Annotated in this window: 61 protein-coding genes, 1 pseudogene and 1 riboswitch (2 of these 63 running past the window's edge); of the genes and pseudogenes, 36 read left to right on the top strand and 26 right to left on the bottom strand. The window is 69.8% G+C overall.

What is annotated here, in order from left to right; translation table 11 throughout:
- Both AC57BS_RS02670 and AC57BS_RS02665 read right to left on the bottom strand, forming a co-directional pair.
- Positions 1-1,106, bottom strand: partial view of an IS30 family transposase gene (locus AC57BS_RS02670; protein ID WP_443683846.1) — the 5' portion only. It extends 334 nt beyond the left edge of the window; 1,106 of the gene's 1,440 nt are visible here — the first part of the coding sequence; the start codon lies at positions 1,104-1,106; the stop codon falls past the left edge of the window.
- 275 nt (positions 1,107-1,381) lie between these two features.
- Positions 1,382-2,250, bottom strand: a pseudogene (locus tag AC57BS_RS02665) (IS3 family transposase); the annotation flags it as partial.
- Positions 2,251-2,472: 222 nt separating this feature from the next.
- Here AC57BS_RS02665 and AC57BS_RS02660 point away from each other — a divergent pair.
- Together AC57BS_RS02660 and AC57BS_RS02655 are read left to right on the top strand one after the other, a co-directional pair.
- Positions 2,473-2,793, top strand: coding sequence for a hypothetical protein (locus AC57BS_RS02660; protein ID WP_493825651.1), 321 nt, complete (start codon positions 2,473-2,475; stop codon positions 2,791-2,793).
- Positions 2,794-3,202: 409 nt separating this feature from the next.
- Positions 3,203-4,510: a tetratricopeptide repeat protein gene (locus tag AC57BS_RS02655; RefSeq protein WP_496409930.1), complete on the top strand. Its 1,308-nt coding sequence runs from the start codon at positions 3,203-3,205 to the stop codon at positions 4,508-4,510.
- A 249-nt stretch (positions 4,511-4,759) separates the two neighbouring features.
- On the opposite strand, the gene AC57BS_RS02650 is transcribed toward AC57BS_RS02655, so the two are convergent.
- From AC57BS_RS02650 to AC57BS_RS02640, 3 genes are all read right to left on the bottom strand, one after another.
- Positions 4,760-5,824: a metallophosphoesterase family protein gene (locus tag AC57BS_RS02650; protein ID WP_496409929.1), complete on the bottom strand. Its 1,065-nt coding sequence runs from the start codon at positions 5,822-5,824 to the stop codon at positions 4,760-4,762.
- A 323-nt stretch (positions 5,825-6,147) separates the two neighbouring features.
- A complete protein-coding gene (locus AC57BS_RS02645; RefSeq protein WP_207081479.1) occupies positions 6,148-7,053 on the bottom strand; it encodes a cation diffusion facilitator family transporter in 906 nt (301 codons plus the stop codon).
- Positions 7,053-7,412 (bottom strand): ArsR/SmtB family transcription factor, encoded by a 360-nt coding sequence (locus AC57BS_RS02640; RefSeq protein WP_496409928.1) that lies wholly within the window; start codon positions 7,410-7,412, stop codon positions 7,053-7,055. The genes AC57BS_RS02645 and AC57BS_RS02640 overlap by 1 nt, the downstream gene beginning before the upstream one ends.
- Before the next feature lie 311 nt (positions 7,413-7,723).
- Between AC57BS_RS02640 and AC57BS_RS02635 the strand changes: the two genes are divergently transcribed.
- The gene (locus AC57BS_RS02635; RefSeq protein WP_496409927.1) at positions 7,724-8,548 is read left to right on the top strand and encodes a VldE C-terminal domain-containing protein; all 825 of its coding nucleotides are present in this window, start codon (positions 7,724-7,726) and stop codon (positions 8,546-8,548) included.
- A gap of 2 nt (positions 8,549-8,550) precedes the next feature.
- Here AC57BS_RS02635 and AC57BS_RS02630 read toward each other — a convergent pair whose 3' ends face one another.
- A complete protein-coding gene (locus AC57BS_RS02630) occupies positions 8,551-9,495 on the bottom strand; it encodes a peptidylprolyl isomerase (RefSeq protein ID WP_493825656.1) in 945 nt (314 codons plus the stop codon).
- Between the two features lie 67 nt (positions 9,496-9,562).
- Positions 9,563-10,012: a DUF3093 domain-containing protein gene (locus AC57BS_RS02625; RefSeq protein ID WP_242532362.1), complete on the bottom strand. Its 450-nt coding sequence runs from the start codon at positions 10,010-10,012 to the stop codon at positions 9,563-9,565.
- 318 nt (positions 10,013-10,330) lie between these two features.
- On the opposite strand from AC57BS_RS02625, the gene resB reads away from it, so the two are divergent.
- From resB to AC57BS_RS02595, 6 genes are all read left to right on the top strand, one after another.
- On the top strand, positions 10,331-11,890 hold the full coding sequence (gene resB / locus AC57BS_RS02620; protein ID WP_496409941.1) for a cytochrome c biogenesis protein ResB: 1,560 nt from the start codon (positions 10,331-10,333) through the stop codon (positions 11,888-11,890).
- On the top strand, positions 11,887-12,798 hold the full coding sequence (gene ccsA, locus AC57BS_RS02615; RefSeq protein ID WP_496409926.1) for a cytochrome c biogenesis protein CcsA: 912 nt from the start codon (positions 11,887-11,889) through the stop codon (positions 12,796-12,798). The genes resB and ccsA overlap by 4 nt, the downstream gene beginning before the upstream one ends.
- 95 nt (positions 12,799-12,893) lie before the next feature.
- Positions 12,894-13,502, top strand: coding sequence for a copper resistance CopC family protein (locus AC57BS_RS02610; RefSeq protein ID WP_496409925.1), 609 nt, complete (start codon positions 12,894-12,896; stop codon positions 13,500-13,502).
- Positions 13,503-13,534: 32 nt separating this feature from the next.
- Positions 13,535-15,556 (top strand): bifunctional copper resistance protein CopD/cytochrome c oxidase assembly protein, encoded by a 2,022-nt coding sequence (locus AC57BS_RS02605; protein WP_496409924.1) that lies wholly within the window; start codon positions 13,535-13,537, stop codon positions 15,554-15,556.
- Positions 15,553-15,918, top strand: coding sequence for a BlaI/MecI/CopY family transcriptional regulator (locus tag AC57BS_RS02600; protein ID WP_231252722.1), 366 nt, complete (start codon positions 15,553-15,555; stop codon positions 15,916-15,918). The genes AC57BS_RS02605 and AC57BS_RS02600 overlap by 4 nt, the downstream gene beginning before the upstream one ends.
- A gap of 92 nt (positions 15,919-16,010) precedes the next feature.
- Positions 16,011-16,877: a M56 family metallopeptidase gene (locus tag AC57BS_RS02595; protein ID WP_496409923.1), complete on the top strand. Its 867-nt coding sequence runs from the start codon at positions 16,011-16,013 to the stop codon at positions 16,875-16,877.
- Between the two features lie 37 nt (positions 16,878-16,914).
- Here AC57BS_RS02595 and AC57BS_RS02590 read toward each other — a convergent pair whose 3' ends face one another.
- The 4 genes from AC57BS_RS02590 to AC57BS_RS02575 are packed head-to-tail and all read right to left on the bottom strand — an operon-like array spanning position 16,915 to position 19,535.
- Positions 16,915-17,448 carry a TlpA family protein disulfide reductase gene (locus tag AC57BS_RS02590; RefSeq protein ID WP_231252724.1) on the bottom strand — a complete coding sequence of 178 codons (534 nt, stop codon included), beginning with the start codon at positions 17,446-17,448 and terminating at the stop codon, positions 16,915-16,917.
- Between the two features lie 44 nt (positions 17,449-17,492).
- Complete coding sequence (locus tag AC57BS_RS02585) at positions 17,493-18,275, bottom strand: cytochrome c biogenesis CcdA family protein (protein ID WP_496409922.1); 783 nt, start codon at positions 18,273-18,275, stop codon at positions 17,493-17,495.
- Between the two features lie 10 nt (positions 18,276-18,285).
- A complete protein-coding gene (locus tag AC57BS_RS02580) occupies positions 18,286-18,873 on the bottom strand; it encodes a vitamin K epoxide reductase family protein (protein WP_207081467.1) in 588 nt (195 codons plus the stop codon).
- A complete protein-coding gene (locus tag AC57BS_RS02575) occupies positions 18,870-19,535 on the bottom strand; it encodes a DsbA family protein (RefSeq protein WP_207081466.1) in 666 nt (221 codons plus the stop codon). The genes AC57BS_RS02580 and AC57BS_RS02575 overlap by 4 nt, the downstream gene beginning before the upstream one ends.
- A 113-nt stretch (positions 19,536-19,648) precedes the next feature.
- Between AC57BS_RS02575 and AC57BS_RS02570 the strand changes: the two genes are divergently transcribed.
- The 5 genes from AC57BS_RS02570 to AC57BS_RS02550 all read left to right on the top strand — a co-directional run bounded on the left by AC57BS_RS02570 (position 19,649) and on the right by AC57BS_RS02550 (position 24,044).
- A complete protein-coding gene (locus AC57BS_RS02570; protein ID WP_496409921.1) occupies positions 19,649-20,362 on the top strand; it encodes a hypothetical protein in 714 nt (237 codons plus the stop codon).
- A gap of 80 nt (positions 20,363-20,442) precedes the next feature.
- Complete coding sequence (locus AC57BS_RS02565; protein WP_496409920.1) at positions 20,443-20,895, top strand: hypothetical protein; 453 nt, start codon at positions 20,443-20,445, stop codon at positions 20,893-20,895.
- A complete protein-coding gene (locus AC57BS_RS02560) occupies positions 20,896-22,218 on the top strand; it encodes a hypothetical protein (protein WP_493825667.1) in 1,323 nt (440 codons plus the stop codon). It abuts the gene before it with no gap.
- Positions 22,219-22,590: 372 nt separating this feature from the next.
- Positions 22,591-23,040, top strand: a complete 450-nt coding sequence (locus AC57BS_RS02555) for a MerR family transcriptional regulator (RefSeq protein WP_493825668.1) — start codon at positions 22,591-22,593, stop codon at positions 23,038-23,040.
- Positions 23,037-24,044, top strand: a complete 1,008-nt coding sequence (locus AC57BS_RS02550) for an arsenic resistance protein (RefSeq protein WP_493825669.1) — start codon at positions 23,037-23,039, stop codon at positions 24,042-24,044. Before AC57BS_RS02555 ends, AC57BS_RS02550 begins: the two co-directional genes overlap by 4 nt.
- Positions 24,045-24,280: 236 nt before the next feature.
- On the opposite strand, the gene AC57BS_RS02545 is transcribed toward AC57BS_RS02550, so the two are convergent.
- The 11 genes from AC57BS_RS02545 to AC57BS_RS02495 form a co-directional block, all read right to left on the bottom strand.
- Positions 24,281-24,916, bottom strand: a complete 636-nt coding sequence (locus AC57BS_RS02545) for a methyltransferase (RefSeq protein WP_493825670.1) — start codon at positions 24,914-24,916, stop codon at positions 24,281-24,283.
- 43 nt (positions 24,917-24,959) lie between these two features.
- On the bottom strand, positions 24,960-25,115 hold the full coding sequence (locus AC57BS_RS02540) for a hypothetical protein (RefSeq protein WP_493825671.1): 156 nt from the start codon (positions 25,113-25,115) through the stop codon (positions 24,960-24,962).
- Positions 25,115-25,897 carry a cation diffusion facilitator family transporter gene (locus tag AC57BS_RS02535; RefSeq protein WP_496409919.1) on the bottom strand — a complete coding sequence of 261 codons (783 nt, stop codon included), beginning with the start codon at positions 25,895-25,897 and terminating at the stop codon, positions 25,115-25,117. Before AC57BS_RS02535 ends, AC57BS_RS02540 begins: the two co-directional genes overlap by 1 nt.
- Positions 25,894-26,295: an ArsR/SmtB family transcription factor gene (locus tag AC57BS_RS02530; RefSeq protein WP_496409918.1), complete on the bottom strand. Its 402-nt coding sequence runs from the start codon at positions 26,293-26,295 to the stop codon at positions 25,894-25,896. Before AC57BS_RS02530 ends, AC57BS_RS02535 begins: the two co-directional genes overlap by 4 nt.
- Before the next feature lie 877 nt (positions 26,296-27,172).
- A complete protein-coding gene (locus AC57BS_RS02525; RefSeq protein ID WP_496409917.1) occupies positions 27,173-27,631 on the bottom strand; it encodes an SRPBCC family protein in 459 nt (152 codons plus the stop codon).
- 102 nt (positions 27,632-27,733) lie between these two features.
- Positions 27,734-28,024 carry a hypothetical protein gene (locus AC57BS_RS02520; RefSeq protein WP_496409916.1) on the bottom strand — a complete coding sequence of 97 codons (291 nt, stop codon included), beginning with the start codon at positions 28,022-28,024 and terminating at the stop codon, positions 27,734-27,736.
- Positions 28,025-28,117: 93 nt separating this feature from the next.
- Positions 28,118-28,417: a DUF6204 family protein gene (locus tag AC57BS_RS02515; protein ID WP_496409915.1), complete on the bottom strand. Its 300-nt coding sequence runs from the start codon at positions 28,415-28,417 to the stop codon at positions 28,118-28,120.
- A gap of 17 nt (positions 28,418-28,434) precedes the next feature.
- A complete protein-coding gene (locus tag AC57BS_RS02510) occupies positions 28,435-29,052 on the bottom strand; it encodes a cysteine hydrolase family protein (protein WP_496409914.1) in 618 nt (205 codons plus the stop codon).
- Positions 29,049-29,474 (bottom strand): VOC family protein, encoded by a 426-nt coding sequence (locus AC57BS_RS02505; protein ID WP_496409913.1) that lies wholly within the window; start codon positions 29,472-29,474, stop codon positions 29,049-29,051. The genes AC57BS_RS02510 and AC57BS_RS02505 overlap by 4 nt, the downstream gene beginning before the upstream one ends.
- 28 nt (positions 29,475-29,502) lie before the next feature.
- The gene (locus AC57BS_RS02500; RefSeq protein ID WP_496409912.1) at positions 29,503-30,417 is read right to left on the bottom strand and encodes a PhzF family phenazine biosynthesis protein; all 915 of its coding nucleotides are present in this window, start codon (positions 30,415-30,417) and stop codon (positions 29,503-29,505) included.
- On the bottom strand, positions 30,414-31,214 hold the full coding sequence (locus AC57BS_RS02495; RefSeq protein ID WP_496409911.1) for a CPBP family glutamic-type intramembrane protease: 801 nt from the start codon (positions 31,212-31,214) through the stop codon (positions 30,414-30,416). Before AC57BS_RS02495 ends, AC57BS_RS02500 begins: the two co-directional genes overlap by 4 nt.
- A 435-nt stretch (positions 31,215-31,649) precedes the next feature.
- Between AC57BS_RS02495 and AC57BS_RS02490 the strand changes: the two genes are divergently transcribed.
- From AC57BS_RS02490 to AC57BS_RS02480, 3 genes are all read left to right on the top strand, one after another.
- A complete protein-coding gene (locus AC57BS_RS02490) occupies positions 31,650-31,973 on the top strand; it encodes a PepSY domain-containing protein (RefSeq protein WP_496409910.1) in 324 nt (107 codons plus the stop codon).
- Between the two features lie 140 nt (positions 31,974-32,113).
- Positions 32,114-32,665 carry a hypothetical protein gene (locus tag AC57BS_RS02485; protein ID WP_496409909.1) on the top strand — a complete coding sequence of 184 codons (552 nt, stop codon included), beginning with the start codon at positions 32,114-32,116 and terminating at the stop codon, positions 32,663-32,665.
- A gap of 239 nt (positions 32,666-32,904) precedes the next feature.
- On the top strand, positions 32,905-34,374 hold the full coding sequence (locus AC57BS_RS02480; RefSeq protein WP_496409908.1) for a phospholipase D-like domain-containing protein: 1,470 nt from the start codon (positions 32,905-32,907) through the stop codon (positions 34,372-34,374).
- Positions 34,375-34,603: 229 nt separating this feature from the next.
- Here AC57BS_RS02480 and AC57BS_RS02475 read toward each other — a convergent pair whose 3' ends face one another.
- Positions 34,604-35,530 carry a threonine/serine dehydratase gene (locus AC57BS_RS02475; RefSeq protein ID WP_496409907.1) on the bottom strand — a complete coding sequence of 309 codons (927 nt, stop codon included), beginning with the start codon at positions 35,528-35,530 and terminating at the stop codon, positions 34,604-34,606.
- A gap of 260 nt (positions 35,531-35,790) precedes the next feature.
- On the opposite strand from AC57BS_RS02475, the gene AC57BS_RS02470 reads away from it, so the two are divergent.
- Genes AC57BS_RS02470 through AC57BS_RS02460 form a run of 3 tightly spaced genes read left to right on the top strand, consistent with a single transcriptional unit; the run spans position 35,791 to position 38,530 of the window.
- Positions 35,791-36,510, top strand: a complete 720-nt coding sequence (locus AC57BS_RS02470) for a winged helix-turn-helix domain-containing protein (RefSeq protein WP_496409906.1) — start codon at positions 35,791-35,793, stop codon at positions 36,508-36,510.
- Positions 36,507-37,880, top strand: a complete 1,374-nt coding sequence (locus AC57BS_RS02465; RefSeq protein ID WP_496409905.1) for a sensor histidine kinase — start codon at positions 36,507-36,509, stop codon at positions 37,878-37,880. Before AC57BS_RS02470 ends, AC57BS_RS02465 begins: the two co-directional genes overlap by 4 nt.
- Positions 37,877-38,530: a hypothetical protein gene (locus tag AC57BS_RS02460; RefSeq protein ID WP_496409904.1), complete on the top strand. Its 654-nt coding sequence runs from the start codon at positions 37,877-37,879 to the stop codon at positions 38,528-38,530. Before AC57BS_RS02465 ends, AC57BS_RS02460 begins: the two co-directional genes overlap by 4 nt.
- Positions 38,531-38,552: 22 nt before the next feature.
- Here the strand turns inward: AC57BS_RS02460 and AC57BS_RS02455 are convergent, their stop codons facing one another.
- Together AC57BS_RS02455 and AC57BS_RS02450 are read right to left on the bottom strand one after the other, a co-directional pair.
- Positions 38,553-39,005, bottom strand: a complete 453-nt coding sequence (locus tag AC57BS_RS02455; protein WP_496409903.1) for a hypothetical protein — start codon at positions 39,003-39,005, stop codon at positions 38,553-38,555.
- Positions 39,002-39,412, bottom strand: a complete 411-nt coding sequence (locus AC57BS_RS02450; RefSeq protein ID WP_496409902.1) for an STAS domain-containing protein — start codon at positions 39,410-39,412, stop codon at positions 39,002-39,004. Before AC57BS_RS02450 ends, AC57BS_RS02455 begins: the two co-directional genes overlap by 4 nt.
- 191 nt (positions 39,413-39,603) lie before the next feature.
- Between AC57BS_RS02450 and AC57BS_RS02445 the strand changes: the two genes are divergently transcribed.
- Positions 39,604-39,882, top strand: a complete 279-nt coding sequence (locus tag AC57BS_RS02445; RefSeq protein WP_496409901.1) for a hypothetical protein — start codon at positions 39,604-39,606, stop codon at positions 39,880-39,882.
- 35 nt (positions 39,883-39,917) lie between these two features.
- Here the strand turns inward: AC57BS_RS02445 and AC57BS_RS02440 are convergent, their stop codons facing one another.
- Positions 39,918-41,444 (bottom strand): sulfatase-like hydrolase/transferase, encoded by a 1,527-nt coding sequence (locus tag AC57BS_RS02440; protein WP_496409900.1) that lies wholly within the window; start codon positions 41,442-41,444, stop codon positions 39,918-39,920.
- A 233-nt stretch (positions 41,445-41,677) separates the two neighbouring features.
- Here AC57BS_RS02440 and AC57BS_RS02435 point away from each other — a divergent pair, with 233 nt between their 5' ends.
- The 15 genes from AC57BS_RS02435 to AC57BS_RS02365 form a co-directional block, all read left to right on the top strand.
- Positions 41,678-43,057 (top strand): hemolysin family protein, encoded by a 1,380-nt coding sequence (locus tag AC57BS_RS02435; protein ID WP_496409899.1) that lies wholly within the window; start codon positions 41,678-41,680, stop codon positions 43,055-43,057.
- Entirely contained in the window at positions 43,054-44,118 is a 1,065-nt protein-coding gene (locus AC57BS_RS02430; protein WP_496409898.1) for a hemolysin family protein, read from the top strand. Before AC57BS_RS02435 ends, AC57BS_RS02430 begins: the two co-directional genes overlap by 4 nt.
- A gap of 20 nt (positions 44,119-44,138) precedes the next feature.
- The gene (gene clsA / locus AC57BS_RS02425) at positions 44,139-44,738 is read left to right on the top strand and encodes a cardiolipin synthase ClsA (RefSeq protein ID WP_496409897.1); all 600 of its coding nucleotides are present in this window, start codon (positions 44,139-44,141) and stop codon (positions 44,736-44,738) included.
- Positions 44,731-45,621, top strand: coding sequence for a DUF881 domain-containing protein (locus tag AC57BS_RS02420; RefSeq protein ID WP_496409896.1), 891 nt, complete (start codon positions 44,731-44,733; stop codon positions 45,619-45,621). Before clsA ends, AC57BS_RS02420 begins: the two co-directional genes overlap by 8 nt.
- Entirely contained in the window at positions 45,618-45,950 is a 333-nt protein-coding gene (locus tag AC57BS_RS02415; RefSeq protein ID WP_129454038.1) for a small basic family protein, read from the top strand. Before AC57BS_RS02420 ends, AC57BS_RS02415 begins: the two co-directional genes overlap by 4 nt.
- Complete coding sequence (locus tag AC57BS_RS02410; protein WP_496409895.1) at positions 45,943-46,686, top strand: DUF881 domain-containing protein; 744 nt, start codon at positions 45,943-45,945, stop codon at positions 46,684-46,686. Before AC57BS_RS02415 ends, AC57BS_RS02410 begins: the two co-directional genes overlap by 8 nt.
- Positions 46,687-46,776: 90 nt before the next feature.
- Positions 46,777-47,163: a glycine cleavage system protein GcvH gene (gene gcvH, locus AC57BS_RS02405; protein WP_496409894.1), complete on the top strand. Its 387-nt coding sequence runs from the start codon at positions 46,777-46,779 to the stop codon at positions 47,161-47,163.
- A gap of 120 nt (positions 47,164-47,283) precedes the next feature.
- Positions 47,284-47,811: a zinc-ribbon and FHA domain-containing protein gene (locus AC57BS_RS02400; RefSeq protein ID WP_496409893.1), complete on the top strand. Its 528-nt coding sequence runs from the start codon at positions 47,284-47,286 to the stop codon at positions 47,809-47,811.
- Positions 47,812-47,814: 3 nt separating this feature from the next.
- Complete coding sequence (gene ftsR / locus AC57BS_RS02395; protein WP_496409892.1) at positions 47,815-48,555, top strand: transcriptional regulator FtsR; 741 nt, start codon at positions 47,815-47,817, stop codon at positions 48,553-48,555.
- A 293-nt stretch (positions 48,556-48,848) separates the two neighbouring features.
- On the top strand, positions 48,849-49,316 hold the full coding sequence (locus tag AC57BS_RS02390; RefSeq protein WP_496409891.1) for a bifunctional nuclease family protein: 468 nt from the start codon (positions 48,849-48,851) through the stop codon (positions 49,314-49,316).
- A gap of 278 nt (positions 49,317-49,594) precedes the next feature.
- Positions 49,595-50,164, top strand: a complete 570-nt coding sequence (locus AC57BS_RS02385; protein ID WP_496409940.1) for a MerR family transcriptional regulator — start codon at positions 49,595-49,597, stop codon at positions 50,162-50,164.
- A gap of 132 nt (positions 50,165-50,296) precedes the next feature.
- A riboswitch (glycine riboswitch) is annotated at positions 50,297-50,405 on the top strand.
- Positions 50,406-50,554: 149 nt separating this feature from the next.
- Positions 50,555-53,389, top strand: coding sequence for an aminomethyl-transferring glycine dehydrogenase (gcvP, locus tag AC57BS_RS02380; protein ID WP_496409939.1), 2,835 nt, complete (start codon positions 50,555-50,557; stop codon positions 53,387-53,389).
- Positions 53,390-53,429: 40 nt separating this feature from the next.
- Positions 53,430-54,716: a serine hydrolase domain-containing protein gene (locus tag AC57BS_RS02375; RefSeq protein ID WP_496409890.1), complete on the top strand. Its 1,287-nt coding sequence runs from the start codon at positions 53,430-53,432 to the stop codon at positions 54,714-54,716.
- Between the two features lie 94 nt (positions 54,717-54,810).
- Entirely contained in the window at positions 54,811-55,995 is a 1,185-nt protein-coding gene (locus tag AC57BS_RS02370) for an SHOCT domain-containing protein (protein WP_496409889.1), read from the top strand.
- 29 nt (positions 55,996-56,024) lie between these two features.
- On the top strand, positions 56,025-56,034 hold the start of the coding sequence (locus tag AC57BS_RS02365) for a hypothetical protein (RefSeq protein ID WP_496409888.1). It continues 1,253 nt past the right edge of the window; 10 of the gene's 1,263 nt are visible here — the first part of the coding sequence; the start codon lies at positions 56,025-56,027; its stop codon lies off the right edge, out of view.

Here is a 56,034-nt window from a genome sequence, read left to right as displayed (position 1 = left end):
TTGGTCATCGACGCCGTCAGCGCTGCGTTCATCGCGACGGCCCCGTAGCCGCCGAGCGACGGCCCGTTCTTCACGTACGGCTTGTCGCCCCAGCCCTCCATCCGCGGCAGGTGGACCAAGAGCGTTGAGCGACTGCTGCGCTCGACGATCGTGCCGATCGCTGAGCGGCCCGTCCCGATGATCAGGTCGCCCTCCCAGTGGCCAGGAACGGCGCGGTCCTCGGCCTCAGCGGGTCGCTCGCTGAGCACCACGTCGGCGGTGACGTGCCCATGCGCCTTGTTCCTTGACCGTGCCCGCGGCTCCCGCAACGCGCGGCCTGTACGCAGACACGTCACCAGCTCGCGCTTGAGCGCACCACGGCCTTCGATGAACAGCGACTGGTAGATCGCCTCGTGGCTGATGCGCATGGACTCATCATCAGGGAACTCCACCTTCAACCGCTGCGCGATCTGCTCCGGGCTCCACGCAGTCGACCACCGCCTGTCCTGCCGATGCGGCTTGTTCAGCCCCTTCCACGGCGGCGTTCTCGGCCCCGGGACCACCGTGCCGTCAGGTCGGCGGACGTTCCCGGCGAGCCGATCCTGCACGTACTCGCGAAGCTGGTCGTTCTGCACCAGCTTCGCCGTCTTCGGTCGCTTCGCTGATTGCTGCGCCTTCCACTGCGCCACCACGGCGCGATAGACCGGCTTGCCGCCCCTGGTCGCCGCGTTGCGCCGCAGCTCGCGCGACACCGTGCCCGGGTCACGACCGATCTCGCGGGCTATCTCACGCACGCCCTTGTCCTGGGCCTTGAGCAGCGCGATCTCCTCGCGCTCCTCGAAGGACAGGTAGCGCCTCGTGGGCTCGGCCAGTGACAGCGGCGGCATGCCGCCAGCGTGACGAAACCAGCGCGTCCCGACTGGCACAGACACACCCACCTTCAGCGCCGCCTCGGCCGAGGTGATGCCAGTCGCGATCAACCGCCAGAACTGCCGTTGCACGGCCCGCGATGGATCAGGCCGCCCGGGTGAGCGCATCGGCGGCCGAAGCGCTCTGTCAGCACGCCACTGCCGACGCGCACCCTCGGGAACATCGCTGGTCTTCTTGCTCCAGTCCGCCGTCGCCATCTGTGAACACCTCCGACATCAGGGGGTGTTGCGACGACCAGTTGAATCCGCCCTGTGACCCGCGGTCGGTGTGGACCACGCAGCCGNGCCGTTGCACGGCCCGCGATGGATCAGGCCGCCCGGGTGAGCGCATCGGCGGCCGAAGCGCTCTGTCAGCACGCCACTGCCGACGCGCACCCTCGGGAACATCGCTGGTCTTCTTGCTCCAGTCCGCCGTCGCCATCTGTGAACACCTCCGACATCAGGGGGTGTTGCGACGACCAGTTGAATCCGCCCTGGGTCCCGTGGTCGGCATGGACGATCCCGCCCGGCTCAGGTCGACGATTACGGATAGCCATGTCGAGGGCGTTGACCACGAGGGTGGCGTCTTGTTTGGAGTCGATCGACCATCCCACGATCCGCCGGCTGTAGGCATCGAGGACCGCCGCACAGTAGATCCACCCTTCCCGCGTGCGGTGCTGGGTGATGTCGGTGACCCACAGCTCGTTGGGACGGAGGCGATGGAACTTCCGGTTCACCAGGTCGTCGGCGGTGACGACGCCTCGTAGCCGCTTGACCCTGGTCGGCCCCGGTAGGCCATAGACACCGGCCTGGTTCATCAGCAGCCACACGGTGCGCTCGCACACAGTGATCCCCATGCCCATGGTGAGCTCGGCGTGCACGCGCCGGTAGCCGTAGGTGCCGCGCGAGGCGACGTGGATCTCGCGGATCAGTCCGGTGAGCCACTGGCGGCGCAGCTGGGTCGGGGTGGTGGGAGTCCGCTTCTGCTTGTAGTAGTTCTGTCTCGCTACGCCGAGGACCCGGCAGCAGCGATCGGCCGGGACCCCGGCGTCGACGAGTCGGTCGATCACCGGGTAAAGCCTTTTGGGCGGGGCCGGTCCTCGCCCAGAAACTTCGCCGCCTGACGGACGATCACCAACTCGGTCTCAAGCTCGCGGATGCGACGACGAGCCGCACGAAGCTCGGCGGACTCGGTGGTGCTGACTCCGGGGATCTCGCCGCGGTCGATGCGGTCCTGCTTGACCCACTTGGAGAGCGTGACGGGATGAATGTCGAGCTCGTGGGCCGTTTGCTTCTGCGGTTTGCCAGCACGGACGAGCGCGATGGCTCGAGCACGGAACTCGGGCGGGTAGGCACGGGGCACGGTGTTCAGCCTTCCGGTGAAGGCAGTCACTTAGCCACCGACACTGGAACCTTTCTGGTGGGGCAGGTCACAGTTGTCACCTATCCGTGCAGCAGACCCCTCGTCTAACCGGGTTCACAACACTGTCGTACGGGACTTGTCCACAGGACCGGCACGCCCGCGCCCGTCCCTTCGAATCTGGTGTGCAAGGTGCGGTGAAACCGTCTCGCGAGGGAGGCCTCCATGCTTGCACTGCTGTGGAACGCCAGCGCTTGCGTGCGCAGCTACCTGCGTTCGCACATGCCCACCAACCGTCTCGTCGACTGGCTCCGCACCCCGGGCGGCACGAGGTGCGCAGTCCCCGTTGCCGTGGTCGCGATTCCGACCTACCTCTTCGCCATGAGCATCTGCGCCACGCTCGTTGAGCGAGGCGGTCCTCGCATTCTCAACTGTCTGGTGGCGGTCTTCGCTTGGAATTCCATCAAGTTCGCCGTTCTGGGGCTGTGGGCACCAGTGCGTACCTTGACCCGGTGGCTCGCGAAATGTGGCGACCTCGACGTGTGAACCATGTGGCCCCACGCCCGGAGGGTTCGCCGGTTCAGGAAGCCGGTCGCAGGCGGATGTTCGTTTGGTGACGTGTCGCCGCTAGCTGTCAGTGCGGTGCCGCCGGCGCCCGTCACTGCTGGATGCCGCGGTCTGCGGGGGGTACGACTGGTGGTGGAGCCCCCGGCGCCACCCGCCTTCACAACCATCGGCTGATACATGAACGACATGCCCTGGCATGCGCGAGCGTCGATGTCGGATGCGGCGGCTGCCGGCTTCGCGTCAGTCGTCGCGGACGTCGAGAGGTTGGCGACGCGGTGTGTGCAGAGGCACTCATGTGGGGCCGCTGACGTCGGGGACCAACCAATCCGAACCCCACAGCGCACCGAACATCTTCTGACTTCAGACGTTCCACGGGAAGGCCTTGCACATGCGCACGACCGCGATGGCGATCGGCGTCGGACTCGTCCTAGCGATCTCCGGTGGGATCGGCGTCGCGACGACGTCCGACGAACGGGCAGAGCGGCCAGCTCCTGCCGTGGCCCGCGTGGTGCCGGACTCCGGACAAGACCTCGAGGCCGCCATCATCTCGCTCCAAGACACCCTGCGCCGAGTGCCGAAGGATCATGCGTCCTGGGCCAACCTCGCGGTCGCCTACGTCGAGCAAGCCCGCCTCACCGGCTTGGCGTCCTACTACGAGATGGCAGAAGAAGCCGCCTCGCGGTCGTTCAGCATCGAGCCCGACGAGAACTTCACTGCCTTGGCTGCCCGCGCGGCGATCGAGTCGGCCAAGCACGACTTCGATGCGGCACTCGCGAGCGCGGAGGAGGCGCTCGGCATCAATCCGTACGACGTGGGCAGCCTCGCGATCCGCATTGACACGCTCACCGAACTCGGCAGGTACGACGACCAGCTACGGGCGCTCAGGATCGCCGATCGGCGTCGGCCGAGCACCGCAATCGCAGCTCGCTACGCCTACGCGTACGAGCTTCGGGGCGAGCTCGACCGGGCCGGCGACATCCTGCGCGACGCAGCAGCGAACGGTGGCGGTGCGGACCGCGGGTACCTGCTCACCCTGCGCGCCGACATCCTGCGCAAGCAAGGGCGTCTTGAAGCTGCGGGACGTGACCTCGAGACCGCGCAGCAAGTAGCGCCGAAGCTCCTCTTGTCGCTCGTCTCCACTGCGCGCCTGCAGACAGCGCGCGGGGACCTTGACGGAGCGGTCGAGACGTGGCAGGCCGTCACTGCCCGACAGCCGCTGCCTGAATACATCACCGAGCTGGGGGAGCTCCTCGATCACTTGGGCCGAACGGAGGAGGCTGAGGCGCAGTACGACGTGGTCCGGGCGACGATCGACCTCCTCGACGCCAGCGGTGTGGGGAGTGACCTGGAGACTGCGATCTTCGAGTCAGACCACGGGTCCGTCGAGCAAGCACTCATTCAGGCCCGGGCAGAGTATTCGCGGCGCACGAGTGTCCACGTCGCTGATGCGTACGCGTGGGCTCTGCACCGCGCCGGTCGTGACGCTCAAGCGCTCCCGATCGCGCGTGCGGCCACGCGCCTCGGCACGCCCGAAGCCAGGTTCTGGATCCACCGCGGCACCATCGAGGCCGCCCTCGGGATGACCGGCGCCGCACGTACTCACCTGCGGCGGGGACTGGCCACCGACCCGGGACTGTCGCCGTGGCAGCGAGACGAAGCCCTCGCGACGCTCTCCAGGGTCCGCAGCGACCGCTGAGGTCCGCCTCAGGTCCGCCGCTCGCCGCTGGGGCGGGTGCGTGCTGGGTGGTCAGCCAGACCGGGTTGCGGGGATCGACCGCTCCTCGGAGGAGACCCGGACGCAACCGATGGCGGGGGAGTGAGCCTGCACGGCTGGAACCTGACCCGAACATCCGTTGGTGCCAGGGATCGGTGCCGGAGGCGGCGCAAGCGGCGTCTGGTCTGCTGAGATTCGCCGCCGAGACGTTCGCAGTCGCGTTGCGGTGAGTCACCCGACTGGATCGAGGATGCCAGCCGTCCCCTGCACGGCAAGGCCACCATCTGGCGTTCGCCGGGCGCTCAATGTCCCGGTGACGATGGAGGGGAACCGGTAGCTCACGGCGGCGGGAGCGCCGAGCCGCGACGTCGTCCAGAGCCGGTCGGTGAAGTCCATCTGGCCGCGGAACTGGTGGTTCTCGAGCACCAGCTGGCGACGAGTGGCCTGGCCCAGGATGTACGACGCCTCTCCGCGGTAGAACAGGGAGCCGTGCGCTACCTGCATGATGCCGTCCCGGATGTTGACCGACTGGTCATGGACCTCGCCGCAGAGATAGACGTCGACGCCGCCATCGACCATCGCCTTCCACAGCGGGGAGCTCGTCCCGCGCTCGTAGCGGAGCCGGCTCGAGTTGCGGTGACGGACCGGCCCCGTGATCGGGGTGTGGCCCTGGACGACGACCCAAGGAACTCGTGCCTCCCGCGCCCCTCGCAGCACCTGCCGCAACCATCGCAGCTGTGCCGCATCGACTCGCATCCGGACGTCGTCCTGCGAGCGTGTGAACGGATCGATGGTGACGAGCAGCAGGTTGGGGTCCAGGCGGGTCGCATAGGCCGTCCGTCGGGCCTGCCCTGAGCTCGGACGGTCGGGCCACCGCCAGGCGCCATCACGTGTCCGGAGCAAGTGATCGGAGTACAGCTTCTTGAGCTCGTCCACGTGGTCGAGCTTGAAGTCGATCCACTCGTCGCCCCTCTTGACCCATGGATTGTCCCCGATCTCGTGGTCACCTAGCGCCGGAAAGGGCGTCAGCCCGTGTCGAGCGAGACGTCGGGCCCACGACCGGTAGTACACGTCCGCTGCCGCGCGCGCGGCGTTGAACCGCTGGGACGGCGTCTCGATCGGGCCGAAGACGCCGGCGCCGGAGTCGTCGCGACCCCATCGACCCTCCACGAGGTCACCTGCCACGAGGACGTCGCGCGCACCCTGGGATCGCATCTCGTCGAGCATCTTGAGCAGGGCGTCCTCGTAGGACGCACTGGTCGAGTTGGCGACGCGGCCTGAGGTCGGGTCGGGCACTGGTCGGCCACCCCGGTCGGTCAGGTCCGCTACGTCCTGGTTGAGGAAGTCGGGCGCAGAGATGAAGCGGTACGCGCGGGGGAGCCGAGGCGCGGGAGGTACCGCCGGGCGACCCCTGGGGTCGTCCGGTGCCCAGTCGTGGTCCGGTGAGCGGTCGCCACGTGGTGTCTCGTCCTCGGCTGGGGGGACCCCCGCCGAGCCGTCGTCCACCACCTCCGGGGACTGGAAGGCCGGGGCCGCCAGAACCACCGCGCCGACGACGACCGCTGCGACCAGGAGCGCCGCTGGTTTCGTCGCCCGGCGCGATCGCTCGCCTCGCAATGTCACCAAGTCGCCTCGTCGCACGCCTTCGACGCACGAGACTCGACCTGGAGGGTCGCGTGCTCGATCTGGTGCTTCACACGCATCACGCCTCGAGCCTCTTCCAGCACGGCCTGGGCCGACTCGGTGTCGGCCACCACGAGATGGGCAGTAGCGACGTACATTCCCGAGGTGAGTGTCCAGACGTGGAGGTCGTGCACGTCGACCACACCTCGGGTGGACTCCAGGTCCTGGACGATCTGGTCCAGCTCCATGCCCTGCGGGACGTGCTGACCCAGGACGGCGAGCACCTCCCGGCCCAGCACGACGGCACGGACGGCGACGAAGACTCCGATCGCCAAGGCCACGAGAGTGTCCCACCAGCCTCGCCCGGTGGCCGCGACGAGGATGCCTGCGGTGATGACGCCGACGCTGCCGGCGGCATCTGCCACCACTTCGTAGTACGCCCCCTTGATGTTGAGCGACTCGTCGGCGCCGCCGCGCAGCAGCACGATGGACACCACGTTGATGAGCAGACCGATGGCCCCGACCACCAGGACGGGGCCTGCCTGGACCTCCACGTCCTGTCCCAGGCGCGCCAACGCTTCGACGACGACGTACGCCGACACGCCGAGCATGATGAGCACGGTGAAACCCGAGGCGAAGATCTCGGCGCGGTACGAGCCGTAGCTGCGCCGTCCCGACCGGTCGGGACGGGCCGCGAGCTTTGTCGCAGCGAGCGCCGCTCCCAGCGCTACCACGTCGGCGGCCATGTGTCCGGCGTCAGAGATGAGCGCCAACGATCCGGAGATCAGACCGACCGCGAGCTCCACGGCGAAGAACGACCCGACGAGGCCGAAGGCGACCACCAGGCGCCACCGGTGTCGCGCACCGGCGTGGCCCGTCCCGTGTCCATGCCCGGCGCCCATCAGCTGCCCTTCCTGTTCTGCTTGTCGTCGTGGAGTCGGTGCACCAATGCCACCTGTTCGGAATGATCTGCGTGGTCGGCGTGGAACAACGCCTCGTCCAGCAGCCGGTGCACGTGCTCGTCGGCCGCCGTGTAGTAGGCGAAGGTTCCTTCCCGCCTCACCTGCACCAAGCCCGCCAGGCGCAACTTTGCGAGGTGCTGGCTGACTGCGGAGGAGCTCGCGCCCACGCGCTCAGCCAGCTCGTTCACGGATGACTCACCGTGCAACAGGGCCCACAGGATCCTGATGCGCTTGCGATCGGCCAGCATCCTGAACGCCTCGACCGCGAGGTCGACCTGATCGTCCGTCGGCATCTCCATGCGCTCGCTCCGCTTATCCATGAGAGCCACCATACCTGCAAAGACACGCATATACGCAATCAGTTTGGTTCCAGCGAGTTGGCCCGACCGACCTGTCGTCCATACTATGGCCGATAGTAGGACCCCGGCGAGTGTGCTTCGGGTGAGCGCTCAGATCGTCAGGTCCATCGTCGACACCCATGGCAACATGCGAACCAACAGGAGGCGGAGTGGCGCGCTCTCGACGGACGGCCAAGCACGCGCGGCGGCGGGAGCGATCGCTTCCGCGTGCGGCCTTCGTTGCTGGCCCCGTCGCGATCGTCGCGACTGGCGTGGTGGTCGGACTCGGGGTGCAGAACGTCCCGGTGCCGGCGCCTGACGTTGCGGCGACAGACGCACCGTCGCCACAGGTCTCGGCGACAGACTCACCGCGCGAAGCTACGGCCTTGACGCGCGACCCTCTCGTGTCGCGAAGCGAGCGCCGGCCCGCGCGTCCCGCCGCTGGGGCAGCCGCCAGTCCCGCGAACGCAGCCACGCTGACCCCGGCTGCGAAGATGATGCGCCCAGCGGCGATCAGGCGAGCAGTCGAGTCGGCAGACACCACTCAGTGGACGACCGCGGATCTCAACCTCTGGACCGCGCCAGGCGAGAAGGCGCAGCAGGTCGGCCTGCTGGACGCATCGGTCAAGGTCTTGCTGACCGGCCGTGAGTTCGGGGGGCGCCAGGAAGTCGTGGTCGACGGGAAGGCGCGTTGGGTGACGGCCGGATACCTCAGCGTGGAGAAGCCTTCACCGGAGCGCGGACTGAGCGGACGATGTGACAACGGCACCTCGGTGCCGGCCGGCGTGAGCTCGAACATCCGAGCGGTCCATCAAGCGGTGTGCTCCAACTTCCCGGAGATCACGACGTACGGCACCCTGCGGAGCGACGGCGAGCACGCGCAAGGCATCGCCGTCGACATCATGGTGTCGGGTGCCCGGGGGTGGGAAGTTGCGGAGTTCATCCGTGCGAACAGTTCGGCGCTTGGTGTGAGCTATGCGATCCACGCAAGGAACATCTGGTCCGTGCAGCGCTCGGCCGAAGGCTGGCGGGGGATGGAGGACCGCGGTTCGGTGACCGCCAACCACTACGACCACGTCCACGTGACGACCTTCTGAGGTCAGCGCTCCTCGATGATGACCGACTCGATGAACAATCGTTCCGCGTAGTCCTCGCCGCCCATCCCAACCCGGTCCAGCGAGGTGAGGGTGTCGATGACACCCATTCCGCTCTGCACGCGCCCGAGCACGGTCTGGGTCCGCTGGGTCTCGAAGCCGGCGTCGAACGCTTCGCCGTAGGCGATGTAGAAGTCGCTCCCCGCGGTGTAGGGGCCTTCGCTCGTGGTGGTCACGGTTCCGACGGGGTAACCCCTGCGCTTCGCGAAGGCGAGCTCGTCCGGCAGCCGGTAGCCGATGTCCCATCCGACCGTGTTGTCACCGCTGCCCGCCTGCGCAGCTGTGACCCCTCCGAAGTCACGGAAGAAGAGGAGGCCGTCGTAGAAGCCCTCCCGGGCAAGGAAGACGAACGAGTTGACCGCGACAGGGGCGTGCTTCTCCAACAGGTCGATGGTGATCGGGCCGCAGGAGGTCTCGACTCGTGCGACGTAGTCGATCCCCTCGCGAAGCACCTTCGCGGGACCACCGGGATAGCGGGGGCGGGTGGCCCGCGCATTCGCCGGTGCTCTTCCCGCACACGCCACCGGGCGATCGTCGGGCGGTGGCTTCAGCCCGCTGCGGACCGGGGTGCCGGCTGGGACGGTGTAGTCCTCGGCTATGGCGTCACCGGCTTCGATCGCCTGGTTGACTTCGGCGGCCTGGGCCTCGCGAGCCGCTTCTTCCGGGATCAGCTTCGCCGGCTCACTGGCGGATTCCCCGACCGTCTGCGGCGGAGCGTCGCGACCGGTGGAGATGACTGCCGCTACGACGGCGAGCGTCAGGGTGAGCACCGCTGCTGCGGCCATGAGCAGCACATTGCGACGGCGGCGCTGGGCCAGCTGAAGCTGGTCGCGTTCCCACTGCTCGTGTTCTGCCCTCTGGCGGGCCTTCCGCTGCTTGCTGCTGCTCACGTCTCTCTCCTCGAGGGGCGCCGTGCGGACACATGCGGCCTCGCTCGTGCGGGAGCGGCCTTCTGGTTCAGGGTAACGGGGAGCGCCCGGCGCTGAGCGCCGCGGCCAGTTCCGTGGCTCGACGAGAGCTGAGGAGCCAGTACGGCGCGGGGTCCGTGGGATCGTCGATGGTGATGCGGACCCCGGTGGCGATGTACGGCCTGAGCAGCAGATAGGCGCGGGCATTGGCGTCGCGTCCTGCTGCTAGCCGCATCTGAGGCGCACTCAGTGATGTCGCAGGCCCGAGGAACGACCGTCGGATACGAGCTCGACCGGCGTAGAGCCACTCGTCCGTGACCACGATCTGTGGTGCTCCGAATGAGCCCAACAAGGCGATGAGAAGGAGGAAGAGCAGCCCTGTCACCGACCACGCGAGCGTCTCCGGGACGGCGACCGCCATCGCGAGCCAGAAACTGGCGACCAGGAGCGATCCCAGCGCCCACCAGCGGGTCGGAACTCTGAGCCGCTCGGCGTACACCGGCGCTGTGCTGTCGTTCTCGTTCCGATCCACAAGCCTTCGACGACGCAAGGCGGCTCCTTCGACGGGTCTTGCTGTCCGCCCGCCGCGGTGTGCGCGGGCGCTCCCAAGACGTACTAGGCAGAATAGTAGACGTCGGGACGACCCGGATCCTGCGTGCGTCGCCGGCGACAACCTGCGCTGGGCGCCGGGCCGTCCGCCTGCCGTGGACGGGCAGGCCGAGCGTCAGGCGTGTCTACTATGCGCGATAGTATGAAGTCGATGGACGTCGCACAGCAGGACCACACGCTTGAGTCGGAGGACGCCTCCGGGTCTGCGATCAGCGATCCCGCGTCCCCCGTTCGACCGCGTCCCACCGAGCTTGCGGGCTGGGCGCGCTGGGCGTGGCGCCGACTTACCTCGATGCGGACAGCCATCGTGCTGTTGGTGCTGCTGGCCCTCACTGCGGTTCCGGGCTCCCTCCTGCCGCAGAGAGGTGTCGCGAGCGACCCCGCGGCGGTGGCGAACTTCTACCGCCAGCACCCCGACCTGTCCCCTTGGCTGGATCGCCTGTCCCTGTTCAACGTCTACAGCGCTCCGTGGTTCGCGGCGGTCTACGTGCTGCTGCTGGTCTCCATGACTGGCTGCGTGGTGCCGAGGTGCGCCCAGCTGTGGCGTGACTACAGAGCCGCACCGCCTTCGGCTCCGCGACGCCTGTCACGCGAGACGGGTCATCGACGTGGTGAGGTCGCGGCAACGACCGACCCGCTGAACGCTGCGGCTGCCTACCTGCGTGCCCGCAGGTTCAGGGTCACCAGCACAGGCCACGAGGTGCGAGCCGAGAAGGGGCGCTCGCGCGAGCTCGGCAACCTCGCGTTCCACCTCTCGTTGCTGGTGCTGCTCTTCGGTGTGGCCGGCGGCAAGCTCTTCGGCTACGAAGGTCGCGTCGCACTTGTCGAAGGCACCACGTTCGCCAATGTCGCTTCCTCGTACGACGCCCTGACGCCCGCGCCATGGGCGGACGTGAACGGGCTCGAACCGCTGGAGGTGACTCTCGATGACTTCGAGGCGGAGTTCGAGACTGAGGGCGCCCGGTTCGGCGAGCCGCGCTCGTTCGAGGCGGCGGTCTCCTACGAGGGCGACGAGGAGAACGGCACCTTCACGGTTCGCCCGAACCGGCCCCTCGACATCAACGGCACGAAGTTCTTCCTGACCGGTCACGGCTACGCGCCTGAGCTGACCGTGCGGGATGGCAACGGGGACGTCGCAGCCTCGGGGCCCACCATCTTCCTGCCCGTGGACCAAGCGTTCACCTCCGACGGTGTGGTGAAGGTGCCCGACGCCCGCCCGGCCCCGCTGGCGCTGCAGGGCCTCTTCCTTCCCACGGCGGTCGAGGGGCCAGACGGCATGGGCGTCTCCGCGTTCCCGGACCAGGTCAACCCGATCGTCCAGCTGATGGCCTTCACCGGCGACCTCGGTCTGGATGGCGGGACCACGCAATCGGTCTACGAGCTGGACTTCACCGACCTCGAACAGGTGCGTGATGGAGAGGGGAAGCCGTGGCGGGTGAGGCTGGCTCCGGGGGAGACGGTGCAGCTGCCCGACGGGCTCGGCTCCGTGACCTTCGACGGTTTGTCGCGCTTCGCCAACTTCCAGGTTGCTCGCGACCCGGGCAAGGAGGTTTCGCTGGTCGCGGCGATCCTGCTGATGCTCGGTCTGACGGCGTCGCTCGCTGTGCCTCGCCGACGGATCTGGGTCCGACGCAACGACGACGGGACTGTCGAACTCGCCGCACGGTCGCTCTCTCGACGGCCAGTGCCGCCCGTTGAGCTCCACGCCCTGGCATCTGCGATCGGCCTGTCGCCCGCAGATGCCCGCCAACACAAGGAGGAAGAATGACGTCATTCGACGCAGCGGCACTCTCTGATGCATTCGTGACGTCGGCTCTGGCGGTCTTCTCGCTCGCCCTCGTCGTGTTGGCCCTCGCGGCGGCCCTGTCCCGCACCCGGACCCGGACGGCGCCCCTGTCCGTCCCGGTCCCTGCCCTCGAAGGACCCAGAGACGCACCGGTGCTGCGGTCGGCGCCGACGCACGGTTCGACCCGACTGGCTGGAGCCGGTCAGGCCGGAGTGGTGCTCGGCACGATCCTGGTGTGCCTGGCAGTCGTGACGCGCGGGGTGGCGGCAGCCAGAGCCCCGTGGGGGAACATGTACGAGTTCGGACTGACAGGGTCCGCAGCGGTCGCAGTGGCCTTCCTGATCTACAGCCGGCGACGGCCTGTTGGAGGTCTCGCGCCGTGGACGGTCGCGCTCGTGCTGGTGCTCCTGGGGGTGTCGGTCACCTCGCTCTACACCCCGGTCGACGACCTGGTGCCGGTCCTGAACTCACGGTGGCTCGTGGTCCATGTCGCGGCGGCCATCGCAGCAGGAGCCCTGTTCACCGTCGGCGCGTTGGCGACCGTCGCCCAGCTCGTCCGCCAACGCCGCGGCGGGAACGACCAGGAGGACCACTTCGGGGCACTCGCCCACACGGTCCACCTCGTTGCGTTTCCCATCTGGACGTTCGCCGTCATCGCTGGTGCAGTGTGGGCCGAGAACGCCTGGGGGCGCTACTGGGGCTGGGACCCGAAGGAGACGTGGGCATTCATCACGTGGGTCTTCTATGCCGCGCACCTGCACGCACTCTCGACCGTCGGGTGGCGACGTCGGGCCGGCCTTCTCGCGATCGCCGGGTTCCTCGCCTTCCTCTTCAACTTCTTCGGGGTCAACCTCTGGATCCCCGGCCTCCACTCGTACGCAGGAGTGTGACCCATGGACGGCAATGCGATCTCCACCATCATCCTCGGTCTGATTGCCGCGATCGGCACGGGCGTCGTGCTCTACCTGGTGTCGAGGGCGAACTGGTGAGCCCCGTCAGAAGGGCCGTCGCCATCCTGATCGCCGCGTTCACCCTCGCCGGTTCCTCCGCAGGACTGGTGATGTTGCCGGCGAACGCGCACACCGATCTAGTCGATTCGGTCCCGTCGGACGGGGCCGTGCTCGATGAGGTCCCACGCGAGGTGCGGCTGCAGTTCTCGGAGGAGATGGACGCGAGGCTCAGCACGGTCAACCTGCGCGCCAGCGACGGGGCGATCGTGACTCTCGAGCTCCGCGGCGGGGCAACCCCCAGCACCCTCGTGGCACTCCTTCCGAGGTCGTTGCGGCCGAACGCCCGTTCGGCGACCAGGTGGAGAACGACCTTCCGGGTCGTCTCCGCCGACGGTCACCCGGTGGTAGGAGCGGTCGACTTCGTCGTACGGGCCGGTGGCGGCCTGCAGCCCGAGGACCCGCAGCCCAAGGACCCACGCCGTGGCGCGACCACCTCGGACGTCGAGACGGATGCGACGCCGACTCCTGCCCGGGATCGTGGGGACTCTTGGCCGCTTGCGGTGCTCGGCGGCGGGGTGCTGGTGCTCTTGGCCCTTTCTGTCTGGACCATCATGCGGTTGGCGCGCCGCAACCCGGCCGAATGAGATGGGCGCGCCGGGCCGGGGTGCCTTGGCTGGTGATTGCGCCTGTCATGACGGTGATGATGGCGCTCGTCGCCGCGGGTCTGTCGGGCGGGCTGTCGCCGCTCGGCATCGAGGGCCTGCCTGATCCGGGTGCTCTCACCCGCGTGGGCTTGCCCGTGGTCCAGGCGATCCGTGACCTGGCTGCCATGGTGACGGTGGGGGTGCTGGTCGTCGCTGCCGTGTGCATACCGCCGTCTCACGGCGACACGAAGTCGCGGCTTGGGTCGGCGCAGCTGCGCCTGGTGGGATGCGCGCAGCTGGCGGCCACGGCGTGGTCCGTGTCGGGGATCGTCCTGCTGGCGCTGGTCTACTCCGATTCCGCCGGAAGCGCCATCGGGGTGCCCGGATTCGCCAGCCAGGCCGCCTTCTTCGCCGTGGAGTTCGAGCTCGGTCGCTACGGACTCTGGGGCGTCGGCGCGGCCGGTGCGGTGGCGGTGGCGTGCACCCTGGTCCGTCGGATCGGGGGCGCGGGCATCGCCGCGGTCATGGGTCTCATGGCCCTCTGGCCGATGGCCCTGACCGGGCACGCAGCCAGCAGCCTCAACCACGACGAAGCCGTCAACCTCCAGTTCTTCCACCTCGTCGGCACCAGCGTCTGGCTCGGCGGGCTCGTCGCGCTGGTGTTGGTGCGGCGACTGCTGGGCGACTCGCTGCTCGACTCGGTGCGCCGCTACTCGAGCCTGGCCGGATGGTGCCTGGGCATCGTGACGATCTCGGGAGCCTTCGGGGCGTGGCTACGCCTACCGTCGCCGGCATCATTGCTGTCCTCCTACGGGGTGATCCTCGGGGCAAAGCTCGCCGCTGTCGCGATGCTGGCGGCGGCCGGCTGGTGGCACCGTCGCCGCACCCTCGCCGCCGTGGCACGCGGCGCGGACCTCGCATTCTGGCGACTCGCCGGCGTCGAGCTGGCAGTCCTGGCGGGCGCAGCCGGACTGGGAGTCGCGCTCGCCCGCACGGCCCCACCTGTTCCGCAGGAGCCGCCGCGCCCCCTCACTGCAGCCGAGTCCCTGTTGGGGAGGCCGCTGCCCGTGCCGCTCGATGCCTCGCAATGGATCACTGCGTGGAACGTCGACGCGCTCTTCCTCCCGCTCGGGGTCGCTGCGATCGCCTGGTACCTGCTGGCTGCCCGACGCCTGCGACGGCGAGGGGATACGTGGTCGTGGTTGCGCACCGCGTCGTGGCTGGTCGGGTGCTTGCTCTTCCTGTGGGCCACCAACGGTGCGCCGGGGACGTACGGCCGCGTGCTGTTCAGCATGCACATGGTCCAGCACATGACCGTTGCGACCGCGGTTCCGGTCTTCCTGGTTCTGGGGACACCGATCACGCTTGCGTTGCGGTCGCTGCCGCGCCGCGGTGACGGATCGAGAGGGCCGCGGGAGTGGGTGGTGAGCGTGAGCCGCTCCCTACCTGTTCACGTGCTCGGGCACCCCGTCGTGGCTGCAGGGATGTTCGTCGTCTCCATGGTGGCGTTCTACTACACCTCGGCCTTCGAGATGTCGCTGGAGTCCCACACCGCGCACGTGGTGATGACCGTGCACTTCCTGCTCACCGGCTACCTCTTCGCCGAGAGCGTGGTCGGCTCCGACCCTGCACCCCGACGTACGCCGTATCCACTCCGCGTGCTCCTCATCTTGGTCACGTTCGGCTTCCATGCTCTTTTCGCCGTCAGCCTGATGTCGAGCTCCACGGTGCTGGCAGCTGGCTGGTTCGAGGCCCTCGGCCGACCGTGGGGTCGGTCGCTGCTCGACGACCAGTACGTCGGCGCTTCGATCGGCTGGGTGATGGGGGAGTACCCGATCCTCATCATGGCTGTCGCCCTGATCGCAGGTTGGGTGAGAGCCGATCGTCGTGAGCGCCGACGCTACGACCGTCAGGAGGAGCGAGGAGGCGACAAGGAGCTGACGGCGTACAACACCTACCTGGGCCAGCTGGCACAGGCGGACCTGACACACAGACGCCTGCCTCCTACGATGGAAGCTCGTAGCAAGGATCGGGAGAAGGGGCAACGCAGGTGAGGCAGCTGGGTCAGCTCGAAGCCATGGTGATGCAGCACCTGTGGAGTGTGGGGAATCCCGTGTCCGTGAGAGAGATGCGAGAGACGCTCACAGAGGAGCGTGAGCTCGCGTACACCACGGTGATGACCGTCATGGACAACCTTCACTCGAAGGGCCTCGTGACGCGGCAGAAGCACGGCAAGGCCTACCTCTACTCACCTGTCTCCTCGCGGGACGAGCACACCGCGGCCGTCCTGCACGAAGTTCTCGCCGACAGTCAGGACCGCACTGCCGCCCTCCTCCACCTGGTCGGGAAGATGGACCGCGACGAGGCCGCAGACCTGTTGTCGGCGTTGTCGGAGCGAGTGGACGACGCGCCGTGACCGCCGCACTCCTGCTGGTCGCCTTCGCGTGTCTCGCGTCCTCGCTCGGACGGTGGCTGTTGAGTCGATCATGGGCAGCACGCTCTCCCCGGGTGGCAGTCATCGGCTGGCAAGCACTGTCGACGTCGGTGATGGCGTCCATCCTGCTGGCCGCGATCGCCCTGGCGCTCCCGTTCCTTCCGCTGAGGTTCTCGTTGGCCTACCTCATGGGCGCCCACACGCTCACGATCGTCGAGCACTACGAGACGCCTCTCGGTAGCTGGCCCGGCGTCCTGGGCCTCGCGATGGTCGCATGCCTCACGGCGATGCTCGTCACCACGACGGTCCGCAGCTTCGCGCGGACACGCAGGGTGCGTCGATCACAGCTTGATGCACTGGCTCTCATCGGTCGGCGCGATCCGGGTGGCTTCACCGTGATCGAGCACGAGGTTCCCGTCGCCTACTGCCTGCCGGGCAGTGGGGAGGGGACTGTGGTGCTGTCTTCAGCGGCGATCGCCCTCCTGGGCGATCGTGAGCGCGAGCTGGTCCTGGGCCACGAGCGTCGTCACCTACGAGCGCGACACGACCTGGCGCTGGCCTACTCGGGGGCGCTGGCCAAGACCTTCCCGTGGGTCCCGCTCTTCGGGGATGCGCACGAGCAGACCGCCGTGCTCCTCGAGATGGCAGCAGACGACGCCGCCATCAGTCCAGCCGACCGTCGTTCGCTCGCCGCTGCCATCGTGGCGCTGGGAACGGGCGCCCGTCCGGAGGCAGCTCTCGCCGCAAGCGACACCGCTGCTCTGGCGCGCGTACGACGACTCACCTCGCCGGCCGGGTCTCCCGTCAGAGGGCTTGGTGCGCTGGCAGGGACTGCCGTGGCGCTGGTGCTCGCGCTGCCGCTCGGGCTTGCGCTCGCCCCCGCAGTGGAGGCCGCCACGATGGATTGCTGCACAGTTGCCGACGTACCTGCGCACGACTGACAATCTCTCCGGCTCGGCGCTCCAGTCCGAGTCGCCCTCACTGCGCGTCTTCCACGAGGCCGATGAGCGTGGCGGCGTCAATCTGCCCGATCACCCGAGCCGCGACGGTGCCCTCGGCGTCGATCACCACCGTGCTCGGCACCGCAGCCGCAGTCAGCACGCCCCCGAACGCCAGGATGGCGGTGGCGCTGTCATCGGGATGGATGCTGGGATAAGGGATGTCGAAGGCTCGCTCGAACGCTCGGGCGGCGTCAGGACTGTCCCGCACGTTGATCCCGTAGAAGGCAGCGCTGGGACCGAGCTTCCGGGCCGCCTCGACGAGCTCTGGAGCCTCGGCCCGGCACGGACCGCACCACGACCCCCAGACGTTGACGACCGTCACCGTCCCGCGCAGGCTGTCGCTGCTCAGGCGAGAGCCGTCGAGCAGTTCGGCATCGAAGGACCCGACGGTGGTCCGCTCGCCCGTTTCGTACTGCTGCACTACGTCGCGAGCGCCTGAGGAACGGCTCGGGGAAGTCTGATCTGCCGCCATGGACTGCGCGAACACGACCCAGCAGATGATGCCGGTCACGACGACCGTCGAGATGAAGAAGAAGCTCCTTCGTGGACGAGTGTTCACAGCGGGGCCTGCCAACCGAGGACGAGCACCTGCATGGCAGCGATTCCCTGCGACCACAGCCCCGTCACCTGCAGAAGTCCCACGATGACGAGGAGGACCCCGCCCCCACGAGTGATGAGCGCCGAGCGCTCGCGGACCCAAGCGAAGACCCGCATGGAACGCGTGAGCGACATTGCCGCGAGAAGGAAAGGGAGGCCGAGCCCCATCGCGTAACCAAGTGACAGGAGCGCTCCGCGCCCGGCAGTCGCCGTCGTGGTGGCGAGGGTGAGCACCGCTGCGAGCGCGGGCCCGATGCACGGCGTCCAGCCGACGGCGAAGACGGCGCCCAGCAGCGGCGCGCCGGCGAGCCCGACACGAGGGACGATCCGCACCCGCACAGTGCTACCCAGCACGGGGAGTCGCCCGGCGACGCCGGCGAAGAGAATTCCCAGGCCGATGGTCAGCACTCCAGCGAAGCGCACGACCAGCTCCTGATGGACCAGGAGCCGGGCGCCGAGCGATCCGAAAGCCACGCCGTAGCTGGTGAAGACGACAGCGAAACCGAGCACGAACAGCGCTGCGCCGAGCACCGTGCGAGAGCGACCGCTCGGCGCGCCACCACCGAGCTCGCGGGTGACCTGCGACTCGCTGCCGGCCATGCCTGCGACGTAGGACAGGTAGCCCGGTACCAACGGCAGCGAGCAGGGTGTGAAGAACGACAGCAGTCCCGCGGTGAAGGCGATCGGCAACGCGATGAGCATCGAGCCATCGAGTATCGCGCCCTGGGCGCCGCCGATCACGCTCGCACCCTCACAGGAGCGTGGACCAGTAGGACCAGAACCGCTCGCCGACCAACCCGAGCAGGACGAGGAATGGCACGAGAAGGATCGGCGCGTGCCATTCCGCCGACACCACGGACGCGCGGCTGCGCCGCAGCTTCTCGCCGAACGCACCGCCAGCCAGGTTGCGCAGAGTGACGTACCAGAACATCGGGATCACGACCGCCCACACGACCATGCAGTAGGGGCACAAGGCACCGATGCGGTAGATGCTCTGGAACGCCAACCAGGCCACGAACGCCAACGCTGCGGTGACGCCGACCTGGAGCCCGAGCCAGTACCAGCGTGCCAGCCGGGCGCCGGCCAGGACGGCCACCCCGGTGGTCACGACGACCGGGAACGCGGCGACGCCGATGATCGGGTTGGGGAATCCCAGCAACGACGCCTGCGCGGTCTCCATCACCGACCCGCAGCTCAGCACGGGGTTGAGGCTGCAGGTGGGCACGTAGTCGCTGTCCTGCGCGAGCCTGATGCGTTCGACGAGGAGCACCGCAGCAGCGATGAAGCCGACGACCCCGCCAGCGGTCAGCCCCCAGGCCAGGCGACGGTCACTGCTCACTCGGCCAGGGCCTCATCGATCACCGCGGTGAAGTCCTCGACGGTGCGCGGCTGGAAGAGCTCGCCGTCGACGAAGAACGTCGGAGTTCCTGACACACCCAGCGACTCACCATCAGCCACGTCGCGGGCGACCCGGTCGGCGACGTCCTCGGAAGCGACGTCGGCGTCGTACTGATCCATGTCGAGACCCAGGTCCTCGGCGTACGTCCTGAACAGCTCGTCCTTCGGCTCCTGCGACTCGCCCCACTCTGCCTGGGTCTCGTACATCTTGCTGTACATCGCCTCGAGCTCGCCCTGGCGCGCGGCCGACTCCACCGCGCGCGCGGCCGCACCAGAGTTGACGTGCCCGGGGAGCGGGAAGTACCGGATCACGAAGGTGACCTCGCCGGCGTACTTCTCCCGAAGGTCTTCCACGATGGGGTAAGCGGCGCCGCACGCCTCGCACTCGAAGTCGAGGAACTCGACGAAGGTCACGTCGCTGGAGCCCTCCTCTCCCAGCACGTGGCTGTCGTCCCGAACGATCGCTCCGTCCGCGATCGCGCGTGAGACCTCAGCGGATGCCGGCTCGTCGCCTCCTCGCACCTGGTTCACCACGAACACACCGACGATCGCGATCACCACGACCGCGGCGACGGTCAGGGCCGCCTGGCTTTGCTTGCGCACGTCTGTCACCTTCCACGGGGTCTACTATTCGAGATAGTAACAAGGGCGGGAAGCCGTCCTGGTCCGCGGCCACCAACCTACGAGTCGACAAGCCAGTGCGAGAGGATCGGTCCGTGAACGACCTCCTCGTCAGTCCCGTCCTGCGGGCAGCGCGGGGAGCGGTGACGGCTGTCGTGGCTGTCGGCCTCGGAGTCGCGGCTCACGTCGCGGGCGGGGGAAATCTCCCGTCTGCGGCCTGGATGACCGCGATCGTGCTGGCGCTGGGCTCGATCTGCATCGCGTCGATGGGCCGCCCGGCGGACTTGCTCCGCCTCGTGGTCCTGGTCGGTGGGGGACAGTTCGCCACCCATCTGGTGCTCACTGCTTCTGCGGGTCACGGCGGAGGCCATCCTTCTCGTGGCCCGGCCTTGGTGCAGTCGATGCCATCGACACACGTCGGCGCAGGTCGCCGCGGGTCACTCCGGGAGTTGACGGAGGTCCGTGTCGAGCCGGATGCCGGCGGCGACCTCGTCGTACCTCACTGGTTCACCCACGTCGTCAGTGACCTCACCGGCCCCAACGCCGCAATGGCCCTCGCTCACCTGGCAGCGGCGGGCGTCGTCGCGTGGTGGCTCGCGCAGGGCGAACGCGCGCTCTGGACCGTACTGGTGCTAGTGGGCTGGTCCGTGGCCCATGCACTCCTCCGGGTCACTGTCCGGAGTGACTGCGCGGCCGTGGTGGAGCCCGAAGTGGGCCCATGGAGCGTCGGCGCCCAGCGGCCGAGTCGGCTGCGCAACCCCCTCGCCGGTGGCCTCGGGCGACGCGGACCCCCGTTGACTGCGATCTGACCCACGACTCCATGCGCACGTACGCCGCGGAGCGGCGTCCGTAGGCGTGCCCTGCCCCGTCCCGATCCAGGAGACCTGCTATGTCCACACGCGTCCGTTCCACAAAGACCTTTGCGGCACTCGTCGCTGCCACGACCGTCCTCGCTGCGTGCTCCAGCAGCGAGCCAACCAGTGAGCCGACCACTGAGCCGACCTCGTCCGCCACGCCGTCGATCTCCCCAACCCCCACGCCGAGTGACACGGCGACGGCGGAAGAGGAGCCCACGCCGGCCGCACCCGAGCTGCTCGTGAGGATCGATGGCCCGAACGTCCAGCCGAACGCGGAGGAGATCGAGCTGGAGACGGGGGAGAAGCTCATGATCGAGATCCAGTCCGACCGTGCCGGGGAGCTGCACGTCCACTCGACCCCGGAGCAGTACGTCGAGTTCGACGCCGGACGGACCAGCGCACAGCTGGTGATCGAGACTCCGGGCAGCGTCGAGGTCGAGGAGCACGACACCGGTGCTGTGGTCGCCCTGATCGAGGCACGCTGAATGAACCAGTTCATCCTGCCCATGCACGGTCTGGGCGGCGGTTCCGACCTGCCGATCCCGGCCTCGATGGCCATCGCCGCCGGCACCGCGGCGCTGACCCTGTCTTTCGTCGTCCTTCTGCTCGCTTGGCGGACACCGCGCTTCGCCGGCGGCCCAGACCGCCAAGTGCCGATCGTGCTGGTGCGGATCTTCGACACTGCCGGTTGGTCGCTCCTGCTGCGTGCGCTGGGGCTGCTCTTCTTTTGCTTCATGCTGTGGCCCACGCTCTTCGGGCCCGACACCCTCATCAACCCGATCTTCGGTGTGGTCTACGTCTGGCTGTGGGTGGGCCTGGTGCCTGCGTCGTTGCTGTTCGGTCGGTTCTATCGGGCCGTGAGCCCTGTCCGGACGCTTCACCTGCTGGTGTCCAGGGCAACGGGCCAACCACCCTCGCGCGGGCTCCGGGACTACCCGGCACGTCTCGGCTACTGGCCCGCAGCCATCGGGCTGTTCGCCTTCGTGTGGCTCGAGCTGGTCTCTCCGGACTCGACGTACCTGGGCCCGCTCAGGCTGTCCATCGCCATCTACGTGGCGGTGATGGTGGTCGGCAGCGCTGTCTACGGCGATCGCTGGCTCGAACGGGCCGACCCGTTCGAGGTCTACTCCACGCTGCTGGCCCACCTGTCCCCTTGGGGACGGGACGCCCGCGGCCACCTGATCTGGGTCAGTCCGCTGCGGCATCTGTCGCGCATCCCCGCTGAGGGCGGGCTCGTCGCCGTCGTTGCGGTGTTGCTCGGGAGCACCGCGTACGACAGCTGGCGAGACACCGCGACATGGATCCGTTTCCTACAGGGCAGCAACATCAGCTCGACCGTGTGGGGGACGATCGGGCTCCTGGTCGCTGTCGCCATCGTCGGCGTGACGTTCGCTGCCGCTTCCATGGCCACCGGTGTGGGTGGCGTCGACCGCAGGCAGCTGCCCCGCCGTCTGGCGCACTCCGTCGTCCCGATCATCGTCGGCTACATGGTCGCCCACTACCTCAGCTTCTTCATCCAGACCGGGCAGCTGACGCTGATCCAGCTGAGCGACCCGATGGGGGTCGGAGCAGACCTGTTCGGTACGGCTGACTGGGAGGTGAACTACTGGCTCGCCCAGAACCCGACCTTCCTGGCCACGACCAAGGTCCTGGCCATCGTGGCCGGACACGTGCTCGGGGTGATCGCGGCCCATGACCGTGCATTGGAGGTCCTGCCCAAGAAGCACCAGGTCACGGGTCAACTCCCGTTGCTCCTCGCGATGGTGCTCTACACCTTCATGGGCCTGTTCCTGCTGTTCGGCGCCTGAGAGGCACGCTCGGAAGCGCCGACCGGCGGCCCCACCTGATGGCGACGTGGTGTATCTGGGTTGGTTGAACCGCTCGTGCAGACGCACGTCCGTTCGTGCTCATCGGACGCGCGTGTGGGCGGTCAGCGACGGTCGGGCCTCGGAGCGCCGGCACGTTCGTCACATCATGGGTGAAGAGATCGTTGCACGCGGTGAGACGCAGTCGACGTTGGGCGGTGGGAAGTGTGCATGCGCCGGCGTTCATCACGCGGCCAGTTGGTTCATGCGCCGACCGCAACTCTGTACCTAGGCCCGGGTTGGAAGGTGCACGGACCGTCGTCAACACCGACTGGACCTTCAAGTGGGCTGGATGTCTAGGCTGACCGGGTGCGCATGTCCGAGGTAGCGACCAGGTCCGGTGTTCCCGCCACCACGGCGAGGTACTACGAGACCGCCGACCTGCTCGACGCGCCGCGCGAGGCCAACGCCTACCGCTCCTACGACGAGTCGGTGCTCGAGCGGTTGTCGTTCGTCGAGTCCGCGAAGCACCTCGCGCTCTCGCTGCCGGAGATCGTGGACCTGGTGAGCGCGGTGGAGGATGAGACGTGCACGCAGGTCCGCGAGACGCTGCATCCCAAGCTGCGTGAGCGGCTGGCCGAGGTGGACAGGCAACTGGCCGGGCTGCGGCTGTTGCGCCGCCGGCTCGTGGCTGCCACCGCGAGCGTCGCAGCGTGCCCCGACAGAGCCGCGTCGTGCCGGAGCGAGTGCATGCTGCTGGCTGAGGCGAACCCCGTAGGCACCGTGCGCGGCGTAGGCGCGGCCGGCTGTGGCGCTGGACAGTGAGCACGACACCGTCGCGCGCACAGCTGCTGGTGGCCTGGTGGGACGAGCACCAGGTGCTCCTGTACCTGGTCGCCATCGTGGCGGGCGCGGCACTCGGACTGTCGGCCCCGGGCACGGCTCCGACGCTCGAGCACGCCATCAACCCGGTGCTGGCGCTGCTGCTGTTTGCGACGTTCCTCGGCGTCCCGCTCATCGAGGTGGGCCGCGCGTTCGGCGACGTCCGGTTCCTCGCCACGGTGCTGGTGGGCAACTTCGTGGTGGTCCCGCTGCTGGCCTTCGGGTTGTCGAGGTTCGTGGCCGACGACCGAGGCCTGATGTTGGGCGTTCTGCTGGTGCTGCTCACGCCGTGCATCGACTACGTCATCGTGTTCACTGGCCTCGCCGGGGGAGCACGTGCGCGGCTGCTCGCGGCCGCACCGCTGCTGATGTTGGCGCAGATGCTGCTGCTGCCGCTCTACCTGTGGATGTTCGCCGGCCGCGAGGTCCTCGACGTGGTCGACGTGGCCCCGTTCGTCGAGGCGTTCCTCGTGCTCATCGTCGCGCCGCTGTCCGCTGCAGCACTGGTGCAGGCGCTGGGTCGCCGGCACAGGGTCGGTGGTGTGGTCGAGGACGTGATGGCCGCGGCGATGGTGCCGCTGATGATGGCGACGTTGGCGGTCGTCATCGGCTCGCAGGTCGCTGCCGTGGGTTCTCGGGCGTTCGACCTGGCCAGGCTCGTGCCGCTGTACGTGATCTTCGTGGTGGCCACTGTGACCCTAGGCGTGCTCGCCGGCCGCGCGGCTCAGCTCGACGCACCGGGGACCCGGGCTGTCGCGTTCTCGTTCGCGACCCGCAACTCGCTGGTCGTCCTCCCGCTCGCGCTCGCCCTGCCTGCCGCGTTCGACATCGCGCCGCTGGCAGTGGTCACCCAGACCATGGTGGAACTGGTCGCGATGGTCGTCCTCGTCCGGCTTGTTCCGCGCCTGGTCCCCGGGGATGTCGATGGGCGGGTGCCAGTCAGCTGAGACCGGCTTGACGTATCTCGCTGTCGCCGTGTCGGGGGTACCGCACGCTGCCTCAAACCGTCCGGAGCTTCAAGGCTGTCGGCTCGGCGCGCTCATCAACGTTGGCCACGCCGACGGTCTCGATGCGTTAGCTGTAGGACGTCTGTTCCGCAAGTTGCGGCAACCCCCCTCGATGACAGGAGCGGGCAGCCAGTCGCCGAGCCGCGGCCGGGTCCGGCGCCGATCCGGCAACTCCCTCAGTTCTGAGTGGTCAAGCGTCCGAGGCCGGGGACGAAGCGGCCGACCGTGGCCGCATAGGAGGCGTAGGACTGGCCGTGGGTGCGCAGGAGGTACGGCTCCTCGACCACTCTTACCTGCAGCTGTAGTGCAAAGAGCAGTAGGGCGAACCCGAGGAGAGCGATGACATTGGGGACCATGAGCGCCAGGCCTAGGCCGGTGGTGGCCATGGCAGTGAAGATGGGATTGCGGGCCAGCGCGAACGGGCCGGTGGTGACCAGGTCGGTGGTCTCGGTCTCGTCGACGCCGATGCGCCAGCTGGTGCCCATCGCGAGCTGGGTGGCGAAGGTGGACAGCACGCCGGCGAATGCCAGCGCGGCGCCAAACAGTTGAGCAGACGCTCCGTCAAGAATCGCGACCGGCTCGAGTCCGAGTAGTGCGGTGATGGGCCCGAGGACGCCGGCTACGAGCGCGACGGTGAACAGGACTCCAGCCCACCACTCGGGGGAGCCGAGGCGGCCGGAGATGCCTCGCCAGCCGGTGTCGCCGGTGCGGCGCCACTGCACCCAGGTGCGTAACCCGAACCCGACGCCCAGGTAGAGCGCGTAGATGGCCAGTGCGGTGACCGCAGTCGCGTCGTTGCCCAGCTCGTTCATCGTCCTCATCCTGTCTATCGTCGTCCTCGACCAATTCGTATTCCTACGACGCGCGGCCGTCGTGGATGGCCACGGCACCCCCGACGAGGTTGTAGTCGATGGTGAACTGCGCCAGCCGGAGCCCGCGACGCGTCAGCCGTTCGGTCTCCGCGTCGGTCAGCGCAGCAGCCCCTGGAAGGTGGTTCGTGGGTCGCGACATCAGTGCTGCCGGTCGATCTGGAACACGTCGACAGTAGGCGTCGTGTGGTCGGTCTTGTCGGTGGGTGTGCAGCAGCCGTCGGTGCAGGTCCCGCCGCTGCAGCATCCGTCGGCGGCGTCGTCTGCGCCGAGGCCGACGGGCCCGCAGCCGCAGTTCTCCCCGCGCCACGCCTCGCGGCCCTCCTTGGCCGCGACCGCAGCGATGATGAGGCCGGCGACGGGGTCGGCCCAGGACCAACCGAGGGTGGCGTTGAGGACCAGCCCGACGAGCAGCACGGCCGAAAGGTAGGTGCACAGCAGCGTCTGTGTGGAGTCCGCGACCACCGCGTTGGAGCCGAGAGCCCTGCCGGTGCGCCGCTGGGCCCAGGACAGGAAGGGCATGATGACCAGCGACGCCGCAGCCAACGCGATGCCGACCGTCGAGGTGTCGGGGTCGTGGTTGCTGAGCAGCGCACGGACTGACTCGAAGGTGACGTAGGCGGCGAGCGCGAAGAACGACAGCGCCATCAGGCGCAGGGCCTGTAGTTCGCGGGATTCGGGCAGGCGGTGGCGGAACTGCCACAAGATGATGAGCCCGCTGGAGACCTCGACGATCGAGTCCAGACCGAACCCAACGAGCGCGACTGATCCCGCGACGAGCCCCGCCGTGATGGCGACAACGGCCTCGATCCCGTTGTAGGCCACCGACGCTCCGGCCAGTAGTTGCGCCCGGCGGCCTAGACGGCTGCGGTCCTCGGGGGAGAGGTCTGCTGCGCGGGAGCGGGCGGTGTCGGGCGAGCTCATCGGGCGTCCTTGGTGTCGTCGGGGGAGAGGAGGCTGTCGGTGCCGTAGTTCGGGCAGAGCGTCACTGCCTCACCTGTGGCGGCGAGTAGCCGTTCGGCGGCGACCCACAGGTCCGTCAGCGCCTCCGCGTGGTTGAGCGTGTACACGGTGGCGCGGCCCTCGGGCCGGGACGTGACCAAGCCGCAGTCGCGCAAGCACGCGAGATGCTTGGAGACCGTCGACTGGGCCAACGCGAGGTGAGCGGTCAGGTCCACCACCCGGTGCTCGCCCAAGGCGAGGTGGCGCAGGATCGCGATCCGGGACGGGTCGCTGAACCCGTGGAAGAGGCACGCTGCCGCAGCGAGTCCGTCGACCGCTTGCTCGTTGCGCGGTGATTGACCGCTCGGGATCTCTGTCATCGCCATATGGCGATGGTTTCGCATGAGTTGCCGTTCGTCAAGACAGCCTGCCGATGGCGTTGGCCGCACTGCTCGACGTCGATGGCGTGCTCTGCCAGCGCGCGCGACCGGCAGCTTGGCCAGATAGTGCGTCCTCAGGCGTCTGGGGCAGCCCCGCTGTCCGCCATCCGGCCGCGTACCTCGGCCCGCTTGCGCGCCAGCTCAGTGAGCCGGTCCGATGCGGCCTGCTGCTGGCGCATCGCCGCTTGGCAGGTGGAGTGACCCGCGCCATCGGCTCGGCGAGCGTGGCTCCGTGGCGAACGGCCTCGGTGAGAGCGCCGTGCAGCAGATCGTGGAAGCGCAGATCCTCGCGTCCGGCGACGCGACGAGCGCCGCGCGGGACTCGACAAGTCTCCACTTACTCTCCAGAAACCATCGCCAAACCTCCCGAAATGACCCCATGTAATCTGGACCAGCAAGTTGCACAAGCCCTTGAAATCACGAGGGAACCCGCAAGAACTCCGGAGTCAGGGGCCCTGGAAAAGTGGGCCGGATCCCTACAGGGGGTCGCAGGTTCAAATCCTGTCAGCCCGACCGAGTGAAACAGGGCTCTGATCTGCAAAACTGCAGGTCAGAGCCCTGTTGTCGTTGTAGGCGCCTGCGCCAGTTGACTCCATGCAGCCCCACGTTCGGGGTCAGAATGGTGAGAACTCTTGCACCCCAAGAAGCTGACTTCACAAGGTGACCATGTCGACGGGGGCGGGCCATCGCTTGATCAGGACGAACTCGAGCAGGCCGAGCACGGCCGCCCGGAGCCACCACACGCCTGTGGGCAGCTTTCGACGCAACGCCGGCAGGACGAGTCCGGCCGGCAGCGCGCGGATCAGCGGTTCGGCGGTCAGCTCGCGCTGGGTTCGTCCGGGGCCACGCCCTCCGCGGCGGCTGCGAGCCGCTTCGAGATGTCGGTGAGGACCCGGGTCATGACGAGGCGCAGGAGGGCGCCGGTGAAGGGGTACTTGGTGGTGAACTGGGAGCGCCAGTCGATCAACGTGCCGCCCTCGACGGCAGTCAGGGTGACGTCGGCGCGGTACGTCTTGAAGGGCAGGGTTCCGACATAGTCGTACGAGAACCGCCTGTCCTCCTCGAACGCGAGAACGTTCTCGGTGGAGGTGAGCCGGCCGATGCGGATACGTCGTACCGCGCCGAGGCCGTGCGGAGCGGGGTTGCCTTCGCGGTCGTAGCCGACCTCGTCGAATCCGGCCCATCGTGTCCACGAGGGCCCATCGGCGAGGAGCGTCCAGACCTGGCTGGGGGTGGCCCTCGACTCTGCTGTCACGTGCACGGACTTCCGGCTCATCGGCGTCTCCTTCTCGGTGTGTGTGGGGGTGGTGCGTGTCGGTGTCGTGTCTTGCTGCTCGCCGGGGGTCGCAGTCCTGCGAGTCGATCGGTCAGCGGTCGGTCACGTTCGGGCGGTCGAGGAGCCAGTAGGTCGCGCCCGTGCAGTCCCAGCAGCGCGATCCCCGCGACGGTCCGAGAGCCGCATGAAGACCAGGATCATCACGGCGGCCGGCACGAGGTACGCGCTCACCACCCAGACGTACCAGCGGTGGCCGCCCAGGTCCTCGACGATGGTGGGGAGCGCAGTCCCGACGATGGTCTGGTCGAGCATCGACAGCAGCAGTCCCGAGAGCACGGCGCACCACAGCAGGGCGGCGGCGTCGCGGGCCCAGTGTGGACAGCAGATCTCCATGCCCTGCGACGCTCACGACGCCCCGCCTGCGCCCGGGCGAAGCACCCGTGCGCTCCGATGGCCGCGATCTCCACGACTCTTCCTCTGCACCTGCTACCGCCGCGGGATCTTGATCTCGCGAAGGTCGACGACCGTGGTCCGCCGAGCCTGGACCTGGTAGCCGTGGGCGGCCAGCGCAGCGAGCGCCAGCGCACGTACGGACTCCTCCTGGGAATCCGGTGCGCCGCCGGCCTCGTTGGCCGGTACGGCGCACCGGAACGTGAAGACCGTCCCCGTGGGGTCGCACGTGAAGGTCCCCGCGCGGCTGAACGACATCAGGGCGACGTCGGAGCCGGCAAGGAGGTCGCGGCGCTGCTGGCTGGTCAGGTGGACGAACTTGCCGCTGATGGTCACCCGGAACTCGTCGCCGTTCATTCGGCGGAGGGCTTCGCTCGTGGGGCAGGTGCGCAGGCGGCAGCGACGACCTGCTCCGTCGAGACGACGGTCGCGAACTGGCCGTGGAGGTTCGTCGCGGTTGCTCGCGAGAGCTCGTCGGCCGTCATCGTGGCGCCATCAGGCCCGACCCGGTCGAAGGTGTGGGTGGCGTCGAGCGCGAACCAGACCTCGTACCCGATGTTGTCGCCCACGCGCGCCGTCGTCTCACAGCAGTGGTTGGTCGTGATGCCGGCGATCACGATGCCAGTTACGCCGCGCCCACGCAGCCAGGCGTCGAGGTCAGGGGTCCCGTGGAAGCTGGAATGCACCGTCTTCGTCACCACCAGGTCCGGGGAGTGCTCCTGGAGGTAGGGCTTCAGTGCGTTGCCCGGGTGCTGCGGGTGCAGTGTGCTCTTCGGGCTCGCGGACTCGTGACGTACGTACACGACCGGCCGGCCCGCAGCCACGAAGGTCGACACAAGTGTGGCGATGTTCTGGTCGCAGTGCGGATTGTTGCGCCGTCCCCAGGAGGGGGCGTCGAACCCGGCCTGGGCGTCGATCACGACGAGGGCCGTGGAGTCGGGGAGCCGGACCGTGGTGGGGGTGCTCATCATGAGGCGTCCTCCGACTCCTCGAAGACGGTGATCTGGAGTCCGGCTGGCGCGTTCAGTCGTGCGTTGCGAGACCGCCAGGGTGTGACCGTCGGTGGTGCGACGAGCTCGGCGCCGGCTCGGACCAGCTCCTCGGTGGTGGTGGTCGCATCCGCGACTTCGAACGCCACCCTCACGTGCGGGCTCACTCGGCGCCCGACCTCGACCCGGTCGATCATGTCCACCTGGGCATGGTTGGAGAGCTCGAGTGTGGCGCGTCCTACGTCGAGGATCGTGACGTGCTCGCCCGCGGCCGAGTGGACCTGGAGCTCCTCGGCCGCACCCAAGGCGTCTCGATAGAAGGCGAGGGCCTCGTCATAGTCGTCAGCCTCGACGACGACTCGCATCTGGAGGACCTTGTGTTGTGGTGATCGGGTGGTTGCCATCGGTGTGCTCCTGTCTGGTGGAGGGTGGTCACAGGACCGTGCGGGCGTCTTCGTCGCTCGGTATCTCGGTCGCCTCACCGCTGACAGCGATGCCGTCCTGACCAGGCCGCAGCTCGACCGTCAGCTCACTCGGTGTGCCGAGGTCATGCCCCTGGTAGATGGTGAGCCTGGCGGGGGGTCGGCTGTGGCCGATCTGGCGCAGGTAACCGCCGAATGCTGCGGCCGCAGCGCCGGTCGCCGGGTCCTCCACGACGCCACCGGGTGGGAAGGGGTTGCGCGCGTGGAAGACGACGTCGGATTCTGCCCAGAACACGTTCACCGTCGTCCATGACGCGCCTTCCATCACTCGGGCGAGTGCCGGGTAGTCGTAGGTCATGGCGGCCAGCGTGTCTCGCGAGCCGACCCCCAGCATGAGGTGGTGGTTCCCAGCGAAACCGACGTGCGCAGGGAACTCTGGGTCGAGGTCCTGGACGGTCCACCCGAAGGCGTCCAGGGCAGGCTCCAGCTCGGCCGGGGTGGCAGCGCGGCTGCTGGCGGGGGGCGAGGTCAGCGTCGCACCTGTGTGGCCTCCGGCCGTCCAGGTGCTGATGACCACTGGTCCCACGTGCGTGGAGAGGTGGAGCTCCCCGGGACCGTGCCTGTCGGCCGCAGCAGCAGCGGATGCGACGGTGGCGTGGCCGCAGAACGCGACCTCGGCCAAGGGGCTGAAGTACCTGACCCGTGCCGCGTGGATGCCGCTCGTGGGGACGTGCCCGTCGCCGGGCCGGGGGTCGGCGGGGGAGTCCTCGGGGAACAGGAAGGCGGTCTCCGAGTACCCGACGACCTGGGCGACCCGAAGCATCTCAGCATCGGTGAGCCCGTGGGCGTCCAGGACGACGCCCGCCGGGTTCCCCCCACGTCCCTGGTACGTGAAGGCGCTGTAGTGCAGCACGTGTGCGGTCATCGTTCGTTCCTCTCGTTCAGGTGCGCGCTGTCCCGGTTCTTCATCGCCACGAGAGCGAGGAGGCCGAAGGCGAGGGTGACCAGGTAGCGGATCCAGTCGTAGTCGGCGTCGAGCAGCTCGCCCGACGCGTTGAAGGTGGCGTGCAGCAGTGCAAGGGCCAGGATGGAGCGCCTGCCCCACGTGTCGAAGGCGCCGAGGAGGAGCCGGAGCCCGACCCCAGCGACCACGAGGCCGGCGAGGTTCTCTCCCAGGGCGGCAGCATCGTCGGCGTCGTAGAAGGCGAGCGGGAGGTGGATGCCCACGAACAGGACGGCCGTGACGAGGCTTCCGCGCAGGTATCCCCATCGCGCCATGGTCCGCCGCTGCACGAAGCCGGCCCAGACCATCTCCTCCCATAGATTCACGATCAGCAAGGAGGCAGCCACGTTCCCCAGCGCGAGCGAGACGACGAACCCCACGTCGAGGCCGGCCTGCTGGTCGAAGGCCCGAGCGGCCAACCATGTGCCAGCCGGGATGAGCAGCAGTGCCGGGATCAGCAGGATCCGGGGCCGGGGGAGGCGGAAGCAGTCGCGGAATAGCTGGCGGCCATCCACTCCGGGGTCGCGCCTCACCAGGAGGACGGTCGGCAGGACCAGGCCGAAGACCAGGGTGCCCAGGACGAACGGCTCGACGGGGAGGTCGACGAACAAGGGGATGGACAGGAGCACCCAGCCGACGGGAAGGGCGATGGCAACGAACGCTTTCAGTGGGGCGAGGTCGTCGGCCTCCCGAGCGGCGACGGATGTTGTGCGGTTCATGTCTCTCATGCTGTGCGTGCCTCCTTGGGTCCCCGTTGGTCTGCTGTTGCGGCCCTGCCTGCCCGGGCCGTTCGGAGGTCCGGGCGGCTCGCACCTGGCCGCCTCATGACGCGAGCGCGGGGGACGCGCGACTCGGGTTCTCCGGCCTGGGTCGGCGGTCCTCGGCGGAGCGGCCTGGTGGGTGGACCCTGTCCTCAGGCTCTGTCCAAAACCTGTCTGGGCTCTTTCGCCTCAGTGGCTCCGCGCGCGATGGACCCGCGTACCGGAAGGATCACGGGGGCCTGCTGCACGAACGGGCGACAGTGTGACCTGACCTACCCGTGCAGCAGACCCGCCCGACCGAAGAATCGCCCCTGGCCTGCGGAAACGCAGGTCAGAGGCGATTGTGCACTGAGACCCATTGGACTCGTCATCTGTCCGACGTAGCGTGTCGGTATGAAGCCGAACCGCAAGCGCATCGCTCTGATCGCAGCGAGCGCGGCCGTGGTCACCGCGGGCACCGTGGGCGCCGCCGCAGCGGTGTCCGGTGACGACGACGCGAAGGACAGCCCGATCCCAGCCTCAGAGCTGGAGAAGGCCGAGAGGGCAGCACTCGCCGAGACCGGTGAAGGCACTGTCACCGAGACCGAGGTCGACGACGAGGAGAGCAAGTACGAGGTCGAGGTCACCCTCGACGACGGCAGCCAGGTCGACGTGCAGCTCGACGAGGAGTTCCAGGTCGTCGGCACCGAAGACGAGTCCGGCGCGGACGACGACTGACGCGAGGCGACCCCGGTGCGTGCCATCGCAGTCCTGGCCGCCACCTGTTGTGTTTCCATGCCAGCGGCTGTGGCGGAGGGGACCAGCTGCCGCAGTCGGACGAACCGGTTGAGCTCGATCCCGCGGACTTCACCGCGGACGTGACCAACCCGTGGTTCCCGCTCGAGCCGGGAACCCGCTGGACCTACCGGGAGACCACCGAGGACGGCGAGGTCGTCGAGGTGGTCGTCACCGCCACCTCAGCGACCCGCCGTATCGCCAACGGCATCACCGCCCGCGTGGTGCGTGACACCGTCACCCTCGACGACGAGATCATCGAGGACACCCTGGACTGGTACGCCCAGGACGCGGCCGGCACCGTCTGGTACCTCGGGGAGGACACCGCCGAGCTCGAGGACGGCAAGATCACCACCCGGGAGGGGTCGTTCGAGGCCGAGGACAACGGCGAGGTTCTCGCTCTCGGTCAGCGGGCCAGCGTGCCTGCCGGCGAGTACGACGACCTGGTGATGACCGCCGACACCACCCCGCTCGAACCCGACGTGCTGGAGCACAAGTACTACGCACGAGGTGTCGGGGTGGTGCTCACGATCGACAAGGAGGCCGGTGGTCGCGAGGAGCTCCTGTCGGTGACGCAGATCCCGCCGGCGCAGGCGCGCCGCGCCGGCCACGCGGCGCTCGGGCAGGGCTATTGAACGAGTCTCTGGGAAGCGGGAGACCGGTGCCGATGGTCTCCCACGGAGGATGCGTGGTCACCGACTTCTCCCGGATCCACAACTTTGTGGGTCCGGGAGTCGTCCTTTTGGAGACAGGACCGGACCGCGTGCACCGTGGGCCGGTCGACGTGCTTCGTCCGCGCCCGTGTCCACGGGTCGGTGGACGGGGCCGCAACACCACGTCGTCACCGACGGTGGCGGCCAGGAAGGCTGTATCTGTGTCGAGGTTGTTCGTCCTGCTCATCGCCCTGTGCCTCGCCCTGGGCACCCACGTCGCGGAGGTGCCCGCCGCGACGGCGGTCGCGCCCCCCGCGTCCGGGGGAGTGATGGCATCCGTCCAGACGGCTGCGAAGGTCACGGCCACGGACCGCAAGCGGTGGAAGGCGCCGCAGGGACCGTTCTTCAACGACCCTCGCCGCAAGAAGGGCTGGTTCCGGATCGAGCGCAAGGTCATCGACACCATCGAGCACACCCGCAGGGGGTCGACGATCCGGATCGCGGTCTACTCGTTCGACCGGATGCCGGTCGCCCGGGCGCTCATCGCCGCGCACCGGCGGGGCGTCAAGGTGCAGATGATCCTCAACGACCACCAGTACACGAGGGCGATGCGGGCGGTCCGCAAGGAGGTCGGCGCCAAGCGTGGCCGCTCCAGCTTCATCTACCGCTGCAAGGCCGGGTGCCGGAGCAAGCAGAACCAGTACAACAACATGCACACGAAGTTCTACTCGTTCTCCCAGGCCGGCAGGTCCAAGGACGTCCTGGCCGTGGGGTCGGCCAACCTGATGCTCAACGCCGACATCCACCAGTGGAACGACCTCTACTTCACCTCCGGGGACCATGAGCTGTTCCGCCAGTTCGTCCGACTGTTCAACGACATGCGCAAGGACCACGACACGCGACAGCCGCCCCAGTTCTTCTGCGGCACGCCGGCCAACGGCGTGGCGTGCGACGACTCCGTCGACAAGCACACGGTCTGGGCCTACCCCAAGCCGTCGGGCCCGAAGAACGACCTCGTGCTCGACCTGCTGGGCAAGGTCCAGTGCCTCACCCCCGACGGCTCCGGCGGACAGACGCGGAGCCGCATCGCGGTGTCGATGCACACCATGCGTGGCAACCGCGGTGACTACCTGGCCTCCGCGATCAGGCAGAAGTGGGCCGAGGGCTGCAAGGTGCGCCTGATGTACGGCCTGATCGGGTTCCACACCAAGCGGATCATCGGTGCCCCGACGTCGCGCGGGCGGATCCCCCTGCGCTCGACCGGTCTCGACTACAACCCGGACGACGACTACGACCTCAACAAGGACGGCAAGGACGACCTGATCCTGACGTACTACAGCCACCAGAAGTACGTCGCGATCCAGGGCAACTACAACGGCAACCCCGACACGCACATGGTCGTCACGGGGTCCGCCAACTGGGCGAGCCTCAGTCCCGGCAACGACGAGCTCCGGATGACCATCCGCGGCAAGAAGCTGACCCGGAAGTACGTCAGGAACTTCGACTACCAGTGGCAGAACAAGCGCAACTCGCGCAACGCCTACACCACGACGTACGTGAACTTCCGCGTCGCGCGCACTGTGGTCGACGCGGACGGTGAGCCCCGCACGGTCTGGCGCACGGTCCGGCGGCCGGTCGTCACGATCGAACCGGACCCCTACCGCCCGGGGCCGTACTGGGAGAACGACTGATCCGGTCCAGACCACTCGAGATATCTCGGACCAGCCCGTAACAGGCGGCTGCCGGGTGACGCTGAGGAATTGAGCGGCCGCGTCGTCCGCCGAGCCCAGCACCGCCCACCCGTGCCTCGACCTCCCGCCGGGGTACGGATCCCCCCAGTGGCGGTGGGACGGCTCGAACACGACGCACCAACAGCGGCGCGGCCCCCGGGTCGCGCCGCTGCTGTGTCGGGGGCTGCCCCTACGCCAGGGTGCTCGGGTCGGTGTTGGCGCCGCACACCACGACTGCCACGCGCTCGCCCTCGGCCGGGACGTAGGCGCCCGACAGCAGCGCGGCCATCGCTGTCGCCGCACCGTGCTCGGACGCGATCCGGTGCTCGGCCCACAGGTGAGCACGCGCGGCGACGATGTCGTCCTCGCCCACCAGGACCGGGACCGGCGGCTCGGCCAAGGCAGCGGCGTGGGCGAGGTCCCCGATGCGACGCGCGCCGAGCGAGTCCGCCGCGACCCCTGACACGTCCACGTCGACCGGGCGCCCCGCTGCCATCGCGCGGTGGAGCGTCGGGATGAGCTCCGGCTCGACGGCGACGACCCGTGCCCGGCCCCTCGCGGCTGCGGCCACCCCGGCGTACAGGCCGCCGCCCCCGACGGACACGACGATGGTGTCGATGCGGGGCTCGTCGTCGAGCACCTCCTCGGCCAGCGTGCCGGCTCCCGCCGCGACCTCGGGCTGGTCGTAGGCGTGCGCGAACGCGGCTCCCCGCTCGTGCGCGAACGCGACGGCGGCCTCCTGGGCCTCGGCGAACTCCGCGCCGACCCGCCGCACCTCAGCGCCGTAGCGTCGGATGCGTTCGACCTTCACCTCGGGCGCGGTCTCCGGCACGAAGACGGTGGCCCGTACGCCCAGCTCCCGCGCCACGAACGCCTGCGCGAGGCCGGCGTTGCCGCCCGAGGCCACCACGATGCCGGCAGCTCCCAGCTCGCCGCGCTCGCGGGCTGCCAGCTGCCGGTTGAAGGCACCGCGCGTCTTGAAGACACCGCAGTGCTGCAGGTGCTCGCACTTGAGCCACACCCGGTCACGGTCGGAGGGCGCGAGCAGGGGAGTGCGCCGTACGTGTCCGGCGATCCTGTCGCGGGCAGTCAGGACGTCGTCGCGGGTGATGATCACCGCGCCAGTATCCGAGACTCGCCCGCGGCGCCGTCGCCTGCTCCCCGATGACCGGCGCCCGGCCGCCGGTGAGCTCAGCGCGGCTCACGGACGGCCGGACCACCGGGATACCCCCTGGTCGCCGGTGAGTCCCCTGATCCCATCGGCAGCCACGACCGTGCCAACGCGGGTTGACCGCCCCCGGACCGGCTCGTTGCAGTTGTGTGACAAAACACCCCCCGGGTGTGCCGTCGGCTCGCGGGTTCGCCAACGATGGCGGCATGACTGCTGTGACACGGCTCCTCGTGCTGGAGGACGACGCCGGTCTGCGCACCTCGCTGCGCCTCGTCCTGGAGAACGAGGGGTACGAGGTCCTGGAGTCCGCGGACGCCGAGCACGCCCTCACGCTCGTCGACCAGCAGAGCGGCATCGACCTGATGCTCGTGGACCTGATGCTGACCGGGATGGACGGGTTCTCGTTCATCCGGCGAGCGCGACCGCTGTCGCAGGCGCCGATCGTGGTGGTGAGCGCCCGCGACGCCGTGACCGACATCGTGGCGGCCCTCGAGGCGGGGGCCGACGACTACGTCACCAAGCCCTTCGTGGTGGAGGAGGTGCAGGCGCGCCTCCGGGCACTGCTGCGTCGTCCCGCGCTCGCCGGTGACGCGCCCGCTCCCACGTCCGCGGACCGCGTGGTGCTCGACAGCCGGACCGGACCGCTGGTCTTCGACCGTGCCGGGGCGATCCTCGCCCGGGGGGACGCGGAGATCCACCTGACCAGCACCGAGTTCCGTCTGCTCTGCGTGCTCGCCGACCACCCGGGACAGGTGCTCAGCCGTACCGCGTTGCTGGAGCACGTCTGGGAGCACGGCTACTTCGGTGACGAGCGGATCGTGGACGTCCACGTGCGGCGGCTGCGCAAGAAGCTCGAGCTGGACCCGGCAGCGCCGCAGACGCTGGTCACGGTGCGCGGCCTGGGGTACCGGCTGGACGTCAGGTGATCCGGCCGCAGGTCGACGTCGGGCTCCGTACGTCGGTCGTCGTCGCGTTCGCGGTCGGGGCACTCGTGCTCTCGACGGCGCTCGCGCTGGGCACGTACTTCTCGGCGCGGCACTACCTCGTCGAGCAACGCGAGCGGACGGCCCTGCGGCAGGCCTACACCGACGCGGCCCTCGTGCGGGACAACCTGCTCACCTCGGGTGCCCAGGTGAGCGAGGTGCTGGGCGCCATCGCGCAACCGGTCGGCACGACCCTGATCGTGGAACGGGGCGGTCGGCGCTACTCGTCCTCGCTGGACCCCGAGGGGGAAGACGCGACCGGTCCGTTCCGTGAGGCGGTGCTCGACGGGTCGGTGGTGGTGGGCTGGAGCGATGCCACCACCCCGCACTCGGTCGTGGTGGGAGTTCCGCTCCCCGCGGTCGACGCGGTGTACTACGAGGTCGCCGTCGCCGAGGAGCTCGATGCGACGCTGACGACGCTGCAGGTCGCCCTCGCCATCTGCGCTGCGCTGACGACCATCGGGGGTGCCCTCCTGGGCCGCGCCGCCAGTCGCCGGGTGCTGGCCCCGCTCGACCAGGTGACGACCGTCGCGGTGCGCGTCTCCGCCGGTGACCTCGACGCGCGGCTGCCGCCGACGAGCGACCCGGACCTCGCGGCGTTGGTCGGCGCCTTCAACCACATGGTCGAGGCGCTTCGTGAGCGGATCGAGCACGACGCGCGGTTCGCGGCCGACGTCAGCCACGAGCTGCGCACGCCGGTGACGACCCTGACCACGAGCCTCAGCCTGCTCCAGTCCTCCCAGGGACTGCCGCCGGCGTCGCGCGAGGCCGTTGACCTGATGGCAGCCGAGCTCGACAGGTTCACGCGCGCCCTGCGGGACCTGTTGCTGCTGGGACGACTGGACGCCGCGGTCGCCGACAGCGACCCGGTGACGATCGAGATCGGCGACGCCGTGACCCAGGCGCTGCGCGCATGCGGCAAGGCGCCCGGTCTCCTCGCCGCGGGCGAGGCCGCGCGGACACCGGTCACGGTCGTCCGGCCCACCCTTGTCGGCGCACTGGTGAACCTGATCGCCAACGCCGACATGCACGGGGGCGGACTGACCGGCGTGCGCGTGGTCGGTCGCGGCCGGTTCGTCGACGTCCTCGTCGAGGACCAGGGTCCGGGTGTCGCGGAGGCCGACCGCGAGCGCGTCTTCGAGCGTTTCGCCCGCGCCGGAGGACGCAAGCCGGGCAGCGGGAGCGGGCTCGGTCTGAGCATCGTCGAGCGAGGCGTCCGCAACCAGGGGGGCAGCGTGTGGTGCACGTCGGGACGGGACGTGGGGGCCTGCTTCGTGGTGCGCCTGCCTGTCGCCGAGGAGGTCGTGGCGTGACGAACCGGTCGAGGCACCGATGGCGCCTCGCCGTCGCGGCGACGGCGGCCGGTCTCGCCGCCTCCGGCTGCGGCCTGCCCGACGGCGGCGTGACCAGGGTCGACGACGAGGACGTGCCCTACCGGTTGCTGGCGCCCGCCGACCGGTCCGCGGAGTCCCCGTCTCCCACTGGCAGCACGCGTCCCTCGGGCGCCCTCGTCTTCTGGGTCGATGCCGACGACCGTCTGGTGCCGTCGGAGGCGTCGATCTCGTGCAACGAGCCGGCCGGTGCGCAGGTGGCGTACGTCCTGGACCTCTTGTCGTCCGGTCCGACGGACGACGTGCGGACGGAGGGGTGGTCGAGCGCCTGGGTGCCGCCCGCCGACCTGTCCCTCGACGCGATCGAGGGGTCGACGGCCGTGATCTCCGTGGACGCCACGGCGCAGACAAGCGCCGACCGGCTGCCACTGGCGATCGGGCAGGTCACCCTCTCCGTCACGACTGCAACGGGAGTGTCGCAGGTGCTCTACACGGACGGGGAGGGCGAACCGCTCGCGGTGCCGCTCCCGGGGGGTGCCTTCACCGATGCACCGGTCCGACGGACCGACTACGCGAGGCTGGCCGACGGTGCCGTTGCGACCGGCCGTGAGCGCTGGCCCGGCTGCCCGTAGGCCGGCCGGGTTCCCAGGGCGGTCACGTCGCGGTCGTGTCGACCACGAACCACTGCACGGACTCGGTCGCGCGCAGCCGCGACCCCCACCCCTGGGCGGCGACGTCGAAGACCATCGCAGCCGGGCTCGTGTGGGCGGAACGGCGCCCGGGTCGACCGGCGACCGTTCCGGAAGACGAGCATCCCCGGGAACGGACGTCGAGGATGATCCGATCGGGGTCGAGCCACCTGAGTCCGACGGCGACGCGACGCGGGTCGCGCTCGAGCGCCACTCGCGTCGCGGCCTGGACGAGGACGACGAGGCGGTCGGCTGCCTGACCCGGCACGGCCCGGTCCCGGCACCACGCCCGCACGAGGTCGCGGGCGGCGGTGGTCGCCGCGGGGTTCCCCAGGAAGTGGAACCGGGTGGTCCCCGGAGCATCAGGGGCCTCGTCCGCCTCGCCGGACACGGCCACTGCGCGCGGTTCGTCGCTCATGCGGGCACGTGCCGCGGCTGAAGGGGAGCAGGACGTGGTGGGGTCGAGCCCGGTAGTGGCTGGAGGTGGCCGCCCGGACCCCGGTCGGACCCGGACGTGAGGACCCCGCTGCGCCACAAAGGGTCCACCCCGCGGCGCGGGGGCCGGGTCACCACGACGCGCACCCCGCGCTCGAGGCAGGCGCCGTGGAGCCACAGCAGCAGGCCCACTGTCTCCGAAGACAGGCGTCGCGGTCGCCCCAGGTCGACGACGAGCGCCGACGGACCGTGCTGCAGCAGGTCACGCACGCGAGCGCGGTGCCGGGCCGCGGCTCGGCCGTCGCACAGCCCTCGGAGCACCAGACGGGCGTCCCGCTCGACGGCCTCGTGGCTGACGGGTGCGAGAGGTGGTCCTGAGCGGTCCGACATGGTCCACCACGTTCCCCGCGGTGCGTGGCAGCGGCTGGTCCGTCGTGTTGCAGTCGTGTGACGGCGTTCGGACGACCTTCCGGCACCTCGGTCCCGACCCTTGTCCGGGGCCGGCGGGCGTGACGTGATGGAAGTGGGCCCGCTGCCCGTGCCGTGGGTCCGGAAACCGTCCACCACACGCAGGAGGACCTGTGATCGCCATCTCCGAGGAAGCACTGTCCGTCATCGCCCGCGTCACCGGGCACCAGATGCTCGACCGCGGCTCGGGGGTGCGCATCGCCCGACCGACCGGCGGCCGGGGCGGGCTCGAGGTGCACGCGGTCAACCACCCGGGTTCGGACGATCGCGTGGTGGAGCGTGAGGGAGCCCGCCTCTACCTGAGCCCCGAGGCCGCGAGGCGTGTCGCCGGGTGCGAGCTCGACGCCCGCACCGCGCCGGGGGACCGGGTGCAGTTCGTCCTCAAGCGCTGAGGTCGCCCTGCGCCCTGGTCACGCCGGAGCCTCGCTCAACCTCGCGACGAGGGTGCGCGGGCGACGCCGCCGGTGGGTCCCGGGAGCGGACCGAACTGCTGGTTGCAGGTCCAGCCGGCGCACGTCACGAGCTCGAGGCGACGTCGCTCGAGCGCCGCCCGGACCTCCGCGTAGGCCGGGTCGTCGACCACGTTGTCCAGCTCGTCGGGGTCCAGGAGCCGGTCGTAGAGGAACGCGTCGGTCCCGTCGCTGCCGTAGAGGTAGCGCTCGGTGCGTACGCCGCGGTGCGACCAGCCGTCGCCGAGGGTCCGCCCGGTCTGGATCAGGGTGGTGTCGCGGAACGGCTGGACCTCGCCGCGCAGCGTGGGCGCGAGCGACAGGCCATCCACCTGCCACTGCGGGACGACGCCGGTCAGCGAAGCGAACGTGGCGGGCAGGTCGACGAGGGTGGCGGGCAGGTCGGAGGTGCTGCCGGGCGCGACGCCCGGTCCGCGCACGACGAGCGGCACCTGGAGCACCTCGTCGGTCAGCACGTCCTTGCCGACGAAGCGGTGCTCCCCGAGGGAGTAGCCGTTGTCGGATGTGAAGACGATGTAGGTCTCGTCGAGGACGCCCTGGTCGTCGAGGGTCTCCACCAGCGAGCCGACGGCCCGGTCGACGGCCTGGAGCGACTGGAGCCGGGCGGTGTTCTCGGCCGTCACGTCGGCCCGCGACACCTGCCTGCGGTTGCGCAGGTAGCTGGGCTGGTCGGAGACGTCCGCCTCGTTGAACGCCGGGTCGTCGAAGGCCGCGGGACGCTCGCCGAGGAAGAGCTCCCGGTCCTGCGGCAGGGCAGGGGCATTCCCGCGACCGCCCTCGGGTGAGATGCGGTAGTGCGGAGCGAGGTGCCAGGCATAGACGACGAACGGGTCGCCGCTGCGGGCGAAGTCGCGGACCGCGCGGTTGGTGTGGTCCTCGATGACCGAGGTGACGTAGCTGTCGGTGTAGCGGCGCGGGTCGCCGTCGCCGGTCATCGAGAAGTCCACGTAGTCGTAGACCCCGCGCATCAACGCGTCCCAGCGGGTCCAGCCGGCGGGGCGGACGTCGTGGGGCCCGTAGCCGTTGAGGAACTTGCCGACGAAGGCCGTCTGGTAGCCGCTGTCGCGGAACCAGGCGCTGGCCTCGTCGGCGGGGTCGAGCGCCGCGAAGCCGCCGTGCTCGCCCCGGTTGTGCTGCACGCCGTTGTTCTGGGCGTACTGCCCGGTGGCGAGCTGGGCGCGCGCGGGACAGCACAGCGGGTGGGGCGAGATCGCGTCGGTGAACTCCATGCCCTGGTCGGCCAGCAGGCGTCGCGTGATCGGCATGTGGTCGAGGTCGTCGTCGCGCATGTCGTCGGTGAGGACGAAGACGAGGTTGGGACGCGACCGTGCGTCCCCCGGGGTGGCTGAGGGCGACTGGGTGCCCTGCACCATCCGCACCACCCCCGTGCCGCTGGAGTCACCCGTGGTGCTGACCGTGGCGAGGGTGGCGACGAGTACGACGAGGAGGGCAGCCGTGATCGACTGTGCCCACGTTCGCATCATGCCCCTCGCCGAGACCCTGAGGGTCCTGTCGTCCGCCCCTGTGTGGGCGCAACAGTAGGGCTGGTCGGGCCCGCTCCCCAAAGCGACACGACGACTGGGGCCGAGATGGTCCCAGCCGTTAGCCTGTGGTCTCGCCGAGACCCCGGCACGACCCGCACGAAGGAGCCTGCAGCACCCGCCATGGACGAGAGTCAAAGTCCCCGCACGACCGCACCGGGCACCGGGTGCGCGTCGTGACCCCCTTCCTGCTCCTGCTCGCCTCCCTGGCCCTCGTGGCGGCCTGCGGCCTCTTCGTCGCCGCGGAGTTCTCCTTCGTCACCGTCGACCGGCCGAGCGTCGAGCGTGCCGCCGCTGACGGCGACGAGGGCGCCCGCGGCGTCCAGCTCGCGCTCCGGTCGCTGTCGACCCAGCTCTCCGGAGCGCAGGTCGGCATCACCGTCACCAACCTGGCGATCGGCTTCCTCGCCGAGCCGGCGATCGCCGACCTCATCCGCGAACCGCTGGCGTCGACCGGCATCCCCGACGGGGCGGTCTCGCCGCTCGCGCTGACGCTCGGCCTGGTCCTCGGCACGGTCGTCACCATGATCTTCGGTGAGATGGTGCCCAAGAACATCGCGATCGCCCGGCCGCTGGCGACCGCCCGGGCCACCCAGGGCTTCATGCGCGGCTTCACCGCCATGACCAGCCGCCCGATCCGGGTGCTCAACGGCTCGGCCAACGCGATCGTGCGGCGCTTGGGCATCGAGCCCCAGGAGGAGCTGCGGTCGGCGCGCAGCAGCCAGGAGCTCGCCTCCCTCGTCCAGCGCTCGGCCGACCAGGGCACCCTGGACGCCGACACCGCCGAGCTCGTCGAGCGCTCGGTCGAGTTCGGCAGCCGCACCGCCGGCGAGATCATGACCCCGCGTGTACGCACCACGACGGTGGAGGAGGGCGAGCGGGTCTCCGCGGTCATCGACCTGGCCCGCCAGACCGGGCACTCCCGGTTCCCCGTGCTCGACGCCGAGGACACCGTCGTCGGCACCGTGCACGTCAAGCACGCGGTCGCCGTACCCGTGCACGAGCGCTCGACCACCCGCATCAAGCACGTGATGGTCAAGCCCGTCGTCGTGCCCGACAGCCTGCGGCTCGACCCGCTCCTCGCCCTGCTGCGCCAGGACGGCTTCCAGATGGCCGTCGTGCTCGACGAGTACGGCGGCCACGCCGGCATCGTGACGCTCGAGGACGTCGTGGAGGAGATCGTCGGTGACATCTCCGACGAGCACGACCGCCTCGGCGCCCGGATCCGGCAGCGCCGCGACGGCAGCTGGACCCTCTCCGGCCTCCTGCGCCCCGACGAGGTGGAGGACGTCACCGAGGTCGAGCTGCCTGACCACGAGGACTACGACACCGTCGGCGGTCTCGTGATGCGCGAGCTCGGCAAGATCCCCGAGCCCGGTGACCGCATCGAGCTCCCGGTGCCTGACCGGACCGACCCCCACGAGCCGCGCGAGCGCCTGGTGACGCTGACCGTCCAGCGGATGGACGGACTGCGCATCGACCGGCTCGACCTGCGCGTCGTCGCGGCGGAGTCGGAGTCCGGGTCCGGATCCGGTTCCGAGGGGGGACGTCGATGAACAGCGACCTCTTCGGCGTCGGCCTGGCCGTCGTGCTGCTCGCCCTCAACGCATTCTTCGTCGGCGCCGAGTTCGCGCTGCTCGCGGCTCGTCGCAGCCAGATCGAGCCGCGCGCCCAGGAGGGCTCGCGAGCCGCGCGTACGACGCTGCGCGCGATGGAGAACGTCTCGCTCGTCATGGCGGGCGCCCAGCTGGGCATCACGGTGTGCTCGCTGGGCCTCGGTGCGATCGGCGAGCCCGCGGTGGCCCACCTGCTCGAGCCGGTGTTCCACGCCGCCCGCCTCCCGGACGACCTGCTGCACCCGGTCTCGTTCGTGGTGGCGATGTCGATCGTGGTCTACCTCCACGTCGTCCTCGGCGAGATGGTCCCCAAGAACATCGCCCTCGCGGGTGCCGACCGGGTCGCCATGGTCCTGAGCCCGCCGATGATGGTGATCGTCACCGTCCTCCGGCCGGTGATCGGCGGCATGAACATGGTCGCCAACGGGGTCCTCCGGCTCCTGCGCATCGAGCCGAAGGACGAGGTCCACTCCAGCTTCACCCGCGAGGAGGTCGCCGCGCTCGTCGAGGAGTCCCGCGGCGAGGGGCTGATCGAGGCCGACGAGTACGACCGGCTCGCCGGCGCGCTCGGGTTCACGGAGAAGTCGGTGTCGTCGATCCTGATGACCCCGGGCACCCTCGCCACGGTCGCGCCCGGCTCGACCGTCGCGGACGTCGAGGCCGTGTGCGCCGCGACCGGCTTCAGCCGGTTCCCGGTGGCCGGCGCCGACGGCTCCCTCCTGGGCTACCTCCACATCAAGGACGCCCTCGAGTCCGACGACGACAAGCGATCGCGGGTCATCGAGGACAAGTGGATCCGCCCGTTCGCGTCGGTCCACCCCGACGACCTGCTGCACGAGGCGCTGGAGAGCCTCCAGGTCAAGGGCGCCCACATGGCCCGCGTGGTGGAGCGCGACGGGACCGTCGTCGGCCTGATCGCCCTCGAGGACGTCCTCGAGGAGCTCGTCGGGGAGATCCGCGACGCAGCGCACCACGACGTGTCCGGCGCCGACGCGCACTGAGCGCTGGATAGGGTCTGAGCGTGTCCGAGGAAGCGTCCCGCGTCTGGACCGTGCCCAACATCGTCAGTGTGGTGCGGCTGGCCGGCGTGCCCTTGTTCCTCTGGCTGGTGCTCGGGCCCGAGGCGGACGCGATCGCGCTCGTCGTGCTGATGGTCGCCGGCTTCACCGACTTCCTCGACGGCTGGCTCGCCCGGCGCCTCGACCAGTACTCCAGGCTCGGCGAGATCCTCGACCCGGTGGCCGACCGGCTCTACATCCTGGCGGTGGTCATCGGGCTCTTCCTGCGCGACATCATCCCGTGGTGGGTGGCCCTGGCCCTCCCGCTGCGCGACCTCTTCCTCTGGGGGCTGGTGCCGATCCTGCGCACCCGTGGCTTCTCCGCACTGCCGGTGCACTTCCTCGGCAAGGCCGCCACCTTCAACCTGCTCTACGCCTTCCCGCTGCTGCTGCTCGGCGAGGGCGACGGTGTCGTGGCCACGCTCGCGCGCAACTTCGGCTGGGCCTTCGCGTGGTGGGGGATCGGCCTGTACTGGTGGGCCGGCGTCCTCTACGCGTGGCAGGTGCGCACGCTGCTGCGGGAGACCCCGCGGCGTACGTCGACGGCGAGCGACCATGGATGAGCAGCAGGGGGCGACGCAGGCACCCGAGCGCCCGCTGCCCGCGCACGTCACCACGCCGCTGCTGACCCTCATCACGGCGCGGTCGATGGACGAGGACTACGCCCACGTCGCGCAGAAGCGCGCGGCGTCGGGTGACGTACGCCCTCGAGCCGTCCGCCCGCACTGGGCCAGCGTGCTGGCCGTCGCCGCGCTCGGAGTGATGACGGCGGTGGTCGCCGCCCAGACCGACCGGCAGGCTCCCGTCGACGAGCTGAGTCGCGCCGCCCTGATCGAGCAGATCGACAGCCGCAGCGACGACCTGCAGTCGCTGCAGGCCGAGGTGGGGGACCTGACCCGCTCCAACGCAGCCGTCGCCAGCCGCAACACCACGATCCAGGGCCAGCTCGACGACATCGGGTCGCGGGTGCAGCGGGCCGAGTTCCTCACCGGCTACTCCGTCGTCAACGGCCCGGGCGTGCGGATCACGGTCGACAGCGCGCCCGATGCGGGCGTGGACAGCGAGGTCGTCGACGAGGACCTCGCCACGCTCGTGGACGGGTTGTGGGAGGCCGGTGCGGAAGCGATCGCGATCAACGACCAGAGGCTCAACGCGCTCGGCGGGATCCGCAACACCAACCGGGCGATCCACGTCAACGGCCGGCCCGTCAACGCTCCCTACACCGTGTCCGTGATCGGCGACCCCCGCACGCTCCAGGCGCGGCTGCTGCAGACCAGCCAGGGCCAGGAGTGGTTCGCGCTCGTCAACGGGCTGGACTTTGTCTACACCCCGCAGAATGTCGACGACATCCGCCTGCCGGCTGCACCCGAGCGCATCCTTCGTGATGTGATCGAGCTCAACGCCGACCCCGACAGCGGACCGGATGGAGAGGGGAGCTCGCCGTGATCGCCGCCCTTGGCCTGCTCCTCGGCATCATCGCCGGCCTCGTGTTCGCCCCCGACGTGCCGCTCAGCCTGCAGAACTACCTGCCCATCGCGGTCGTCGCCGCGCTCGACGCCGTGTTCGGCGGCCTGCGCGCCTACCTCGACGGGATCTTCGACGACAAGGTCTTCGTCGTCTCGTTCGTCAGCAACGTCGTCGTCGCCGCCGCGATCGTCTACCTCGGCGACCAGCTCGGCGTCGGATCGCAGCTGAGCACCGGCGTGATCGTCGTGCTCGGCATCCGGATCTTCTCCAACGTCGCAGCGATCCGCAGGCACGTGTTCCATGCGTGACGACGAGCCCGGCACGCCCGACGCGCCCGACCGGCCGCGGCCCTCGCTCGTACCCTCGCGCCGGCAGGCGGTCGTCGCGGTGCTGCTGGCCGTCCTCGGCTTCGCCTTCGTGGTCCAGGTGCGCGACACCAAGGCCAACGACACCTACGCCGGCCTCCGCGAGAGCGAGCTGATCGAGGTGCTCGACGGCCTCACCGGCACCGCGGAGCGGGCGCGACGCGAGGTCGACCGCCTCGAGAGCCGCCGTGACGAGCTGCGCGACGAGAACCAGGCCCGAGCGGCCGCACTCGACGAGGCCGAGCAGCGGGTGCGGACCCTCAACATCATCGCCGGCCTGGTGCCGGTGACCGGCCCCGGGCTGCGGGTGACCATCACCGAGAGCACCGGGCGGGTCGCCGTCGGCTCGTTGCTCGACACCGTCCAGGAGCTGCGCACCGCGGGCGCCGAGGCGATGGAGTTCAACGACGAGGTGAGGCTCGGTGCCGACAGCTCCTTCGAGAACGCGGTCGGCGGCATCGAGCTCGACGACCAGCTGCTCGAGCCGCCCTACGTCCTCGACGTGATCGGCGACCCGCACATCCTGCGTACGGCGCTCAGCTTCTCCACCGGCCCGATCGAGACCCTCGAGGGCCTCGACGGAGCCACCGTGACCGTCGAGGAGCTCGAGGCCGTCGAGATCACGAGCGTCCGCGAGGCCGTCCGACCTGAGTATGCGGAGTTCGGCACCGGCCAGTAGCCTGCCGGGCAGCCCGATCCACCCGATCCACCCGATCCACCCGATCCACCCCGGTCCACCTGATCCAGCCCACACACCCAAGGAGCCCACGTGTATCCGGAGAACCTCAAGTACACCAGCGAGCACGAGTGGGTGCGTACGCCCGGGGACACCGACGGCTCGGTGCGGATCGGGATCACCGACTTCGCGCAGGACGCGCTCGGCGACATCGTGTACGTCTCGCTCCCGCAGGTCGGGGACCAGGTGACGGCAGGGGAGACGTGCGGCGAGCTGGAGTCGACGAAGTCGGTCAGTGACATCTACGCGCCGGTGACCGGCGAGGTCGTGGCCACCAACCCGGCCCTCGACTCGACGCCCGAGCTCGTCAACAGCGACCCCTACGAGGCAGGCTGGCTCTTCGAGGTCAGCGTGTCCGACGCCGCCCAGGTCGACGGCCTGATGGACGCCGCCGCCTACCAGGCCGGCCTGGCCGGCTGACCAGCACCCGATCACTGCCGGATCGCCCGCCGTGTCCATGGCGGGACTGGTAGGTTCGGGACAACCGTCAACCTCAACCCTCGCCTGAGGGTTCAGCGTCGATCCGTCGAGGAGTTCCCCATGCCGTTCTGCACCGCCTGTGGCAAGCAGAACCCTGACGATGCCCGCTTCTGTGCCCAGTGCGGCACCAGGCTGCTCGGCGGGGAGGACACGGGCGCGAGCCCGGTCGAGCCAAGCCAGGTCGAGTCCACCGCGACGATCACGTTCGGGGCTCCCGATCAGCGTGAGTCGTCCGACCGGCAGCTCAGCCCGGTCGACGCCGCAGCCGTCGACGCGCTCCCGGCCGGTCACGCGCTGCTGGTGGTGCAGCGCGGCCCGAGCGCCGGCAGCCGCTTCCTGCTCGACACCGAGGTCGTGGGCGCGGGGCGCCACCCGGACAGCGAGATCTTCCTCGACGACGTGACCGTCTCGCGTCGGCACGCAGAGTTCCGCCGGTCCGGCAACGGCTACAGCGTCAGCGACGTCGGCAGCCTCAACGGCACCTATGTCAACCGCGACCGGATCGACTCCGTCGAGCTCAACGACGGAGACGAGGTCCAGATCGGCAAGTACCGCCTCGTCTTCTTCTCCTCCCACCCGGACCACTGATCCGTGAGTGCCTCGACGTCCGCGGGCTCGAGTCGCGGCGCCCGCTACAACATCGGGCAGGTCCTCGACCAGCTCCGCTCCGACTTCCCGGGCGTGACCATCCCCAAGATCCGGTTCCTCGAGGAGCAGGGCCTGGTCAAGCCCGAGCGGACGGCCGCGGGCTATCGCAAGTTCTCCGGCGACGACGTCGAGCGGCTGCGCTACATCCTGCTGATGCAGCGTGACCACTACCTGCCGCTCAAGGTGATCGGTGACCACCTCGACGCCATCGACCGCGGCCTCGAGCCGCCGGCGATCGAGTCGGTCGTACCGACAGTGCCCAAGGTGGCGCTGAGCTCCGACGGGCTGCCCAGCCCCGAGTCGTTCCGTCGCTCCAGCGACCTGCGCCTCTCGCGACGCGAGCTGATCAAGGTGGCCGACATCTCCGAGGACCTGCTCGCCCAGCTCGAGCAGTACGGGCTCGTCGCCGCACGCACGGGCACGGGTCACTTCGACAGCGACGCCCTGGTCGTCGCCCAGACCGCGCGCGAGCTCGCCGACTTCGGGTTCGAGCCCCGCCACCTCCGCGCCTTCAAGACCGCCGCGGACCGTGAGGTCGGTCTGGTGCAGCAGGTGGTGGCGCCGCTCGCCCGCGGTCGCGACGCGGCCGCACGCGGTCGGGCCGAGGACGCGACCTCCGAGATCGCGGCCCTGTCGGTGCGTCTGCACGCCACGCTCGTGAAGGTCGGCCTCGACCGCGGCTGACTGCCGTCGGCCGGCGGCGTGTCGGACGTACGGCCTGTCGGACAGGACGAACCCCGGTCGTGTCGGCGTACGCCGGCTGGGCCGGGGCCCGGGGCGGGCCTTCCTCCTGTCCGACAGGCCGCGGCGCGTCGGACGTACGGAACCCTCCCGGGGTGCCGACCGGGACCGTGACGGGACGACGGCCCGCGGAGTTCTGGTCGTCCGACAGGCCTCGGGATGGCGGCGGACGGCCCAGCATCGGCCGGTCCAGGTGGGTGCCCCGCACAGTCAGGACACGTGAGTAGTCTGGAGGCATGCGCGAAATGGACGTCGTCGGAGTCCGCGTCGAGATGCCCTCCAACCAGCCGATCGTGCTCCTGCGCGAGGTGACGGGGGAGCGCTACCTGCCGATCTGGATCGGTGCCGTCGAAGCCACGGCCATCGCTTTCGCCCAGCAGGGCGTCACGCCGCCGCGCCCGCTGACGCACGACCTGATGCGCGACGTGCTGGAGGCCACGGGCCAGCGGCTCGAGGAGGTGCGGATCGTCGACATGCAGGACGGCGTGTTCTTCGCGCAGCTCGCGTTCGACGGCGGTGCCGAGGTCGGGGCCCGGCCCTCGGACTCGATCGCCCTGGCTCTGCGCACGGGCAGCCGCATCGTGTGCGCCGAGTCGGTGCTCGAGGAGGCCGGTCTCGCGGTCCCGGCCGAGCAGGAGGACGAGGTCGAGCGGTTCCGCGAGTTCCTCGACCACGTCTCGCCCGACGACTTCGAGGCGCACTGAACGCCTGGCACCGGTCGGCGTCGACGGCACTCCGGCCCCACCAGCAACAGTGACCCTCAACCTGAGGTTGAGGGTTGCGACACGCCGTGGCGTGGATGGACAACCCGCACCGTCGGGCTTACCTTGAACTGTCTCTGTTGTAACTCCACCGCTGTGGTTGTCGGTCCTCCGGCCGCTCGGCGGGTCCTTCCCCCAGGAGTTACCGCTCAGCGGAGGAACTGACCTGGAGGGTCGCAGTGGCTAGCAACGAGAACGAACACGGCGCAGACGCCGCCCGAGTGAAGGCTGCGACCGAGGCCGCCGACCTCGCCGAGGAGCAGGGGCTGCTCTTCGCCGACGACGTCTCGCCGCTGCCGAGCGACACCGGCTACCGCGGGCCGACGGCCTGCAACGCGGCCGGCATCACCTACCGCCAGCTGGACTACTGGGCCCGTACGGGCCTGGTCGAGCCCAGCGTGCGCGGCGCCGCCGGCTCGGGCTCGCAGCGGCTCTACTCCTTCCGCGACATCCTGATCCTCAAGGTCGTCAAGCGGCTGCTCGACGCGGGCATCTCGCTGCAGCAGATCCGCACCGCGACCGCCCACCTGCGCGAGCGCGGCACCGACGACCTCACGCGCGTGACGCTGATGAGCGACGGCGCCTCGGTCTACGAGTGCACCAGCAACGACGAGGTCATCGACCTGCTCCAGGGTGGCCAGGGCGTCTTCGGCATCGCCATCGGCGGAGTCTGGCGCGAGATCGAGGGCACGCTCGCGGAGCTCCCCTCCGAGCGGACCGCCGAGGAGCCGGCCGCCACCCTCCCGGGTGACGAGCTCGCCGCCCGGCGTGCGGCCCGCCAGACCGGCTGAGCACGCGCACGCACCGCACGATCCTCCGACGACGCCGCCCGGACACCGGGCGGCGTCGCCCATTTCCTGTGTCTCTTTCCCCCACCTTCGGCATGGGCGCCCGGACGGCGGGGGCTAGACTCGACGACGCCGACATCCCATGCGGGAGAGTCACGGCGACCGGTCACCTGGCCGGGAGGCCGTGCGCCGAAGGGGCAATTCCTCCCCGGAACCTCTCAGGCACCCGGACCGCAACGGGTTGGCACTCTGGAGGTCACCGGACCGACAGAGGGGGAGGTCACGTGACGCGACCTCAGGGAGCCCCCCGTGCCCGACGCCAGCCCGACCCCCACCTCGACGGACACCACCCCGACGGACACCGCCTCGACCGGTGTCACCAGCACCGACGGCCTGGGTGAGTTCGTCGCCCGCCACATCGGACCGGACGACGCCGAGGTCGCGCGCATGCTGGAGGCGGTCGGCCACGACTCGCTCGAGTCGCTCATGTCCGCCGCGGTCCCCGGCGGGATCCGTACGGCTGCCGGGCTCGACCTGCCCGACCCGTTGGACGAGGAGGCCACCGCTCGCGCGCTGCGTACGCTCGCCTCGCAGAACCGTCCAGCCGAGGCGATGATCGGCCTGGGCTACCACGCCACCATCACCCCGCCCGTGATCCGCCGCAACGTGCTCGAGGACCCGTCCTGGTACACCGCGTACACGCCCTACCAGCCGGAGATCTCGCAGGGCCGCCTCGAGGCGCTGCTCAACTTCCAGACCGTCGTCGCCGACCTCACCGGCCTGCCGACCGCCAACGCGTCCCTCCTCGACGAGGGGACCGCTGCCGCCGAGGCGATGACGCTCGTACGCCGGGCCCAGCGCAACGCCAGCGGACCGTTCGTGGTCGACGCCGACGCCCTCCCGCAGACCATCGACGTGATCCGCACCCGCGCCGAGGGGATGGGCATCGAGGTCGTCGTGGCGGACCTGCGCGACGGGCTGCCTGACGGCGAGCTGTGCGGCGTGCTGGTGCAGTACCCCGGCGCCTCGGGTGCCGTCCTCGACCCGCGGCCGGTCATCGACGCCGTCCACGAGCGCGGCGGCCTCGCGGTCGTCGCCGCCGACATCCTGTCCCTCGCGCTCCTCGAGGCGCCGGGCACCCTCGGCGCCGACGTCGTGGTCGGGTCGTCCCAGCGCTTCGGCGTGCCCCTGTTCTACGGCGGCCCGCACGCCGGCTTCATGTCGGTGGCCGCCGGCCTCGAGCGGCACCTGCCCGGACGTCTCGTGGGAGTCTCCGTCGACGCGGAGGGCCGCCCGGCCTACCGGCTGGCCCTGCAGACGCGCGAGCAGCACATCCGCCGCGACAAGGCGACCTCCAACATCTGCACCGCGCAGGTGCTTCTGGCCGTCGTGGCGTCGATGTACGCCGTCTACCACGGTCCCGAGGGACTGCGCCGGATCGCGCGACGCACCCACGACCACGCCAACCGGATCGCCGCGTCGCTGCGGGCCGGGGGAGTGGAGGTCGTCAACGACACCTGGTTCGACACCCTGACCGTGGCGGTGCCCGGCCGTGCGGGCGAGGTGGTCGCCGCCGCGCGCCAGGTCGGGCTGCACCTGCGCCTGATCGACGCCGACCACGTCGGGCTCTCCACGTCGGAGCGCACCAGCCACTCCACGGTCGCCGCCGTCCTCCGGGCGTTCGGTGTGGCTCCGGCCGCCGACGAGACCTCGGGGCTGCCCGACGAACTGCACCGCACCACCGACTTCCTCACCCACGAGGTCTTCAACTCCCACCGCAGCGAGACCCAGATGCTGCGCTACCTGCACCGGCTGTCCTCGCGCGACTACGCGCTCGACCGCGGGATGATCCCGCTCGGCTCGTGCACGATGAAGCTCAACGCGACGACGGAGATGGAGCCGATCAGCCTGCCCGGCTTCGCCGACCTGCACCCCTTCGCGCCCGCCCAGGACGCCACCGGCTACCGCGAGCTCGTCGACGACGTCGAGGCGTGGCTGGCGGAGGTCACCGGCTACGACAAGGTCTCCGTGCAGCCCAACGCCGGCTCGCAGGGTGAGCTCGCCGGGCTGCTGGCCATCCGGGGCTACCACGCTGCCGACCGGTCTGCCGACGGCGGTGAACCGATCCGTGACGTCTGCCTGATCCCGTCCTCGGCCCACGGCACCAACGCGGCCTCGGCGGTGATGGCCGGGATGAAGGTGGTCGTGGTCAAGGCCTCCGACGACGGCTCGGTCGACCTCGACGACCTGCGCGCCAAGTGCGGCCAGCATGCCGACACGCTGGCCGCGATCATGGTGACCTATCCGTCGACCCACGGGGCCTACGAGGACACCATCACCGACCTCTGCAAGATCGTCCACGACCACGGCGGCCAGGTCTACGTCGACGGTGCCAACCTCAACGCGCTGCTCGGCTATGCCAAGCCGGGCGAGTTCGGTGGCGACGTCTCCCACCTCAACCTGCACAAGACCTTCTGCATCCCCCACGGCGGCGGCGGTCCCGGCGTGGGTCCCGTGGCCGTACGCACCCACCTCGCGCCGTACCTCCCCTCGCACGGGTGGCACCCCGAGGCCGACAAGCGCGAGGGGATCGGACCCATCAGCGCGGCTCCGTACGGCTCGGCCGGCATCCTGCCGATCACCTGGGCCTACATCCGGATGATGGGCGCCGAGGGCCTGACCCGCGCGACGGCCGTGGCGGTGCTGTCGGCCAACTACATCGCGCACCGGCTCGGCGATCACTTCCCGGTGCTCTACCGCGGCCGTGGCGACCTCGTCGCCCACGAGTGCATCCTCGACCTCCGCGGGATCACCAAGGCCAGCGGCGTCACCGTCGACGACGTCGCCAAGCGTCTGGTCGACCACGGCTTCCACGCGCCGACCATGTCGTTCCCGGTCGCGGGGACGCTGATGGTCGAGCCGACCGAGTCCGAGGACCTCGCCGAGATCGACCGGTTCTGCGACGCGATGATCGCCATCCGCGAGGAGATCGCGTGGGTCGAGGCGGGGGAGTGGACCCCGGAGGACTCGCCCCTGCGCCACGCACCCCACACCGCCCGCGCGCTCGTCGGTGAGTGGGACCGGCCCTACTCGCGGGAGGTGGGTGTCTTCCCGCGCGGCATCGACCCCGACAAGTACTGGCCCCCCGTGGCGCGGATCGACCAGGCGTACGGCGACCGCAACCTGGTCTGCGCGTGCCCGCCGCCCGAGGCGTTCGCCCAGGACTGAACCGGCCCTGGCCCGCTCGGGGTGCTCTAGGGTCGCTGCCGTGAGTGACCAGCGTCAGCGACTGCTGGACGTCGCCCAGGCCGAGGGCCGGCTGACGTCCGTGGTCGGTGCCGTCTTCGACCGCTACGGCGCGGTGTGGGCCGGCGGCGCGGGCCAGGCGCCGGGGCTCGACGGCCAGTACCGCATCGGCTCGATCACCAAGACGATGACGGCCGCGCTGGTGATGCAGGCCCGCGACGCCGGCCTGCTCGACCTCGACGACCCGCTGTCGGCCCACCTTGGCGACGTCGGCTACGGCGAGGCGAGCATCCGCGACGCCCTGGCGCACTCCTCGGGCATGCAGAGCGAACCCCGCGGACCCTGGTGGGAGCGCACCCGCGGCGGGGACTTCGCAGCCCTGGCGCGGGCCAACGACGGCAGCGGACGCGTCGCCGGCGCAGGGGAGTGGTTCCACTACTCCAACCTCGGCTACGGCCTGCTCGGCGAGGTGGTCGCCCGTCGTCTCGGAGCGCCGTGGCGACACCTCGTCGCCGAGCGCCTGCTGCAGCCGCTCGGGATGCGCGCCACGTCCTACCTGCCCCGTCCGGGCGCGCAGCCGGGGTGGAGCGTCGACCACTTCACCGGGATCCGGGTCCACGAGCCGCTGACCGACACCGGTGCGATGGCGCCCGCGGGTCAGCTCTGGTCGACGCTGGCAGACCTGGTCACCTGGGGACAGGTCCTCGGCGGGGCGCGGCCCGACGTGCTGTCACCGGACTCCCTGGAGGAGATGCAGCGGCCGGTGACGCCCGACTACGGCCTCGGCCTGATGCTCGGGATGCACCCCGGCGGCCGGCTGGTCGGCCACAACGGATCGATGCCCGGGTTCCTCGCGGCCCTGCACGTCGACCCCGGCAGCGGGATCGGTGCCGCCGTGCTCACCAACGCCACCACCGGGATCAACCCGCGTGACCTCGCCGTGTCCCTGATCGAGGGCGACCCCGACGCCGACGACTCCCGGCCCGCACCCTGGCGGCCCACGGTCGTGCTGCCGCCCGAGGCGTACGGGGTGCCCGGCCTGTGGTTCTGGGGCAACACGGCGTACGACGTGCGCTGGCACAACGAGGGGCTCGAGCTGCGAGCCATGGCGCGGGGCAACGTGGTGACCGACCGTTTCGAGGTCGTCGACGGCGGCCTGGTCGGCACGCTGGGCTACCACCGCGGCGAGCGACTGCAGGTCGTGCGCCGGCCCGACGGCTCGGTGCACCACCTCGAGTGCGCGACCTTCGTCTACACGCGCACGCCGTACGACCCGGACGTCGACATCCCCGGCGGGCACCCCCGCTGACCGCTAGGGTTGCCGCCGTCGGCCCGACGGGAGGGCGCCGACGACGTGCGGGCGGACCCGCCCCGCACCTTGGACCCGAGGGATGGGATTCGGCATGGGACTCTTCCAGGCAGTCAGCGGCGCCGTCGGTGGGACGCTCGCGGACCAGTGGCTCGACTTCTTCGGCGTGCCGGACGGGCTCCCCGCCACCGCCGCGCTGTTCCCGGCGGTCCGCAAGGGCGAGAACGCCGGCCGCGGCGCCAACGATCGCGCCTCGGAGGGTGTGATCACCAACGGCTCCAAGATCGTCGTGCCGGAGGGTTACGGGCTGGTCCTGATCGAGGACGGCGCCTTCACCGGATTCGCCGCCCAGCCCGGCGGCTACGTGTGGGACTCCGACGAGGCCGCGTCGCAGTCGGTCTTCACCGGCGGCGGGCTCGTCGACGCGATCATCAAGCAGAGCTGGGAGCGCTTCAAGTTCGGCGGCCGGCCCGGGTCGCAGCAGACCGCGGTCTTCGTCGCGCTCAAGGAGCTGCCCAACAACAAGTTCGGCACCCAGTCGGAGATCTACTGGGACGACGCGTTCCTCAACACGCAGGTCGGCGCGATCACCCGCGGCACCTACACCCTCAAGATCACCGACCCGCTGACCTTCATCCGCAACTTCGTGTCCGCGGGCGTGATCAGCGGCAAGGGCGTCTTCGACTTCACCGACCTCGACAACCCGGCCGGCGAGCAGCTGTTCAACGAGGTCGTCGGGTCGTTGGCGCCCGCGTTCTCGATGTACACCAACGATCCCGCCAAGGGGAACCGGATCAGCCGGCTCCAGCAGGACTCCGTCGGGTTCGCCCAGTCGCTGTCGGCGGCGGTGGAGGAGAACTACCGCTGGCGTACCGACCGCGGGCTCGAGATCGCCAAGACGGCCATCATCTCCATCGAGTACGACGAGAACACCCGCGAGCTGTTGAAGAACGTCCAGCGCGCCGACGCCCTCTCGGGCAACCGCGGCAACTCCAACCTCCAGGCGTCGGTCGCCGCCGGCATCGAGGCGGCCGGTGAGAACGCCGGTCCCGGCGGGCTGGTCGGGATGGGCATGGCCACGGGCGGGATGGGGCTCGGCGGGCTCCAGCAGCCGACCCAGCCTGCAGCGGCCCCGGCCGCCCCGGCGGCACCCGCTCCCGCCGCTCCCGCCGCCGAGGACCCGGTCGCGGTGCTCAAGCGCGCCAAGGAGATGCTGGACGCCGGGTTGATCACCCAGGAGGACTACGACGCTGCGAAGGCCAAGGCGCTGGGCCTCTGAGGGCGCTGGGCTCTGAGAGGACGTCTCGGATGACACAGG

It is taken from the genome of Nocardioides sp. BGA-UO-ETr-FS32 (genome assembly GCF_059567905.1).
Note: the sequence above shows the minus strand (reverse complement) of the source record. Positions and strands in the feature narration are given on the sequence as shown.

Excerpts from the sequence above, each read along its gene's own strand:
- AC57BS_RS02660 (WP_493825651.1), top strand. The coding sequence starts at position 2,473 with ATGCTTGCACTGCTGTGGAACGCCAGCGCTTGCGTGCGCAGCTACCTG.
- AC57BS_RS02655 (WP_496409930.1), top strand. The coding sequence starts at position 3,203 with ATGCGCACGACCGCGATGGCGATCGGCGTCGGACTCGTCCTAGCGATC.
- AC57BS_RS02645 (WP_207081479.1), bottom strand. The coding sequence starts at position 7,053 with ATGGGCGCCGGGCATGGACACGGGACGGGCCACGCCGGTGCGCGACAC.
- AC57BS_RS02640 (WP_496409928.1), bottom strand. The coding sequence starts at position 7,412 with ATGGAGATGCCGACGGACGATCAGGTCGACCTCGCGGTCGAGGCGTTC.
- ccsA (WP_496409926.1), top strand. The coding sequence starts at position 11,887 with ATGACGTCATTCGACGCAGCGGCACTCTCTGATGCATTCGTGACGTCG.
- AC57BS_RS02565 (WP_496409920.1), top strand. The coding sequence starts at position 20,443 with ATGTCCACACGCGTCCGTTCCACAAAGACCTTTGCGGCACTCGTCGCT.
- AC57BS_RS02560 (WP_493825667.1), top strand. The coding sequence starts at position 20,896 with ATGAACCAGTTCATCCTGCCCATGCACGGTCTGGGCGGCGGTTCCGAC.
- AC57BS_RS02555 (WP_493825668.1), top strand. The coding sequence starts at position 22,591 with ATGTCCGAGGTAGCGACCAGGTCCGGTGTTCCCGCCACCACGGCGAGG.
- AC57BS_RS02545 (WP_493825670.1), bottom strand. The coding sequence starts at position 24,916 with ATGAACGAGCTGGGCAACGACGCGACTGCGGTCACCGCACTGGCCATC.
- AC57BS_RS02540 (WP_493825671.1), bottom strand. The coding sequence starts at position 25,115 with ATGTCGCGACCCACGAACCACCTTCCAGGGGCTGCTGCGCTGACCGAC.
- AC57BS_RS02535 (WP_496409919.1), bottom strand. The coding sequence starts at position 25,897 with ATGAGCTCGCCCGACACCGCCCGCTCCCGCGCAGCAGACCTCTCCCCC.
- AC57BS_RS02530 (WP_496409918.1), bottom strand. The coding sequence starts at position 26,295 with ATGACAGAGATCCCGAGCGGTCAATCACCGCGCAACGAGCAAGCGGTC.
- AC57BS_RS02525 (WP_496409917.1), bottom strand. The coding sequence starts at position 27,631 with ATGAGCCGGAAGTCCGTGCACGTGACAGCAGAGTCGAGGGCCACCCCC.
- AC57BS_RS02520 (WP_496409916.1), bottom strand. The coding sequence starts at position 28,024 with ATGGAGATCTGCTGTCCACACTGGGCCCGCGACGCCGCCGCCCTGCTG.
- AC57BS_RS02510 (WP_496409914.1), bottom strand. The coding sequence starts at position 29,052 with ATGATGAGCACCCCCACCACGGTCCGGCTCCCCGACTCCACGGCCCTC.
- AC57BS_RS02505 (WP_496409913.1), bottom strand. The coding sequence starts at position 29,474 with ATGGCAACCACCCGATCACCACAACACAAGGTCCTCCAGATGCGAGTC.
- AC57BS_RS02500 (WP_496409912.1), bottom strand. The coding sequence starts at position 30,417 with ATGACCGCACACGTGCTGCACTACAGCGCCTTCACGTACCAGGGACGT.
- AC57BS_RS02495 (WP_496409911.1), bottom strand. The coding sequence starts at position 31,214 with ATGAACCGCACAACATCCGTCGCCGCTCGGGAGGCCGACGACCTCGCC.
- AC57BS_RS02490 (WP_496409910.1), top strand. The coding sequence starts at position 31,650 with ATGAAGCCGAACCGCAAGCGCATCGCTCTGATCGCAGCGAGCGCGGCC.
- AC57BS_RS02470 (WP_496409906.1), top strand. The coding sequence starts at position 35,791 with ATGACTGCTGTGACACGGCTCCTCGTGCTGGAGGACGACGCCGGTCTG.
- AC57BS_RS02455 (WP_496409903.1), bottom strand. The coding sequence starts at position 39,005 with ATGAGCGACGAACCGCGCGCAGTGGCCGTGTCCGGCGAGGCGGACGAG.
- AC57BS_RS02450 (WP_496409902.1), bottom strand. The coding sequence starts at position 39,412 with ATGTCGGACCGCTCAGGACCACCTCTCGCACCCGTCAGCCACGAGGCC.
- AC57BS_RS02440 (WP_496409900.1), bottom strand. The coding sequence starts at position 41,444 with ATGATGCGAACGTGGGCACAGTCGATCACGGCTGCCCTCCTCGTCGTA.
- AC57BS_RS02430 (WP_496409898.1), top strand. The coding sequence starts at position 43,054 with ATGAACAGCGACCTCTTCGGCGTCGGCCTGGCCGTCGTGCTGCTCGCC.
- AC57BS_RS02420 (WP_496409896.1), top strand. The coding sequence starts at position 44,731 with ATGGATGAGCAGCAGGGGGCGACGCAGGCACCCGAGCGCCCGCTGCCC.
- AC57BS_RS02410 (WP_496409895.1), top strand. The coding sequence starts at position 45,943 with ATGCGTGACGACGAGCCCGGCACGCCCGACGCGCCCGACCGGCCGCGG.
- AC57BS_RS02400 (WP_496409893.1), top strand. The coding sequence starts at position 47,284 with ATGCCGTTCTGCACCGCCTGTGGCAAGCAGAACCCTGACGATGCCCGC.
- AC57BS_RS02390 (WP_496409891.1), top strand. The coding sequence starts at position 48,849 with ATGCGCGAAATGGACGTCGTCGGAGTCCGCGTCGAGATGCCCTCCAAC.
- AC57BS_RS02370 (WP_496409889.1), top strand. The coding sequence starts at position 54,811 with ATGGGACTCTTCCAGGCAGTCAGCGGCGCCGTCGGTGGGACGCTCGCG.